At 42.5% G+C, this 57,671-nt stretch carries 43 protein-coding genes (1 of these 43 running past the window's edge); 29 read left to right on the top strand and 14 right to left on the bottom strand.

Annotation, left to right across the window (positions count from 1 at the left end):
* From ACWF5P_RS22155 to ACWF5P_RS22130, 6 genes are all read left to right on the top strand, one after another.
* Positions 1–327: the 3' portion of a helix-turn-helix domain-containing protein gene (locus ACWF5P_RS22155; protein WP_260359297.1), read on the top strand. Its footprint begins 216 nt before the window's first position; the window shows 327 of its 543 coding nt (coding positions 217–543); its start codon lies off the left edge, out of view; it ends in the stop codon at positions 325–327.
* Between the two features lie 62 nt (positions 328–389).
* Complete coding sequence (locus ACWF5P_RS22150) at positions 390–1,499, top strand: ABC transporter ATP-binding protein (RefSeq protein WP_101225687.1); 1,110 nt, start codon at positions 390–392, stop codon at positions 1,497–1,499.
* Positions 1,489–2,292, top strand: a complete 804-nt coding sequence (locus ACWF5P_RS22145) for an ABC transporter permease (protein WP_101225717.1) — start codon at positions 1,489–1,491, stop codon at positions 2,290–2,292. The genes ACWF5P_RS22150 and ACWF5P_RS22145 overlap by 11 nt, the downstream gene beginning before the upstream one ends.
* A 1-nt stretch (position 2,293) precedes the next feature.
* A complete protein-coding gene (locus ACWF5P_RS22140; protein ID WP_034304873.1) occupies positions 2,294–3,097 on the top strand; it encodes an ABC transporter permease in 804 nt (267 codons plus the stop codon).
* Entirely contained in the window at positions 3,094–4,167 is a 1,074-nt protein-coding gene (locus tag ACWF5P_RS22135) for an extracellular solute-binding protein (RefSeq protein ID WP_434168276.1), read from the top strand. Before ACWF5P_RS22140 ends, ACWF5P_RS22135 begins: the two co-directional genes overlap by 4 nt.
* Positions 4,168–4,549: 382 nt before the next feature.
* Positions 4,550–5,440 carry a peptidylprolyl isomerase gene (locus ACWF5P_RS22130; protein ID WP_452445300.1) on the top strand — a complete coding sequence of 297 codons (891 nt, stop codon included), beginning with the start codon at positions 4,550–4,552 and terminating at the stop codon, positions 5,438–5,440.
* 318 nt (positions 5,441–5,758) lie between these two features.
* On the opposite strand, the gene ACWF5P_RS22125 is transcribed toward ACWF5P_RS22130, so the two are convergent.
* Positions 5,759–6,283: a YtxH domain-containing protein gene (locus ACWF5P_RS22125; protein ID WP_452445299.1), complete on the bottom strand. Its 525-nt coding sequence runs from the start codon at positions 6,281–6,283 to the stop codon at positions 5,759–5,761.
* Positions 6,284–6,452: 169 nt separating this feature from the next.
* Here ACWF5P_RS22125 and ACWF5P_RS22120 point away from each other — a divergent pair, with 169 nt between their 5' ends.
* Entirely contained in the window at positions 6,453–6,917 is a 465-nt protein-coding gene (locus ACWF5P_RS22120) for a MarR family winged helix-turn-helix transcriptional regulator (RefSeq protein ID WP_101225690.1), read from the top strand.
* Entirely contained in the window at positions 6,917–10,033 is a 3,117-nt protein-coding gene (locus ACWF5P_RS22115; protein ID WP_452445298.1) for an MMPL family transporter, read from the top strand. The genes ACWF5P_RS22120 and ACWF5P_RS22115 overlap by 1 nt, the downstream gene beginning before the upstream one ends.
* 683 nt (positions 10,034–10,716) lie before the next feature.
* On the opposite strand, the gene ACWF5P_RS22110 is transcribed toward ACWF5P_RS22115, so the two are convergent.
* The 4 genes from ACWF5P_RS22110 to nagA are packed head-to-tail and all read right to left on the bottom strand — an operon-like array spanning position 10,717 to position 14,124.
* Positions 10,717–11,439, bottom strand: coding sequence for an SIS domain-containing protein (locus ACWF5P_RS22110; protein WP_260359303.1), 723 nt, complete (start codon positions 11,437–11,439; stop codon positions 10,717–10,719).
* A 34-nt stretch (positions 11,440–11,473) separates the two neighbouring features.
* The gene (locus ACWF5P_RS22105; RefSeq protein WP_101225693.1) at positions 11,474–12,196 is read right to left on the bottom strand and encodes a GntR family transcriptional regulator; all 723 of its coding nucleotides are present in this window, start codon (positions 12,194–12,196) and stop codon (positions 11,474–11,476) included.
* A 15-nt stretch (positions 12,197–12,211) separates the two neighbouring features.
* Positions 12,212–12,946, bottom strand: a complete 735-nt coding sequence (gene nagB / locus ACWF5P_RS22100; protein ID WP_230178693.1) for a glucosamine-6-phosphate deaminase — start codon at positions 12,944–12,946, stop codon at positions 12,212–12,214.
* Positions 12,946–14,124, bottom strand: a complete 1,179-nt coding sequence (gene nagA, locus ACWF5P_RS22095) for an N-acetylglucosamine-6-phosphate deacetylase (RefSeq protein WP_434168280.1) — start codon at positions 14,122–14,124, stop codon at positions 12,946–12,948. The genes nagB and nagA overlap by 1 nt, the downstream gene beginning before the upstream one ends.
* A gap of 299 nt (positions 14,125–14,423) precedes the next feature.
* Here nagA and nagE point away from each other — a divergent pair, with 299 nt between their 5' ends.
* Positions 14,424–16,334: an N-acetylglucosamine-specific PTS transporter subunit IIBC gene (nagE, locus tag ACWF5P_RS22090; RefSeq protein ID WP_434168281.1), complete on the top strand. Its 1,911-nt coding sequence runs from the start codon at positions 14,424–14,426 to the stop codon at positions 16,332–16,334.
* A gap of 320 nt (positions 16,335–16,654) precedes the next feature.
* Here the strand turns inward: nagE and ACWF5P_RS22085 are convergent, their stop codons facing one another.
* The 4 genes from ACWF5P_RS22085 to ACWF5P_RS22070 are packed head-to-tail and all read right to left on the bottom strand — an operon-like array spanning position 16,655 to position 20,511.
* Positions 16,655–17,476, bottom strand: a complete 822-nt coding sequence (locus tag ACWF5P_RS22085; protein ID WP_434168282.1) for an ATP-binding cassette domain-containing protein — start codon at positions 17,474–17,476, stop codon at positions 16,655–16,657.
* Positions 17,477–17,491: 15 nt separating this feature from the next.
* Entirely contained in the window at positions 17,492–18,514 is a 1,023-nt protein-coding gene (locus ACWF5P_RS22080; protein WP_434168283.1) for an iron chelate uptake ABC transporter family permease subunit, read from the bottom strand.
* Positions 18,507–19,514 carry a FecCD family ABC transporter permease gene (locus tag ACWF5P_RS22075; protein ID WP_101225699.1) on the bottom strand — a complete coding sequence of 336 codons (1,008 nt, stop codon included), beginning with the start codon at positions 19,512–19,514 and terminating at the stop codon, positions 18,507–18,509. The genes ACWF5P_RS22080 and ACWF5P_RS22075 overlap by 8 nt, the downstream gene beginning before the upstream one ends.
* A 22-nt stretch (positions 19,515–19,536) precedes the next feature.
* Positions 19,537–20,511, bottom strand: a complete 975-nt coding sequence (locus tag ACWF5P_RS22070; protein ID WP_434168284.1) for an iron-hydroxamate ABC transporter substrate-binding protein — start codon at positions 20,509–20,511, stop codon at positions 19,537–19,539.
* A 502-nt stretch (positions 20,512–21,013) separates the two neighbouring features.
* Here ACWF5P_RS22070 and ACWF5P_RS22065 point away from each other — a divergent pair.
* From ACWF5P_RS22065 to ACWF5P_RS22020, 10 genes are all read left to right on the top strand, one after another.
* On the top strand, positions 21,014–21,868 hold the full coding sequence (locus ACWF5P_RS22065; RefSeq protein WP_434169588.1) for an alpha/beta hydrolase-fold protein: 855 nt from the start codon (positions 21,014–21,016) through the stop codon (positions 21,866–21,868).
* 212 nt (positions 21,869–22,080) lie between these two features.
* A complete protein-coding gene (locus ACWF5P_RS22060) occupies positions 22,081–22,866 on the top strand; it encodes a 2,3-dihydro-2,3-dihydroxybenzoate dehydrogenase (RefSeq protein WP_452445297.1) in 786 nt (261 codons plus the stop codon).
* Positions 22,867–22,918: 52 nt separating this feature from the next.
* Positions 22,919–24,142, top strand: coding sequence for an isochorismate synthase DhbC (dhbC, locus tag ACWF5P_RS22055; protein WP_452445296.1), 1,224 nt, complete (start codon positions 22,919–22,921; stop codon positions 24,140–24,142).
* Positions 24,143–24,162: 20 nt separating this feature from the next.
* Complete coding sequence (locus tag ACWF5P_RS22050) at positions 24,163–25,788, top strand: (2,3-dihydroxybenzoyl)adenylate synthase (RefSeq protein ID WP_452445295.1); 1,626 nt, start codon at positions 24,163–24,165, stop codon at positions 25,786–25,788.
* Between the two features lie 37 nt (positions 25,789–25,825).
* A complete protein-coding gene (locus ACWF5P_RS22045) occupies positions 25,826–26,740 on the top strand; it encodes an isochorismatase family protein (RefSeq protein WP_452445294.1) in 915 nt (304 codons plus the stop codon).
* A gap of 30 nt (positions 26,741–26,770) precedes the next feature.
* The gene (locus ACWF5P_RS22040) at positions 26,771–33,970 is read left to right on the top strand and encodes an amino acid adenylation domain-containing protein (protein WP_452445293.1); all 7,200 of its coding nucleotides are present in this window, start codon (positions 26,771–26,773) and stop codon (positions 33,968–33,970) included.
* Positions 33,970–34,191, top strand: a complete 222-nt coding sequence (locus tag ACWF5P_RS22035) for an MbtH family protein (protein WP_133352763.1) — start codon at positions 33,970–33,972, stop codon at positions 34,189–34,191. Before ACWF5P_RS22040 ends, ACWF5P_RS22035 begins: the two co-directional genes overlap by 1 nt.
* Positions 34,188–35,636, top strand: coding sequence for a DHA2 family efflux MFS transporter permease subunit (locus ACWF5P_RS22030; protein ID WP_452445292.1), 1,449 nt, complete (start codon positions 34,188–34,190; stop codon positions 35,634–35,636). The genes ACWF5P_RS22035 and ACWF5P_RS22030 overlap by 4 nt, the downstream gene beginning before the upstream one ends.
* 102 nt (positions 35,637–35,738) lie before the next feature.
* Entirely contained in the window at positions 35,739–36,449 is a 711-nt protein-coding gene (locus ACWF5P_RS22025; protein WP_452445291.1) for a 4'-phosphopantetheinyl transferase family protein, read from the top strand.
* Between the two features lie 109 nt (positions 36,450–36,558).
* Positions 36,559–37,902, top strand: coding sequence for an MFS transporter (locus ACWF5P_RS22020; RefSeq protein WP_452445290.1), 1,344 nt, complete (start codon positions 36,559–36,561; stop codon positions 37,900–37,902).
* A 378-nt stretch (positions 37,903–38,280) separates the two neighbouring features.
* Here the strand turns inward: ACWF5P_RS22020 and ACWF5P_RS22015 are convergent, their stop codons facing one another.
* Positions 38,281–40,014: an AAA family ATPase gene (locus ACWF5P_RS22015; protein WP_101225704.1), complete on the bottom strand. Its 1,734-nt coding sequence runs from the start codon at positions 40,012–40,014 to the stop codon at positions 38,281–38,283.
* A gap of 249 nt (positions 40,015–40,263) precedes the next feature.
* On the opposite strand from ACWF5P_RS22015, the gene def reads away from it, so the two are divergent.
* Complete coding sequence (gene def, locus ACWF5P_RS22010) at positions 40,264–40,842, top strand: peptide deformylase (protein ID WP_101225705.1); 579 nt, start codon at positions 40,264–40,266, stop codon at positions 40,840–40,842.
* Positions 40,843–41,127: 285 nt separating this feature from the next.
* Here the strand turns inward: def and ACWF5P_RS22005 are convergent, their stop codons facing one another.
* The gene (locus ACWF5P_RS22005) at positions 41,128–42,642 is read right to left on the bottom strand and encodes an MDR family MFS transporter (RefSeq protein WP_101225706.1); all 1,515 of its coding nucleotides are present in this window, start codon (positions 42,640–42,642) and stop codon (positions 41,128–41,130) included.
* 129 nt (positions 42,643–42,771) lie between these two features.
* Here ACWF5P_RS22005 and ACWF5P_RS22000 point away from each other — a divergent pair, with 129 nt between their 5' ends.
* From ACWF5P_RS22000 to ACWF5P_RS21985, 4 genes are all read left to right on the top strand, one after another.
* Entirely contained in the window at positions 42,772–43,251 is a 480-nt protein-coding gene (locus tag ACWF5P_RS22000; protein WP_230178679.1) for a MarR family transcriptional regulator, read from the top strand.
* A 187-nt stretch (positions 43,252–43,438) separates the two neighbouring features.
* On the top strand, positions 43,439–44,284 hold the full coding sequence (gene efeO, locus ACWF5P_RS21995; protein WP_434168286.1) for an iron uptake system protein EfeO: 846 nt from the start codon (positions 43,439–43,441) through the stop codon (positions 44,282–44,284).
* Entirely contained in the window at positions 44,285–45,577 is a 1,293-nt protein-coding gene (gene efeB / locus ACWF5P_RS21990; RefSeq protein ID WP_452445289.1) for an iron uptake transporter deferrochelatase/peroxidase subunit, read from the top strand.
* 80 nt (positions 45,578–45,657) lie between these two features.
* Entirely contained in the window at positions 45,658–47,397 is a 1,740-nt protein-coding gene (locus ACWF5P_RS21985; protein WP_434168287.1) for an FTR1 family protein, read from the top strand.
* A 57-nt stretch (positions 47,398–47,454) separates the two neighbouring features.
* Here ACWF5P_RS21985 and ACWF5P_RS21980 read toward each other — a convergent pair whose 3' ends face one another.
* Entirely contained in the window at positions 47,455–47,880 is a 426-nt protein-coding gene (locus ACWF5P_RS21980; RefSeq protein ID WP_434168288.1) for a DUF4395 domain-containing protein, read from the bottom strand.
* Positions 47,881–48,603: 723 nt separating this feature from the next.
* Here ACWF5P_RS21980 and ACWF5P_RS21975 point away from each other — a divergent pair.
* The 5 genes from ACWF5P_RS21975 (at position 48,604) to ACWF5P_RS21955 (ending at position 55,943) form a co-directional block, all read left to right on the top strand.
* Positions 48,604–49,035, top strand: a complete 432-nt coding sequence (locus ACWF5P_RS21975; protein ID WP_434169589.1) for a MerR family transcriptional regulator — start codon at positions 48,604–48,606, stop codon at positions 49,033–49,035.
* Between the two features lie 189 nt (positions 49,036–49,224).
* The gene (locus ACWF5P_RS21970) at positions 49,225–50,523 is read left to right on the top strand and encodes a hemolysin family protein (protein WP_137019314.1); all 1,299 of its coding nucleotides are present in this window, start codon (positions 49,225–49,227) and stop codon (positions 50,521–50,523) included.
* A gap of 325 nt (positions 50,524–50,848) precedes the next feature.
* The gene (locus ACWF5P_RS21965; protein WP_452445288.1) at positions 50,849–53,653 is read left to right on the top strand and encodes a response regulator; all 2,805 of its coding nucleotides are present in this window, start codon (positions 50,849–50,851) and stop codon (positions 53,651–53,653) included.
* Positions 53,654–53,681: 28 nt separating this feature from the next.
* Complete coding sequence (locus tag ACWF5P_RS21960; RefSeq protein WP_101225713.1) at positions 53,682–54,515, top strand: CheR family methyltransferase; 834 nt, start codon at positions 53,682–53,684, stop codon at positions 54,513–54,515.
* A 285-nt stretch (positions 54,516–54,800) separates the two neighbouring features.
* Entirely contained in the window at positions 54,801–55,943 is a 1,143-nt protein-coding gene (locus tag ACWF5P_RS21955; RefSeq protein ID WP_434168290.1) for a SpoIIE family protein phosphatase, read from the top strand.
* Positions 55,944–56,035: 92 nt separating this feature from the next.
* Here the strand turns inward: ACWF5P_RS21955 and ACWF5P_RS21950 are convergent, their stop codons facing one another.
* Positions 56,036–56,206 (bottom strand): CsbD family protein, encoded by a 171-nt coding sequence (locus ACWF5P_RS21950; protein WP_098866101.1) that lies wholly within the window; start codon positions 56,204–56,206, stop codon positions 56,036–56,038.
* Positions 56,207–56,288: 82 nt separating this feature from the next.
* Entirely contained in the window at positions 56,289–57,047 is a 759-nt protein-coding gene (locus ACWF5P_RS21945) for an alpha/beta fold hydrolase (RefSeq protein ID WP_434168291.1), read from the bottom strand.
* Positions 57,048–57,671 lie beyond the last annotated feature (624 nt).

Genomic DNA, 57,671 nt, shown 5'->3' with positions numbered 1-57,671 from the left:
TATGAAGAAGAGGCACAAACGTTTTTCATCGATGAAGAACGCGGGTATCAAATCCAGTGGCTCGTGCCTGAATCGAATGAGAAGGAAATGGAACCTATTCGACTGACTCTCCAGGAAAAGGGGGAGTTCAAACAATTTGAACCATCCTTGTCGGAAACATTCGGCTATGTATTAAACGGAAGAGTCATTGTAAAGCTTGGTAAACATACGTATTTCGTCAAGGCAGGGGAGTCGATTTATTTTCATGCTTCAGATGAACATCAAATCATCAATGATTTTGAAGGCCCTTCCGAGTTATTACTCGTGGTGACGGAATCATACTTATAGAATTCAAATCAAATGCAATCGCTGAAAATTGATGAGTAAGGTAATGGAGAGAGGGAAGAGCTATGGCAAATGGGAATATAATACGCTTCGATCAGGTTACGAAGCAATTCGATGATGATACGGTAGTTCTCGATAATGTTAGTTTTGAAATCGAGAGAGGGAAGTTTTATACGCTCTTGGGTCCTTCCGGATGCGGGAAGACTACGATCCTTCGTTTGATTGCCGGATTTACGGAAGCCTCCAAAGGTGATATTTACTTTGAAGGAAAAAGGATCAATGATGTGCCAGCCAATAAAAGGCAAGTGAATACGGTATTTCAAGATTATGCACTTTTTCCGCATTTAAATGTGTTTGAAAATGTAGCATTTGGTCTTCGGATTAAAAAAATGAAAAACTCGGAAGTGGAAATAAAGGTGAAGGAAGCCCTCAGCTTTGTTAATTTGGAGGGTTATGAAAAACGGGAGATCAGGGAAATGTCCGGCGGTCAGCGGCAACGGGTGGCGATTGCCAGGGCGATCGTTAATGAACCGGAAGTCATCCTTCTTGATGAACCGCTATCTGCCCTCGATTTGAAATTGCGTACAGAAATGCAATATGAATTGCGGGAGCTGCAACAGAGGCTTGGAATCACGTTTATCTTCGTCACTCATGACCAAGAGGAAGCATTAGCGATGTCAGATGAGATTTTTGTCCTTAACAAAGGGAAAATCCAGCAAAGCGGGACCCCTACGGATATTTATGATGAACCGCTGAATCGATTCGTTGCCGATTTCATCGGCGAGTCCAATATTGTAAAAGGAAAAATGATTGAAGATTACCTCGTGGAATTCGTCGGCAGACAGTTCGAATGTGTCGACCAAGGATTGAACAGTAATGAGGCTGTCGATATTGTCATCCGCCCGGAAGATTTAGAGATTACTTCCATCAATCGCGGGAAACTGCAAGTTCGTGTGGACTCCCAGCTATTTCGCGGAGTTCATTATGAAATCAGCTGCTATGACCATGATGGAAATGAATGGCTTGTCCAATCAACGAGAAAAGTGGCAGTTGGGGATGAAATAGGTCTGTATTTCGATCCGGAATCCATCCATGTCATGCGATTGGGTGAAACTGAAGAGGAATTCGATAAGCGTCTGGAAGCGTATCATGATGGGGAAAGTCATGAAGAATAAAATATCCCGTAATATTTACTTCATACCATATGTCTTATGGATTGCTTTATTCGTTATCGCACCCATTTTGTTGATCCTTTACTACTCCTTCTTTGATATTGAAGGCAATTTATCTTTGATTAACTATCAAAAGTTCTTTACGCCAGTATATTTAAAAATGACTTTAAGCTCATTCTGGTATGCGTTCCTTATTACGGGGATATCCCTTTTAGTCGCCTATCCGACAGCATATTTGTTAACGAAAACCAAGCATAAGCAGTTATGGCTTTTGCTGATTATCGTGCCTTCCTGGATCAATTTACTTTTGAAGGCTTATGCCTTCATTGGTATCTTTGGCACGTATGGTGTGGCAAATGGTTTTCTGGAGGCGGTAGGAATCGGAAAGCAGCAGATTCTCTTTACCGATTTCAGCTTCATATTCGTTTCGGTTTATATTTTCATCCCGTTCATGATCTTACCGATATTCAATGCGCTTGATAAAATGAATCCAACCCTTCTGGATGCGGCCAATGACTTGGGGGCGTCCAGATGGATGACATTCCGCCGAGTCATTTTTCCATTGACGATAGATGGTGTAAAGACGGGATGCCAGGTAGTCTTCATCCCGGCACTTTCATTGTTCATGCTTACAAGACTGATTGCCGGTAACCGCGTCATTACGCTAGGTACGGCTATCGAGCAGCACTTCCTTGTAACACAGGATTGGGGAATGGGTTCCACAATTGCGGTATTTTTGATTATTATAATGTTCCTGATTATGTTTGTAACGGGTAACCGAAAGCAGGGTGTGTAAATTGGGCAATAAATTATCACCAATATCAAAAGCGTTTCTCGTTTTGATTTTTCTCATACTCTATGCACCGATTTTCTTTTTAGTCTTTTACTCTTTTAACAGCGGTGGAACGATGTATGACTTTAAAGGGTTCACGATGGAGTGGTACAAGGAGCTGTTCCAAGATACAAGGCTGTTGATCATTGTATTGAATACACTTGTGATTGCTTTATTATCTGCACTGATCGCAACGATCATCGGGGTGATAGGGGCAATTGGAATTCGGTCCTTTACGAGCAGCAAAGCTAAGAATACGGTATTGTCATTGAATAATGTATTGATTGTCAGTCCCGATGTGATCATCGGTGCTTCCTTCCTGATTTTATTCACGATGGCCGGGATCAAGCTTGGATTCTACTCGGTACTGTTGTCGCATATCGCCTTCAGTATCCCGATCGTTGTGCTTCTGGTCCTTCCGAAACTTCAGGAAATGAGCCCTACTTTAATTGATGCGGCACGGGATTTAGGGGCAAGCCGGTGGGATGTATTGACGAAGGTCATCCTTCCATACATCCTACCCGGTATTTTTGCTGGTTTTTTTATGGCATTGACTTATTCACTTGATGATTTTGCGGTTACGTTCTTTGTGACCGGTAATGGCTTCTCCACTCTTTCTGTGGAAATCTATTCATTGGCACGCCGTGGAATTTCATTGAATATCAATGCACTGTCGACACTGCTGTTCGTCGTGACACTGCTGTTGGTTGTCGTTTATTACTTTATAACTCAACGTGTAAGGCAAACGGGAATGGGGGGGAAACGATGAAAAGGCTTGTCCAAATGTTTTTGATCATCTCCCTCGTATCGGCTTTGCTTCTATATGCGATTTCAAGATTGAATTCATCGCAGGGATTTACGAGCAGAAATACGCTTACCATCTATAATTGGGGAGATTACATCGATACCGATCTAATCGAACGTTTTGAAGAAGAGACGGGCATAAAGGTCATTTATGAGACATTTGATTCGAATGAGGCCATGATGACAAAGATCGAACAGGGCGGTACGACTTATGATATTGCCATTCCATCTGAGTATATGATCGATAAGATGAGGCAAGAAGACTTGCTCGTTCCCTTGGATCATTCCAAGCTTCCGAATTTGAAAAATATCGATGAGCGATTCATCGATCTGCCATTCGATCCGGAGAATAAATATTCCGTGCCGTATTTCTGGGGAACGGTTGGAATTGTTTACAATTCCAAGATGCTCGGTGGAAAGGAAATAACGGCCTGGGCGGATTTATGGGATAAAGATTTAAAAAATGAAATCCTTTTGACGGATGGAGCTAGAGAAGTGATGGGCATGGGCCTGAACTCTTTGAATTATTCATTGAATGATATAGATGAAGAACACCTTCAAGAGGCAAAATCCAAGCTAGATGCCCTCACCCCGAATATTAAAGCGATCGTCGGAGATGAAAGCCGCATGCTATTGGAAGCCCAGGAAGCGGCGATTGGCCTTGTTTGGTCGGGAGTTGCTTCTGAAATCATGGCTGAAAACGAAGATCTTGAATACGTTGTTCCAAAAGAGGGGTCCAATTTATGGTTTGATAATATGGTCATCCCGAAAACAACCAAAAATGTCGATGCGGCTCACCAGTTCATCAACTTCATGCTGGACCCGAAAGTTGCAGCACAGAACGCGGAATATGTAAGTTACTCGACACCTAATAAAGAAGCACTGAAATATATGCCTGAAGAAGTGGTGAAGGATGAACGTTTCTATCCATCTCCGGAACTGACAAAGAAACTGGAAGTGTACGAAAACCTGGGGAAGAAAAACTTAGCCCATTACAACGAACTCTTCCTTGAATTCAAGATGCATCGTAAATAACACACAAAAAAAGCATGGTGTAGGAATTCCCTACGTACACCATGCTTTTTCGATTCTTTGTTTCACGAGTATTCGCTCCAAACTCACGAGTAAAAGTCCAAAACTCACGAGTATTTGCTCCAAACCCACGAGTGAAAGCCGAATTGCACTCTGTTACCCATTTATCAAAAGGCGAAATAACGGTATAATATCTTTTTTTGTAATGATCAACCAAAGTCTCAATGTAAAATGGTAGCAGAAGGAAATACTCTAAAATATATGTAGGTATATAAGTATGTTAGTATAATGATTGTGTTGGTGCATATTGAAGGTGGAACTAAAATCTTAAGGATTAATTAATAATTCCAAGCTATCATTATAGAAAAATTAAGGGAGAGTATTCATGAAACTATTAAGGAGCACGAAGGCATATATTTGGGCAGGGAGCATTTTAATCATTGGCGGGATCATGGCATTTGCGATGATTTCATCCACGGATAAGACAATGGCGAGTATCGATGGCGAGAAAATCAATAAGGATGAGCTGTATGACGCGCTTGTTGCGGGATACGGAGCAGATACTTTAGACCTGTTGATTACGAATAAATTGGTTGAATTGGAAGCGGAAAAAGCAGGGATTAAAATTAAGGATGATGAAATCCAGAAAGAAATCGATGTTATGGTAGAGTCCTATGGTGATGAAAAGTCGCTAAAAGAGCAATTGGAAGCAAGCGGTTCTTCAATGGAAGCCTTAAAAAAGGACATCGTAGTTTATCTGCAAACGAAAAAACTGGTAGAACCGAGAATTACCGTGACGGATGAAGAAATCAGTACGTATTTTGAAGATAACAAAGATGCATTTGCTCAAGCGGAACAAGTGGAAGCCAGTCATATTTTAGTCGAAGACGAAAAAACGGCTAAAAAGGTTGCGAAAGAAATCGCAGATGGCGGTGATTTCGCTAAATTGGCAGCTGAATATTCCACTGATACCGAAACGGCGGATAACGGTGGAAGCCTGGGGTATTTTGGGAAAGGCGATATGGTGGAAGAGTTTGAAAATGTTGCCTTTGATCTTGATATAAATAAAGTCAGTGATCCAGTTAAATCCGAATATGGATACCATATCATAAAAGTAACCGGTAAGAAGGAAGCAAAAAAAGCTAATTTAGAAGACAGTAAAGATGTAATTAAAGAAACGCTTCTTTCTGAAAGATTACAAGAGGAATATCCCGTTTGGTTAGCTGAAGTGAAAAAAGACCATGAGATAACGAATAAATTGGAGGACTCTAACTAAGGTATCAAGTGAAGGATATATGAAAAAACAAAAGGGTAATGGTGTACCTTTCATCGAATGATGTCCCCAATCCAATTGGCCCAAAGCAACACCTTCAACTCCATAGGTATGGTTCTGTCTGAATTTTATACAGAGTTGATTGGAGCGGAAGGTACGAGACTCCTGCGGGAAAGGTGCGTCTAGGGGAGACCCCGCAGGCGCAAGCCGAGGAGGCTCCACGACCGCCCGCGGAAAGCGAGTGCCCTACGTTCCAATCAACATCCAAATTGTACAAGCCATAATAAAAGCTGAGGCATAATGCCTCAGCTTTTTTATATATTAGAAGTTGGATGAGATGGACTTTTGATTGGATAATCCTGATTTTTTAACGATTTCATCACTCTCTTTTTCACCTTTATCAATATCGGATTTCAATGATTGTGACGGCGTTTCTTTCAGCTGTTTACCGGCTACGACCACCTTTGAACTGATGTCTTTTAATTCACTTGTTGCTTCCTTCGCTGTACCAAGGGCATCAGTGGAGATATCCTTTACTTCTGATACTTTACCCACCACGTCTTCATTGACGGTTTCATATAGTGTTTCGACGTCATTGATTGCCTCTTTAATCGTCTCGGTTGCCCCTTTGACTCCTGATACCATCTGTTCCTTCATTTCGCCGGGATTTTCCTTGACCTGTTCAATCATATTCATGGAGTTGTCTTTTAAAAGGACGGCTGAACGCTTTACTTTATTTCTTGTGTTGGAGTCAAGTAAGGTCAACGCACCACCAACAAGCCCCCCGATTAGAATCCCTTTTAAAAGTTTGCTATTCGTTTGAGTTTCGATAGTTGATTGAGTCATTTATATTTCCTCCTTTAGAATAGTAGATTGTATGCTTACTTTGGGTTTTCCCTTATTTACCATAAGTTAAACTGGAAATAATAAACTGTCATGGGATTGACATAATAAATAAAACAATAGTAATCTACATATAGTTAAATGACTGAACTACTTTTTGGGAGGTGCAACGATGACTAATGTAAAAGTTACTGGATTGATTGATCGATATATGAAGGTTTCCTTCTATGTCAATAAGATGGGGGAGCTTTTAATAAAAGACCAGATTTGTGATGTGCTGACGAACGAACAATACTATACTTTACGGTTCATTCAACAACAGCGGTTGTGTACATCGACGGAAATCAGTGATGCCTTTTATGTTAATAAGAGTGCCGTCACATCCAACATCAATAGGCTGGAAGGCAAAGGATTGATAGAACGGGAACAGGACCTGGTTGACCGAAGGGTCTTTCACTTGAAGCTTTCAAAAGAGGGGGAAGCATTGTTACAGGAAACGGAAAATAAGATTCATAAGTTGGTAGAGAGCATCATGACGAAATTCGATTATGAAGAGATCGTTAGATTCCTTGATACATATGAGAAGCTTGCACAAATTTTCATACAAATGAAGAATGAGGAATGGGAGGAAATATAATGAGGGGGATCATAAAGGGAAGATGGCTGGTCATTATCGCTTGGGTTGCAATTACGGCAGGTCTATTGTTTGCGGCACCGAATATGGCGGACCTTGTCCGGAATAAGGGGCAGCTGGATGTACCGGCAGAGTACTCCTCTGGGATGGCCAATGAGCTAATGAAAGAGATCCAGGATAAGGATGAGTCACAAGTGGCCCTCGTATTTCATGGTGATAAGAAGCTGTCTTCCTCGGAATTGAAAGAGATTGAGATAGCGATCCAAAACCTTGAAAAGAATAAAGCAGAGCTTGGCATCAAAGAGGTCATGACCCATTTTAAAGAGCCCTCGCTAAAAGGTCAGTTGGTCTCGGAGAATGAAACGACGGTTTTGACATCCATCACGATGGTCAAGGGGGACCGAGAAGCTAAGGAAGTGATCGATGCCCTTTATAAAGAGCTGGAGCAAGTGGATGTCGAGCATTATTACACAAGCAGCTGGATGATCGATGAAGATCTTAATGCCAATTCCCAAGAAGGGCTGAAGAAAACTGAAGGCATCACGGTTGTCTTCATTCTGGCTGTATTGCTGATAGTCTTCCGTTCAGTGGTGGCACCAATCATTCCGTTGGTAACGGTAGGTTTCACTTATTTATGCTCACAATCCATCGTCTCATTCCTGGTGGATAAATGGGACTTTCCGATTTCGTCTTACACCCAAATATTCCTGGTAGGTATTTTATTTGGAATCGGGACTGATTATTGCATCCTGCTGCTTAGTCGTTTCAAGGAAGAGCTATCTTCACAGGAGTCATTGCCTGAAGCGATCGTTGCGACTTACCGAACTGCGGGTAAGACGGTCTTCTTCAGTGGGCTGACCGTAATGATTGGTTTTGCGGCAATCGGTTTTTCTACTTTTAAGCTCTATCAATCTGCGGCGGCCGTTGCCATAGGGGTTTTCATTTTAATGATCGCCCTCTATACGATCGTTCCATTTTTCATGGCGGTTCTTGGCAAAAAGCTATTCTGGCCGGCAAAAGGGAAACTTGAGCACAGTGAAAGTAAACTATGGGGAATTCTCGGTAACTTCTCCATGAACCGCCCATTGTTGGCGCTGATGATCGTTGCAATCGTCTGTGTTCCCTTTTTGTTTATGTATGATGGGAAGATTTCATATAACTCCCTTGAAGAAGCGGGTGATGATGTTCCTTCCATCATGGCATTTAATATCATTTCCGATGAATTCGGACCGGGACAATCCATGCCAACACAGATTGTCATAAAGAATGACGAACGCATGGATTCGGAAGAGTACGTCGCACTTGCTGAAAAAATCAGCCAGGAAGTCGTCAAGGTGGATGAAGTCGATGTAGTTCGATCCATGACCCGCCCGGCAGGTGAACCGATTAAGGATTTATTTGTAGCGAACCAGGCCGAAACTTTGGAGAAGGGAATCGGAGAAGGAAATGAAGGCATTAAACAAATAAGTGATGGATTAAAAACGGCAGGCAGTGAGCTTTCAGATTCAGGACCGCGGTTGAAGCAAGCGACGGACGGAATAGGGGGTCTAATATCCGGGACCAATGAATTAAAGAGCGGTGTAGGCCAGGTGGAGAAGGCGTTAACAAGCATTGAAGCAGGCATTCGCGATGGCTCTTCAGGGACTGGGGATATAAAAAATGGACTGAATGAGGTCAAGGCAAACTTGGAGAAGCTCGCCACCGGAAGCGGACAGCTCCTCGAAGGCTATAAACAATCAGCTAATGGGCTAAGTGGGCTCACAGGTGGATACAAAGAGATTCAAACTAATCTTACGGGCGTATCACAAAGCCTTGCTGGCTTAAATCCTTCCTTTGAGCAAATGGAAGCCACTCATCCAGAATTACAGACGGATCAGTCCTATCAAACGATTAAGCAAACAGTGCAAGGGGCACAGGGTGGCTTGGAGCCCATGGCAGCAGGCCTTGCCGAGCTAAATAGGAATCTTGGTTCAGTGTCCGGCGGTTTGAATACGGCGAACGAAAATATGGCACAAATCGTAAACGGTCAAACATCTCTCGGGGAGGGCCTGAACCAATTGATTTCAGGTGTTGACACTTTACAAAAAGGTCTAAGCACGATGGCCAATGGTCAGGGGGAAGTCATAAATAATCTGTCAGGATTTAAAGGCGGCCTTACCAGCTTAAGTAATGGGCAGCAAGAACTCCTAAATGGTTTTTCAAGCCTCGGCGGACAACTTACTGATTTGACAGATGGCTTAAATGAAAGTGCCGATGGCCTGAATGAAGTCCATGATGGACTATCGTCCGCACAGGGTTATTTATCAGGGCTGGCAAAAACGGATAAAACGGTAACAGGCATGTACATTCCCAAAGAAGTAGTCGAAAGCGAAGAATTCGGGGAAGCATTGAACGCGTATTTATCTGAAGACGGTAAAACCATGACCATGGATGTGGTGTTCAAGGCGAATCCATATTCCAATGAAGCAATCGAGCAAATTGATTCGATCGAGGCAACCGTTGAAAGAGTAACGAAAGATACAAAGCTAGAAAATGCGCAAGTGGCGATAGGGGGAATCACAAGTACACATCATGACTTGGGCATGATGTCTGAGGAGGATTTCTCTCGGACGGTCGTTTTGATGCTGTCGGGTATCGCCATCATTCTCTTTTTCATGCTGCGATCCCTGGTCATGCCGATCTATTTGATTGTATCGCTCGTTTTGACTTATTATACAGCGGCAGCCATTACCGAGTTGCTTTTTGTTAATATTCTCGGTTACGCCGGCATCGGCTGGGCAGTTCCTTTCTTTGCTTTCGTCATCTTGATTGCTCTTGGCATTGACTATAGCATTTTCTTGATGGATCGCTTTAACGAATGGAAGGATAAACCGGTCAAGGAAGCGATGTTACTGTCCATGAGAAAAATGGGAACGGTGATCATCTCGGCAGCCGTAATTCTTGGCGGAACCTTTGCTGCCATGATGCCAGCAGGAGTTTTATCGCTCTTGGAGATAGCCACTTTAATATTGGTGGGGCTTGCTTTATATGCGTTTGTCATATTGCCATTGTTTATTCCAGTGATGGTTGCGACGTTCGGAAACGCGAATTGGTGGCCGTTTTTGAAAAATAAGGAATAAACTTAAATTAAAGAAGGCATCCGAATGGATGCCTTCAGTTTTTCGACTGAATGGGGGTTCTTGAATGGATGGAACCTCCCTAGATAGAATAAATTTGCGACACTCCTGGCCGAATAACTCCGCTAGATTGCTTGCTTTGATGGGGGCTTGGCAGACAGTTGGTGAAAAGGAGCGAATTTAATGAGTGTTCCGCAAATAAATGCTTCGGAATGCGAAGGTCGAATAAAATCGTGAACGGTCGAATAAAGAGCGTGGTAGGTCGAATAAAATCGTGAACGGTCGAATAAAGTGTGTGGTAGGTCGAATAAAATCGTGAACGGTCGAATAAAGAGCGCGGTAGGTCGAATAAAATCGTGAACGGTCGAATAAAGAGCGGGCTAGGTCGAATAAAATTGTGAACGGTCGAATAAAGTGCGTGGTAGGTCGAATAAAATCGTGAACGGTCGAATAAAGAGCGTGGTAGGTCGAATAAAATCGTGAACGGCCAAAAAAAGTGTGTTGAAGGACGAAAAGCTGCGTGGACGGCCGAAAAAAGCTCCGGATGACGAATAACTGCGGCTCCGGAAACATATTCAACTAAAAAAACTGCAGACAATCTCGCTTTTCTTTGAGTTTGTCTACAGTAAGAAGGCATCCGCATGGATGCCTTCTTTAATTATGTATTCTTTTTTGTCTAAATCGATTTATAATTGGGGGATTCTTGTTTTATATTTCGCGATGATCTTTTGATTGTGTTCATCTGCCCCTTCGATATTACTGCTTAGGAATACGGGAGGGGTCTCCCCTGACTCAATAATCGTTTGGATGACTTGCGTGAAAATCATATTGAGGAGAACGGCCCCGACCACGGTCGATCCAGAACCAAATGGTATATTATTTGATTTCAGTAATGTGTCACCTTTGGCAATATGATTGTCTATGACCAAATCAACGACATCGTGGAGATAATGCTTCTGTTTATGCCGTGAAGGACAACTTTTTGCATACTCCGGTGATGTTAGTCCAATGACGAAGGCCCCTTTTTCTTTTGCGATAGTGGCGACATCTATGGGAACGGGATTTACGCCGGATGATGAAATGACGATACAGACATCACCAGGACGGATATCTTCATCATGCATGAATTTCTCTGATAGGTCATTTTGCCGTTCAAGTTGGGATGATCTTGAAGCACCCTTAAAAAGCATCAAATCTTCAACGAAAATAGGACGAATTGCCGCTAACCCACCTGCCCGGTAGAATACCTCTTCGGTCAAAATATGAGAGTGCCCGCTTCCGAATAAATGGATGATTCCATCTGACATCACTGCTTTTGCGATATGTTCCACAGATTCCTTAATTGATTGCTTTTCCTGTTCTTCCACAATTGTGAGTAAAGCCTGCACTTCTTCAAAGTATGAGTTCATATATGTGACACCCTCCGATTGAAAATATTCAATTTTATCTGCTTATTTTGATACTGAACTTATACCTGTCCGCACGATAAGCCGATTTAACATATTCAAGGGGAGTTCCATCTATCAGGAACGTATGCCTTTGAATGAATAATATGGGTGAGTGCTTTGGAATCGCTAAATGGGTGACTTCTAATTCAGAAGCAATCGATGATTCCAACGTTTGTGTAGCATAGTCTATTTTAAGTTTAACGTAGTTCTCCACATATTGGTAAAGAGAAAGGTTAATGATTTCTTCCGTTAATCCTTTAATTAAATTGGCAGACATGTACACGGTCTCGAGCGCCATTGGAACATCATCAGCCAACCGAATGCGTTTTATTTCATAAACGGGAGCATAAAGGGAAATGTGCAATTCACTGGCAATCTTCTTATCAGCCGGAATGATTTCAAAGCTCAGCAGCTTACTGCTTGGGTTCAAACCCCTGGCTTTCATGTCCTCGGTAAAACTGGTCAACCCATTGAGCTGCTGCTCCAACTTCTTATCGGCGACAAAGGTTCCCCTTCCTTTTTGACGGTATAAGTATCCGTCATTCACCAAATTATTTATGGCTTGCCGGACGGTCATCCGGCTAATTCCGAATTGCTCGGCATACTCACGTTCAGATGGAAGGGCATCGTGCGCTTGGAACTCACCGTTTTCTATTTGTCTTTTTATTTGTTCTTCGATTTGAAAATAAATCGGAAGAGGTGAGTTTTTATCAATCATCGACTTTCGCTCCTTTTAGGGTATTAATACTCCGGATAACGCTTTTTGGTCTGCGATAATTGTAACATTATTATGTTTTTTTAGGATAGATGCAGGGAATTCCTCTGAAATGTCACCGTGTATCAATTTCTTCAGTGTTTCGGCTTTTTCTTCACCAGATATCAGCAGCAGAATTTCTTTGCTTTTCATGATTGTTGAAATGCCCATCGTAACTGCATGTGTAGGAACTTCGTCTATGGAATCGAAATAACGTGCATTCGCTTGGCGCGTTGAATCCTCGAGTGTCACGACATGAGTTCCTGATGTGAAGGAAGTTCCAGGTTCATTAAAACCAATATGGCCATTTTGCCCAATGCCAAGTATCTGAAGATCGATCCCTCCGACGGAATCTATCATTTCATCATACCTTTTACATTCTCCGTTCGTGTCATCTGCTGTGCCATTTGGCAGGTGAGTGCGCTCTTTATTTATATTGATGTGAGTGAATAGGGAGTCATTCATATAATAATGGTAACTGTTTGGATCATTTGGTTTTAAGCCGATATACTCGTCAAGATTAAAAGACGTTACATGTTCATAAGATGTATGATTGCGCACGTGATCTTCAATCAAATTATCGTACATTCCTTTAGGGGTACCGCCTGTTGCAAGGCCCAATTTGATATTAGGATTTCCTTTGACCTTTCCGATCACTATTTCTGCGGCTGTCCGGCTCATTTCCATGTAGTCCTGCACTTGTATGATATTCATTATACATTCTCCTTTTTAAAAGCTATATTTCCTCTGCAGAACGTCATTTCAACGTCCAAGCGGTCATTCAATATTACAAGATCGGCGTCTTTGCCGACCTGGATGCTTCCTTTTCTGTCAAAAATCCGAAGTTGTTTGGCAGGGTTTTCCGCCGTCATTTTTATAATGTCAGTCATGGAACAATCGGTATATTCCATTGTGTTCTTGATGGCATCGTTCATTTTCAATATACTGCCGGCTAGTGTACCATCTGAAAGCGTTGCTTTCGTTTCGTTAACATACACAGGCTGACCGCCTAAATCATAGGTTCCCTTTTCAAGCCATTTGGCACGAAGCGAATCCGTTATCAAGATCATTCGTTCGCTGGTAATTTGGTTATATGCCAGCTTGATCATTTCCGGCCTGCAATGAATGCCGTCAGCAATAAGTTCAACAAATAGCTCGTCTCGAAGATAAGCAGCTCCCAAAACACCGGGTTCACGGTGATGGAGTCCCCGCATCCCATTATAAAGATGTGTAACGTGGGTAGTCCCTGCTTGGATTGCTTCATCGATTTGGTCATATGTTGCATCTGAATGTCCAATGGAAGCGACGACGCCAGTTGCCTTTAAGTGAGCGGCAAGATCTAATCCGTTTGGTTGTTCAGGAGCAAGCGTTACAAGCTTGATTTGATTTTCGGCCATTTCCTGCCACCTTTTAAATAGAGTGACATCAGGGTCAACGATATGCTCTTCAGGCTGTGCTCCTTTACGGACCGGTGATATGAAAGGACCTTCTAAATGGATTCCAATTATTTCAGCGTGTTCTTGAGATTGATTTTCGATATATTTACCAGCATTAAGAAGTGCTGATTCAATGGCTTCGGCAGTTTGAGTCATTGTAGTGGCCAGAAAGCTGGTGGTTCCTTCTTTGGGAAGAGTCTCTGCCATTGTGGATAATGCTTCATTTGTGGCATCCATTGCATCGGAATTGGAGGCTCCGTGAATGTGGATGTCGATCGCACCGGGAATTACCTGATAATCCGGTGAAAGAGTAATTACCTCGGCATCATCGTCCTGTTTGTATTGGCTGACTGGACCAACTTCGGCAATTTTTCCATCCACGACTTTAATATACCCATTTTTGTATGTTTCCTTTTCGCTATGAACTATTAGATTATTAATAATGAATGTTTTCATACATAATCTCCTTTATGAAAGTAAAACTTAATGAATGAGTCAATATATTTTGCCCTCATTTTATCGTTTTTATTAAAAGTTGTCTAGACCAGTTGGGGTATATCAGGATTAAAAAAGCATTTTTTGCTTTTTTTTCGAAGAAAATAGTATATTTTTAAGTGAATTGGTATAGACATCTATATATTTTCTGTGCTAGTATAAGCCAAAGAAAAGTTATTATATTGATAAAATGAAAACGCTTTATACGTCTTTTCGTTCTGCTGAATCAAAAGAAGTTAGGAACAAGGGAGATGAGTTCGATGTTAAATTTTTTACAAAAGATAGGTAAGGCTTTAATGTTACCGATTGCTGTTTTGCCAGCAGCGGCTTTATTGCTTCGTTTAGGGCAACCGGATTTACTCAATATTCCATTTATGGCTGCCTCGGGACAAGCCATTTTTGATAATCTTGCCATATTGTTCGCTTTAGGTATAGCGATTGGATTATCCAAAGATGGAAGCGGTGCTGCGGCATTGGCAGGTCTTGTTGGTTACTTTGTTTTAACGAATGGTACACAAGCGATTAATAAAGATATCAACATGGCTGTTTTAGGCGGTATTATATCCGGTATAGTTGCCGCTCTTCTATATAATAGATACTCCGACATAAGACTCCCTGAATGGCTTGGATTCTTTTCAGGGAAACGATTCGTCCCGATCATCACTTCGCTTGCGATGATTATACTTGCGGCAATATTCGGTTTTGTTTGGCCGCCGATTCAAGATGTAATCAATAGTGTTGGTGACTGGATTACAGGTGCAGGGGCATTGGGAGCCGGCGTATTCGGCGTTTTGAATCGCTTATTGCTTCCAGTAGGCCTACATCATGTCTTGAATAGTATGGTTTGGTTCGTCTTTGGTGAGTACAATGGAGCTACAGGTGATATAAATCGTTTCTTCGCAGGGGACCCGACTGCTGGGCCCTTCATGACCGGCTTTTTCCCGATCATGATGTTCGGTCTTCCAGCTGCGGCATTAGCGATGATTGCAGCTGCAAAGAAAGAGAAACGTAAATTGGTGACGGGGATGCTTGTTGGGTTAGCTTTCACTTCTTTCCTTACAGGAATCACTGAACCGATTGAATTTCTGTTCATGTTCATCGCACCGGTGTTATATGTAATACATGCCCTTTTAACCGGGGTCTCCCTGGCACTTGCTGTTATATTGGATATCCATCATGGTTTTGGATTCTCCGCAGGAGCCATTGATTATTTCTTGAACTTTGGTATTGCGCAAAAACCGCTATGGTTAATACCGATTGGCTTAGTATACGCGGCAGTTTACTTCGTGATTTTCTATTTTGTCATCAAGGTCATGGATTTAAAAACACCTGGCCGTGAAGACGATGAGGAAGAAGTGGAAGAAGAAACTATTGTGAAAACAGGGGATAAATATACCGATATGGGATCGCTTTTCATTCAAGATCTTGGCGGTAAAGAGAATATAAAGCTAATTGATAACTGTGCAACACGCTTGCGTTTACAAGTGGCCGATTCAGGAAATGTGAATGAAGCAGCCTTAAAACGGCATGGTGCGCGCGGTGTCATGAAGTTGAATAAATCGAGTGTGCAGGTCATTGTTGGAACGAATGTTGAATTCGTTGCAAATGCAATGAAACAACTTGTCAAGAATGGCGTCGACCCAAGCCAAGTGAAAGCAGTTCCATCTGCACAATTGGCAGAGGATATTGTAGAGGAAAACCAAGCTTTGGGTGCAAATGACTTTGTCCTTCCAATTGAAGGAACCGTTTTACCGATAGAACAAGTTCCCGATCAAGTGTTTGCTATGAAAATGATGGGGGATGGCTTTGCTATCGAGCCAGTCAACGGAAAACTAGTATCCCCAATCGATGGGGAAGTGCTAAGTATCTTCCCGACAAATCATGCACTGGGATTGAAAATGGATAATGGTCTGGAAATTTTGATCCATGTTGGTTTAGATACGGTTAAATTAAATGGAGAAGGGTTTACATCTCTTGTACAAGAGGGTCAAAGAATAACAAAAGGAACACCTCTTTTGGAAATTGATTTAGATTTCATAAAACGGAATGCCCCATCAACGGTCACTCCTATTATATTCACTAACTTACCTGAAGGAACGGCAGTGAAATTGCAAAAGTCAGGGATCCAGAAACAAAATACACCAGATATCATCAAGTTGGAAAAACTATAAATTTATCGAAAAAGGGATGTCGACATTGTCGACATCCCTTTAGACTGTGGACAAACTCAAAGAAAAGCGAGTTTGCCTGCAGTTTTTTTTATGGCTTGTACATTTTGGATGTTGATTTCCGCTCAAGAAACTCGCTTTCCGCGGGCGATCGTGGAGCCTCCTTGGCTTGCGCCTGCTGAGTCTCACACATTCGCTCCAATCAACTATGTTTTTAAAATTCAGATGGAAACCAAACTTGAGGAATTGGTTTGGGTCAGTTGATTAGGGATTATCATTTGATGAAATATACGTTTTCCGAACCACTTTTAGAAGCACAACTTTCAATTGGATGAAACGGCTTCTTTATATACTTCTTGCTGTGATAAATTGTCATAACCAAAGCAAACGGGTGCCCCATTGGCAGGATCTATCATGACCCTTGCATGAATACGAAAGACTTCTTCTAAAACGGGAGGTGTAATGATTTCGGTGGGGGTACCGATTTTAACGATTTCACCTTCCTTCATCGTTATGATTTCATGTGAAAACCGGGACGCATGGTTAATATCATGCAGCACCATGACAGTCGTTATTTTTTGTTCTTTATTAAGCTTTTCAACTATCTGCAAAACCTCCAGTTGATGAGCCATATCAAGGTAGGTGGTCGGTTCATCCAATAATAAAATCTCCGTTTTCTGTGCTAAAGCCATCGCTAGCCAAACTTTTTGTCTTTGACCACCGGAAAGATTTGTGATCTCCCGGTTTCTAAATGAAAGGGTTTTGGTGATATCCATGGCCCATTCAATCGTTTCTTTATCTTCTTTCGTTAATTTATTTACATTATTGCGGTGCGGATACCTTCCATATGAAATAAGCTCCTCTACCTTCAATTGGGCTGGAGCAACCGGGTTTTGGGGAAGTAGAGCCAAGTGCTTGGCAATCTGCTTCGTATGGATCTTATGTAAATCCTGACCTTGTAAAAAAACGCTTCCGCTCTTTTGCTTTAGAATGCGGCCTATCGTTTTCAGTAATGTGGATTTACCACAGCCATTAGGACCAATGATGGTAGTGACCAGGCCTTCTTTTATTTCCAAGTTCAAGTCTTTGAACACCGTGAATTTCTCGTAATTCGTTTCTAGATTTTCCATGCGGAGAATACTCACTGATCATCTCTCCTTCTACGCTTTAGCTTTAATTAGTAAATAAAGAAAATATGGGACACCAATAATTGAGATGACGATCCCAACTGGCAATTCAGCCGGTGCAAAAACGGTTTTTGCGATAAAGTCGGATGCGATCACCAGCAATGCACCAATTGCTCCCGATACTGGAATTACCTGATTGTGATGGATACCTACAAGGTGCTTTGCTATGTGGGGAGCCATTAAACCTACGAATCCGATATTTCCCGATACTGAAACGGAGGCGCCCACCAATCCGATGCTGCAGAGTAAAAGGATGATCGTTTCCTTTTCTACTGAAACCCCCAAACTTTTAACGCTCGATTCTTCCAACTGATACAAATCCAGTAAATACGCCTTTTTCTTAATAATCGGAATCAGGACTATCATCCATGGTAACATCGATGCGATGTATTTCCAGTTCGCATCATATATCGTTCCTGAAAGCCAAACCGTTGCCATTTCAAAATCGGTTGACTTCATTTTTAATGATAAATATAAGGAAAGGGCACCAAATGCCGAGCCTATGGCGATTCCGGTCAGTAAAAGGCGGCCCATGTCCAGGGTGCCATTCTTCCAAGAGAAAAGGAAAATCAATAGGGCTGCCAAAAGCCCGCCCACCAAACCGAATAGCGGAAAACTCATAATGGATAACCAGTCCGAGCCGCTGTTTTGACCTTGATAGAAAAACATGAAAATGACAATGGCCGTACCAGCACCGGCATTAATACCGAGAATACCGGAATCGGCTAAGCCATTTTTCGTAACCCCTTGAATGACAGTCCCTGCAATTCCTAAGCTCACTCCCACCAAACCGGCGATCACAATGCGGGGAAGCCTGAAATCAAAGATGACCAAATCAAAATCGGAAACTGGATTCACCCTGAATAATGTCTGAAGGACAGCTTTGACGGTTATGTCGAATGTACCGGAGATCAAACTAAAATAACTTGTAATAACGATTAAACATAAAATGATGGTCATCGTGATGGTGAAGCGCCACCGAGTATTCTTATCCATTCTTTTCTCCGCCTCTCGTTCTAATTAAGTACAGGAAGAAAGGAATGCCGATCAGGGAAGTAACGACTCCTATGGGGGTTTCGAATGGATAATTAACAAACCGGCTCAAGACATCGCAAAGAGCTAGAAAAACCGCACCGATTACCCCAGCACATGGAACGATCCACTTATAATCTATCCCAATTAAAAACCGGGTGATGTGGGGGATGATAAGTCCAACAAAACCGATTTTCCCTACAAGCGCCACTGCGATTCCCGTTAAGCAAATGACGGAAAGGAGGGCCACAGCTTTTACTATTTTTGTGCGCTGACCTAAATTGATGGAAATTTCTTCGCCTAAAGATAATATCGTAATGGATTTTGAGATGAATAGGGCGAGGATGATTCCCACCATTCCACACGGTATCGCCAATTTTAGTACATTGGGATCGATCTGGTGCAATCTCGAGTTATACCAAAAACTTACATTCTGGGAAATTTGGAAATAGGATGCTATGGCAGCAGAAATACTGCTTAAAAATGTCCCGATCACAGTTCCGATTATGGCTAATCGAACGGGTGATAATCCATTTGGAAGCAGCGACCCAAAACCAAAGACAATTCCGGCTCCCAATGCAGAACCTAACATGGAAAAGAGGATCATTTGGAATGAAGACATACCTGGAGCAAATACCATACAAAGTGTAATTACGAAAGCAGAGCCATCCGTCACTCCCATGATTGAAGGGGATGCAAGATAATTTCTTGTCATCCCCTGCATGAGTGCTCCTGATATGGCTAAAAATGCCCCGACGAGTAGGGCACCTAAAACTCTAGGCAAGCGAGAAGCCATAATGATCGTATGGTCAACGTTACTAGAGTCATAGTGGAAAATGGCATTCCATACCGTTATGGAATCTATATTTTTGGCACCATATAAAATCGATAATACGATGGAGAAGCAAATCAATAGAGGTGCCATACAAAGAATTATTATTGGTAATGAATTTGTTTTTGCCATATCAATCAACGCACCTTACTGTTTATTTAGCTAATTCTTCCGTTGCAGCCTTCAGGAAAGCTGTTTTACTCCAAGCCGTTCCACCTTGGGCAAGGGGGTCAACCGAGTTTACAAACACTTTATTGTTTTTTACTGCCGTGATGCTCTTCCAAATGGAGTTATTTTCCAAATCTTTTAACGCTTCCGGTTTTTGTGCATTTTCACTTTCCGAGAATTGCAAGAAGACATAATCTGGGTCCAGTTCTGCAAATTTTTCTAATGAAATCATTTCTTGTGCTTTAATAGGCTTAATTTCTTCAGGGACAGTCAAGCCTAGATCTTTATAAATTACTGGGTTGAAATATACATCCTCAGGATATAGGAATAGGCTGCCGTTCCGGATTCTCACCACTAAAGCCTTTTTATCCTTCAGTTTTTCACCAATTTCCAGTTTTGCTTTTGCGGCGTCATCATTATAGGTTGTGATGATTTTTTCAGCTTGATCTTTTTTTCCGGCAAGGCTGGCCATTAACCGCAGGTTGTCTTCCCAATTTGTCGAAATATGTGAATAAGGGAATGTTGGCGCCACTTTTTCCAATTGTTCCGTCACATTAGCTGGGGATTTAGAAGACCACATGATCACATCAGGTTTCATCCCAAGAAGAGTTTCATAGTTCGGCTGCATTTTTTCACCGATCGACTTAGCACCTTCGAGGTCTTTAGCCAAATATTCAGGTATTTCTCCACCTACAGTAACAACACCAGAAGGTTTAATCCCTAATATGGCTGCATCCTCCATTGATTCTAAACTAGCAGTGGCGATACTGGTGACTTTGGCTGGGATTGTATACTCCTTATCCAGATATGTGACGGTTTGGGACTTTGCTTCTTTTTTCGCCGTATCTGTCACCTTGCTCTTCTGTGAAGCATCCTCGGAAGTCTTTTCGGCATTACCGCAAGCTCCAAGTCCTAAACTGAATACTGTTGCCATTCCAAGTACGAATAATTGCTTTTTCATTAGTCGATTCCCCTTTTTGAATATATTAAATATAATTTATCGCTGCTTCATAGGATCGAAAACAAATCCTTATTGGTTGAATATCTATTTCACTTCCTTTGCCGGTTGAAATTAACAATAGCTTAACAAAATGACGCGTGGTAGTGATAACGATTATCATTATCAATTTAACATGCTATTAAATATATAATTAATTTTCAATTATTTCAAGAATAATTTTCCATAGTAATGTTTTTGGTATGTCAAAAAGGCTTTGAAAATCGGTGGGGAAAGGGGGTGGGAAAGCCCCTTTTTGTAAAATGATAGGGAAAAATTATCGGTGTATGGTTGATATATTCATTGAGAAAGATTATCATTATCGGTGTCATGGTAATCTTTCTCAATTACATTCTTTTAAATTAGGCTGATATTAAAAGAGCTTAAATTATTTGAGAAGTAAAACATTGAATAAGATTACGAGTATTAGAGGTTGGGGGAATTCATTTAGATGATGCATAAAAAAATGGACAAAAGCGTAATGGACAAAACTACTGCCAGTACAGAGGTTACGATCAAAGGAACTCAACACTTTCTCATGCATCCGAGTACCGGGGAACGTGAATACCAAATCTTTGTATCAAAGCCAATGGAAGAGCCGCCACCCTCGGGATATCCGGTCATTTATTTGCTGGATGCCAATTCCGTATTTGGAACGATGGTTGAGGCGGTACGATTGCAATCGCGCCGGCCGGAAAAGTCAGGCGTGGTTCCCGCCATCATTGTGGGTATTGGATATGCCACCAATGCACCATTTTCTTCTGAACGTTATTATGACTTCACTCTGCCCGTTGCGGTTAGCGAGTTACCAGTAAGACCAGACGGAAGTCCATGGCCTTCACATGGAGGGGCGGAAAACTTTCTGAAATTCATAGAAGACGATTTAAAACCGGAAATCGGTAAAAGGTATAAGGTCGATTACAATAGCCAAACGCTTTTCGGGCATTCCCTTGGCGGTCTTTTCGCTTTATATGTTCTTTTTGAAAATCCGTATGCTTTCCAAACATACATAGCTGGGAGCCCATCTCTCCATTGGAACAAAAAGTGGTTCCGTGAGGAGGAGGATAGGTTTCTTTCCCGATTGAATCAAGGAAATGGTGATATTTCCTTATTGCTTGGCGTGGGTGAACTGGAGGGCACCCATAAAAGCGGCATGAACGAAAATGCTTTGGAATTATCAAAACGATTATCCTTAAAAGATAGCGGAATGAATGTTCAATTCAAGGAGTTTGAAGAAGAGGGGCATCTTTCAGTTTTGCCGCCTTTGATTAACAGGGCCATACGTTTTGCTTTGAAGAGAAATGTGCCTGGTAAGAAATAGGTCTTTCTCAGTAAATAAGTGGGGGGCACTTGACCATTAAGTTATAAATATATATCATTACCTGTAGATTCCAATTGATAATGATTATCATTATTAATTGGTATTTTACTTTTTAAGCATTTGCTAAAGCCATGTACCGCCCCTGTTTGCCAAGGGGATTGTATTTGGCTTGCTATACATTGAATTATTTGATTTGGAAAGGGAGTGTCAAGGTGGACTTTTTGGAATGTAAAGGGAAGGTTGCCCTTGTAACGGGTGGTGCTCAAGGTATTGGAGGTGCCGTGGTTCAGGCTTTAGCCAAGCTTGGCCTTATAGTGGCGGCCATTGATTATAATGCCGAAAAGCTTAATGAATACGTAAGTGAATTGAAGTCTCAAGGCTTGGAGGTATATGCCTTTCCAGCGGATGTGAGCGACAGTCATGCAATCGATGGCATTGTTGAAGGAATTGAGAATGATATTGGTCCAATAGAGACACTGGTCAATGTTGCCGGAGTGTTGCGCACTGGAACGATCGAGTCATTCAGTGACCAAGATTGGGCTAAGACTTTCGCAGTCAACTCCACTGGTGTGTTTAATCTATCTCGTTCAGTGAGCAAATACATGGTGACGAGAAAAAGAGGGTCGATTGTCACGGTCGGATCGAATGCCGCAAGTGTCCCTCGAATCTCATTGGCTGCCTATGCGGCATCGAAGGCAGCTGCCGTCATGTTTACGAAGTGTTTAGGCTTGGAGCTGGCCCAATATAATATCCGCTGCAATATCGTTTCCCCCGGATCTACGGACACGGAGATGCAATGGTCCCTGTGGAACGACGAGAATGGTGCCGAAGCTGTCATAAATGGTATGCCTGAAGCATTCAAGGTAGGAATCCCACTGAAAAAAATAGCCATGCCTACTGATATAGTGGACGCTATCCTATTTTTCATATCCAATAAATCGAATCACATTACAATGAGTAATTTATGTGTGGATGGTGGAGCCACTTTAGGTGCTTGACATGGCCATGCGCGGGAATCTGAATATTAAGTGAATTTGGAGGGGTTTTAATATGATGAAGTTTGAAGGCGTTTCTGCCGTATTGGAAAAACAGCTGTTGGACGAGTATGAGGTTGGTGACTTTTTCCTTGCATCGCCATACAGAACACTATTGGGAAAAGGTTCCTTCATAACGGTTCCAAGAGATGAAGAGAATGCAAATCAAATGAAAAGTCTCGCCGCAAGGGTGGCTGCTGCATTAAAAAAGGCAAAAGAGCAAGGGCATGCCAATCCAGTGGTAACCGGTGCTGTTCCATTCGATCATCAAAAGGACGCTCAACTTATTGTACCTGAAAACATAAGTTCCTCAGCCCCTTTGCAAGATAATCAAACAAACGTTTCAATGGAAACCCAAAAGCCAACTTATCAAATGGAATCGGTACCCGAACCTTCTCTGTATATGGAGGGCGTGGAACGCGGCCTTAAGTATATAAAAAGCGGCCATCTTGACAAAATCGTCCTATCAAGAACGTTGCATCTTACTTCATCAGAAACAGTGAATATCAATCCGTTACTTCATAATCTAGCTCAGCATAACAAGAATGGTTATACCTTTGCAGTGGATTTACCCCAAAGCGCAAAGGGGAAAGATGATGCCACCTGCTCGAAAACGCTGATTGGGGCTAGCCCAGAATTGCTTGTTTCAAGATCGGGATTACAGGTTTTGGCAAATCCTCTGGCAGGGTCCAGGCCAAGGAGTGATGACCCTGTCGAGGATAAGAGGCGAGCGGACGAGTTACTTTCCTCCTCTAAGGATCTCCATGAACATGCAGTTGTTGTCCATGCCGTAGCTGATGCACTTAGACCATTTTTCAAAACGATGGATGTGCCGGAAAAACCAACAGTGATACATACCGAAACCATGTGGCATCTGTCAACGGAAGTAAAAGGTGAACTCAATGATCCCGCAACTTCGTCATTGGAGCTAGCGATTGCGCTTCACCCGACACCTGCTGTATGTGGATCACCGACTGACCTTGCACGAGAAGCCATCCAGGAAATCGAACCATTTGATCGTGGATTCTTTACAGGAATGGTTGGTTGGTGCGATGCAGAAGGAGATGGGGAATGGGTCGTTACCATCCGGTGCGCGGAAGTAGAGAGACAAGTTCTTCGCTTATTCGCTGGGGCTGGGGTGGTTGCAGAATCCAAACCAGAAGAAGAGCTTGCGGAAACATCAGCTAAATTTCAAACTATGCTGCGTGCAATGGGAATAGATGCAAAGTCACTAAATTAAAGTGTTTGGAGGGATAAAGGATGCTAAAAGGGTGTTCTTCATGGCCTAAGGAATTTGCGGATTTATATCGAGAGGAGGGGTGCTGGAAAGGGGAGACCTTCGGGGAAATGTTGCGTGACCGTGCCAAGGAACTTGGTGAGCGCATCGCCATTACAAGCGGGGAAAGAAACATGAGCTATGCGGAATTGGACAATAGTGCAGATCGGCTGGCAGCTGGATTTCAGGAACTGGGAATAAAGAAAAGTGATCGAGTGGTGGTCCAACTGCCCAATGTAATCGAATTCTTTGAGGTTTGTTTTGCACTATTCAGATTAGGAGCATTGCCTGTATTTGCTCTACCCACGCACCGAAGCAGTGAAATTAACTATTTTTGCGAGTTTGCTGAGGCAGTTGCCTACATCATCCCGGATAAGCACGCCGGATTTGATTATCGTGATCTTGCAAGGGGTGCAAAAAGCAAGAGTGATACCTTGTTAAACGTGATTGTCATGGGTGAAGAAGAAGAATTCGTTAATTTGGCGGATTTATATATCAACCCAAATAAGAATGAAACAAAAGTGGATTCATGTGACATTGCCTTTCTTCAATTATCAGGGGGAAGTACGGGATTATCAAAATTGATCCCAAGAACACATGATGATTATATATACAGTTTGAGGGTTAGCGCTGAAATTTGCCAGCTGGACAAGGAGAGTGTTTATCTCGCCGTGCTGCCAATTGCCCATAACTATCCAATGAGCTCGCCAGGTACCTTTGGCACGTTTTATGCGGGTGGCCGGGTGGTCCTTTCACCAGGCCCCAGTCCTGATGAGGCATTCCCGCTTATTGAAAAACAAGGCGTGACGATCACCGCTCTTGTACCGCCTCTGGCCTTGAGATGGCTTGATGCAGTATCTACCCGTGACCATGATTTATCCAGCCTCCAAGTGATTCAGGTTGGAGGAGCTAAGTTCAGTGCAGAAGCTGCGCGTCGGGTAACTCCTGCCTTCGGCTGCCAGTTACAGCAAGTTTTTGGCATGGCTGAAGGTCTAGTTAACTATACAAGACTAAACGACCCTGACGAAATAATCATCAACACACAAGGCAGGCCGATGTCGGAATTTGATGAAATCCGAATTGTCGATGAGGAAGACCGGGATGTCCAACAGGGGCAAGTGGGACATTTATTAACGAGAGGGCCCTATACCATTTGCGGTTATTATAAAGCCGAAGAGCATAATGCGAAGGCATTCACCATAGATGGATTCTATCGAACTGGTGATTTGGTCAGCATGACCGAGTCAGGCTATATAGTTGTGGAAGGCCGCGATAAGGATCAAATCAATCGTGGCGGTGAAAAAATTGCCGCTGAGGAAGTTGAAAATCACCTCTTGGCTCATGATGGAGTACATGATGCAGCCATCGTTTCCATGGCGGACGATTATCTAGGGGAGAGATCATGTGCATTCGTTATTCCGCGCAATCAGGCACCGAAGGCAAGGGAACTTAAACAATTCTTGAAGGAGCGGGGGCTCGCTGTCTTTAAAATTCCTGACCGGGTTGAGTTCATTGATTCCTTCCCAAAAACGCCGTTAGGTAAAGTGAGTAAAAAAGCATTACGACAAATTATATCGGATAAGCTTAACAGTCGATTTACGATGAAGTGAATAAAAAAAATCTAAAAATCATAGAAGGAGTGATTTGATGGCTATTCCTGCTATCACACCATATACAATGCCTGTTGAATCGGAGTTACCAAAAAATAAAGTTGCGTGGAAAGCGGATCCAAAGCGTTCCGTGCTTCTCATTCATGATATGCAACAATATTTCCTTAATTACTATACAGCAAGCGAATCACCGATTACTGAACTGGTAGCACATATTCAGTCCATAAAAAGTCGATGTGTGGAACTGGGGATTCCTGTCGTTTATACAGCACAACCTGGTAATCAAAACCCGGAAGATCGTGCACTGCTTACAGACTTTTGGGGTCCAGGACTTGATGATGATATCAATCAAACGAAAGTGGTGGATGAGGTCGCTCCAAGTGAAGATGACATTGTACTGACTAAATGGCGTTATAGCGCATTTAAAAGGACAAACCTTTTAGAAATGATGAAAGAACAAGGACGTGATCAACTGATCATTTGCGGGGTATATGCCCATATTGGGTGTTTGTTGACGGCAAGTGAAGCCTTCATGCAGGATATAGAACCATTTTTGGTATTTGATGCGGTGGCGGACTTTTCATTGGAAGAGCATAAAATGGCGATTAAATATGCAGCTGAACGATGTGCTGTTACAACATCAACATCCCGTTTGCTTGAACAATTGAACGGCGAAGAGCAATCATTCGCTAATCCTGTTGAAGAAAGTGATGAGCACGGTTTGACATTGAAAGGCTTAAGGCATCAGATCGCTGATCTTCTGGGTGAATCTCCATCAGATATTGATGATGAGGAGGATTTAGTGGATCTAGGAATGGATTCGATTAGAATGATGAGCCTTGTTGAGATCCTAAGGGGAAAAGGGGCAGAGATTAATTTCATGCAGATGGCTGAAAAACCGACAATCGCTGCCTGGTGGGAACTACTGTCTTCACAAAAAGCGTTAGCGTGACTGAATCCCAAAAGAAGGAGGTAAAACGAAGTGCTTAATATTCAGGACCAAGATGTGCGCTGGCAATTGTCCGGCGCGCAATCCGGTATCTGGTTTGCCCAGCAGCTGGAGCCGGATAATCCTATTTATAACACAGGGGAATACATAGAAATCAATGGACGGATTAATATAGAACATTTTGAAAAGGCGCTGAAACAGGCGGTCATGGAGGCGGAGTTTTTACACGTCCGCTTTGGTGAGGATCATAGTGGACCGTTTCAGGTCAGCGGAAAATCGAGCGAAGTTCCTTTTGAATTCATCGATGTCAGTGGAGAGGAAAACCCACGGGAAAAGGCTATGCAATGGATGAAAAAAGACCTGGCTCAACCGATTGACCTGAAAAATGATCCACTCTTCAATCAAGCCTTGTTCAAAGTGGATTCAGATCACTTTTTCTGGTATCAGCGCATTCACCATATTGTAATGGATGCTTTTGGATTTTCACTTATCTCGCAACGAGTAGCCAAACTATATACGGCTCTTCAGAAGGGTCAGAATTTGGCGGAAGGTGCCTTCGCTCCTTTACATTTACTTCTTGAGGAAGATAAGGCGTACAGAAAATCCGAGAAGTTCGAACTTGATCGCAAGTTTTGGCAAGATCGTTTTGCTGATCAGCCAGAGGTCATGAGCCTGGCTGATCGAGCTCCTCGGACTTCTAAAGGATTCATTAGTCAAACGGGTTATCTATCATCTGCAGCTACAATATCTTTAAAAGCGAATGCACATAAATATTCAGGAAGCTGGCATGAAGTGGTGATTGCAGTAACGGCCGTTTACGTAAATCGATTGACAGGCTCAAAAGATGTCATCCTGAGTTTACCGATGATGGGCCGGTTGGGATCTTCCTCATTGAACATCCCCAGTATGGTCATGAATCTGCTGCCACTCCGGTTGTCTGTACAGCCTGATATGAGTTTTCAAGAGTTAGTGAAGCAAGTGTCGAAGGAAGTCCGTACCATCCGCCGCCATCAAAATTACAGACATGAAGAATTGCGTCGAGACCTTAAACTGCTCGGTGATAACCAGCGATTATTCGGGCCTCAAATTAATGTTATGCCGTTTGATTATGGTCTGGACTTTTCAGGAAGTAAAGCGATCACACATAAGCTGGCAACAGGTCCTGTCGATGATTTGTCGATTAACATTTATGACAAGTCCGATGGAAACGGGCTAAGGATTGATTTAGATGCAAACCCAGAGGTATATACTATTGAAGATTTGAGTACTCACCATAAGCGTTTCCTGAGTTTACTTGAAATGGTTGCTGCTGCAGAGAATGTCCAATCAATTGGGGAAATTGAACTGCTTTTACCTGAGGAACAGCAGCAAGTCCTGCTTGAATGGAATCGAACGGAAACAGAGCTTCCAACTGGACTTTTACCTGGATTGTTCGAGGACCAAGTGTTAAAAACCCCTGATTGGACAGCCGTAATCGATGAAAACACCGTTCTTACATATAAGGAATTAAACAGGCGGGTCAATCAACTGTCACATCTCCTTTTGGAGAAGGGGATAGGACCTGAGAAATTCGTTGCTATAGCCCTGAACCGTTCGGTGGATATGGTCATTTCCATGTTGGCTGTGTTAAAGACAGGAGCGGCCTATTTACCTATAGACCCGGATTATCCAACGGATCGAATCGATTTCATGCTTGATGATGCACGGCCATCTTCCATCATTACAAGTGAAGAATTATCTTCAAAACTATTCGGGGCCCATGGAACGGAGCACATCGTGTTGGATGAGGAAGAGACCATTATTGCGCTGGGGAATCAGCCGGATATAAATGTGGAGGATGAACAAAGGAATGGAACGATGTCCCCGCTTAACCCGGCTTATATGATTTACACTTCGGGTTCTACAGGGAAGCCAAAAGGTGTCGTGATTCAAGCGGCAAGCCTTATCAATTTCCTTTATTCAATGCAAAACGAATTTTCATTGGATCATCGCGATCGGCTCCTTGCGGTTACAACCATTGCCTTTGATATATCAGGTTTGGAAATCTTCCTGCCGCTTTTGAACGGAGCAAGCTGTGTCATAGCTGCCAAGGAAACGATTCAAGACCCTAGAACTTTGTCCGAGATGATCGTTCAACATGAGATAAGCATCATGCAGGCCACACCAACGCTTTGGCATTCACTTGTGGCGAATTATCCTGATGTGATAAAGAATTTCAGGGTGCTAGTAGGAGGAGAGGCACTTTCGATCAGCCTGACAAACGCTTTACATGAATTAGGATGTGAAGTGACGAATCTGTACGGGCCGACGGAAACGACAATATGGTCAACATCGATTACCCTTGATCCGAACGAGAGCGGTATGCCTTCGATTGGCAAGCCCCTTTGGAATACACAGGTATATGTGCTGGATGCAGCTTTGAAGCCCGTTCCTAAAGGGACTGTAGGGGAGTTATATATTGCAGGTTTAGGGCTTGCACGTGGATATTTAGGCCGCCCGAATTTAACGGCTGAGCGTTTTGTCGCCAATCCGTATGGTCCAAAGGGTAGCCGCATGTATCGAACCGGCGATCTTGTTCGTTGGAGAGAAGATGGCTCATTGGATTATATCAGCCGGGCCGATCATCAAATCAAAATTCGGGGTTATCGTATCGAATTGGGTGAAATCGAAGCGAAACTTACCCAGCATCCTGACGTTGACCAGGCTGTAGTCATTGTTCGTGAAGATCAGCCTGGAGATAAACGTGTCGTGGCCTATATCGTCCCTTCTTTGAAAACGGCACCGGAATCTGTTGAACTTCGGGAATTTGCAGGCAGCAGTCTACCGGAATACATGGTGCCTTCCGCGATCATAACGATGGACGAGTTGCCATTGACACCAAATGGAAAGCTTAACCGGAAAGAATTGCCCGTGCCCGACCTCACTGCACTTGTATCAAATCGGGCCCCTGGAACACCGCAGGAGGAAATATTGAGCGATCTTTTTGCTGAGGTTCTTGGTCTTTCGCGGGTCGGTATCGATGATAGCTTCTTTAATTTAGGCGGTCACTCCCTTCTTGCTTCAACACTGATGGCTCGAATCAGAGATACATTCGGAGTCGAAATAGGCATTGGTAAACTCTTTGAAACACCAACAGTTTCGGGCCTTGTTAAACAGCTTTCCAATGGAAAAAGTGCAAGGTTACCTGTAAAGAAAGCCGAGAGGCCGGAAACGGTGCCCCTTTCCTTTGCACAGAGGCGATTATGGTTCCTTCACCGTCTTGAAGGGCCTAGTCCAACGTACAATATTCCGCTGGTTGTTGAATTGTCCGGTGAAATAGATACTAGGTCACTCGAGGCTGCGATCAATGATGTAGTCGAACGTCATGAAACGTTGCGCACGCTTTTCCCTGTCACCTCGGGCACTGCTCATCAATATGTGCTGGATGCCTCCGAAGCACAAGTGGAATTGTTGGTATCGCACATCAAAGAGTCCGAACTTGAAGCGGAAATCGCTACAGCTGCACGATATAGTTTCAATCTTGCAAAAGAACCGGCCATATGTGCGCAGCTTTTCACAATGGCCCCCAACAAGCATGTATTGGTTTTATTATTACATCATATTGCAGGAGATGGGTGGTCCCTGACACCGCTAACCCGCGATCTAACGGCAGCTTATGTGGCGCGATGTAAAGGTGAAGAACCTAACCTGCCTCCGTTGCCTGTACAGTATGCCGATTATGCTCTTTGGCAGGAAAGCCTTTTAGGTAGTGAGGGTGATGAATCCAGTTTAGCCATTGAACAAATGGAATACTGGAAAGAGACTTTGGCTAATCTGCCGGATCAATTGGAATTGCCCACTGATTATCCGCGGCCGCTTGAAGCTAGTTATAAAGGTGAAACCGTAGACTTTTTAATCAATCCTGAAATGCATCGACGTTTACTGGATTTGGCCCGTGATAATGGCGTCAGCTTATTCATGGTCTTGCAATCTGGACTGTCGGCACTCCTCACTCGCCTTGGGGCAGGTAACGATATCCCTATCGGAAGTCCGATAGCAGGCCGAAGTGACGATGCCTTAAGCGATCTTGTAGGAATGTTCATCAACACATTGGTGTTACGGACGGATACTTCCGGTGACCCCACTTTCCGTGAACTTCTTGACAGGGTGCGAAGGGTTAATTTAAATGCCTATGAGCATCAAGACTTGCCTTTTGAGCGTTTGGTAGAAGTGATGAATCCAGTCCGCTCTCGATCTAGGCATCCATTATTCCAGGTCATGCTGGCGCTGCAGAATACGCCTGATCCGAAATTGGAGCTTCCAGGGATACACTCCAACCTGAAGTTATATGGCGTAGGCGCATCAAAGTTCGATATGACGATCGAATTACGTGAAGACCATGCTGAAAATGGCAGTCCGGATGGGATAAACGGCTTCCTTGAATATAGTACAGATCTATTTAAGCGTGAGACCGCCGAGATGCTAATAAATCGATTAATAAGATTGTTGGACGGCGCCATTTCGGAACCGGACCGGCAAATTGGACATTTGGAAATAATGTCACCTGAAGAGCGCCAGGAAATCCTTGTGGATTGGAATGGAAGTTCTGAAGAAATACCGCATAAGAGCTTACCTGCATTACTGGAAGAACGGGTAAGCCAGTATCCTCACAATATTGCATTGGTATATGAGGGCACTTCATTGACTTATGATGAGTTAAACAAAAAAGCGAATCAGCTAGCCCATCTATTGATTGCTAAAGGTGTAGGACCAGAGCAATTCGTTGCATTGGCCATGCCTAGATCATTGGAAATGGTTATAGGATTGCTGGCTGTACTCAAGGCAGGAGCGGCATATTTGCCTTTGGATCCTGAATATCCAAATGATCGGTTAACGTTCATGCTGTCTGATGCTCAGCCTGCTTGTGTTCTAACGAGTTCGGGTGTAGCTTCCAAGCTTCCTGAGATGCATGATATCAGGCAAATCATAATGGATGAAGCCATTACGATAGAAGAATTGGCAGATCACTCAATCCTCAATCCAACGGATCGTGATCGCATTCACCCGTTATCACCTTTAAATTCGGCATATATCATATATACTTCCGGATCCACCGGTTTACCAAAAGGAGTAGTGGTCCCGCACCAGAATGTAATCAGACTTTTTGGATCGACGGAACATTGGTACCATTTCAATTCCGAAGATGTGTGGACGATGTTCCACTCTTATGCCTTTGACTTTTCGGTTTGGGAGATTTGGGGAGCTTTACTTCACGGAGGCAAGCTTGTGGTCGTCCCTCATTCCATCAGCCGGTCACCGGAAGAATTTTTACAACTGCTTGTTAAAGAAGGAGTAACGGTACTGAACCAGACACCATCAGCATTTTATCAATTGATGCAGGCTGATCGGAAAATGCCGGCACTAGGGCAGGACATTAAATTACGCTTCGTGATTTATGGCGGGGAGGCACTTGAACTGAGCCGTTTGGAGGATTGGTACAGTCGCCATCCGGAAAATGCGCCATATCTCATCAACATGTATGGAATAACGGAAACCACCGTTCATGTCAGCTATCTTGAGCTTAATCGGAATATAACATCCATAAAAGCAAATAGCCTGATTGGCTGTGCCATTCCCGATCTGGGCGTGTATGTGTTGGATGCAAGCTTACAGCCAGTTCCGCCAGGGGTAGTTGGAGAACTTTATGTTTCCGGACCTGGTCTGGCCCGTGGTTATTTAGGCCGACCAGGTTTGACGGCTGACCGTTTTGTTGCCAACCCATTCAGTTCAACAGGCAGCAGAATGTACCGCACCGGTGACTTGGCCCGTTGGCTTGTAGACGGATCTTTGGATTATATAGGCCGGGCCGATCATCAGATTAAAATCCGCGGATTCCGTATTGAATTGGGTGAAATCGAGGCATTGGTTGCTCAGCATGCCCATATTGAACAAGTTGCGGTAGTGGTTCGTGAAGACAATCCGGGTGATAAGCGTCTGGTCGCATATGTAGTGTCTGCGTCAAATGTCACCTTCGATCCGGCACATGTACGTCAATTTGTTGCAAGCAGCCTACCGGATTACATGGTGCCATCAGCCTTTGTTGAAATGGGTGAATTGCCTTTGACACCGAATGGTAAGCTGGATCGCAAGGCATTGCCGGCGCCGGAATTCGGTTCCAATCAATCAGGGCGAGGACCGAGAACTCCGCAGGAAGAGATTCTGTGCGACCTTTTTATGGAGGTTCTCGATTTGCCCCATGTCGGAATAGATGATGGATTTTTTGATCTTGGTGGCCACTCGCTGCTTGCCGTCCATTTGATGAGCAAAATACGTGAAGCACTTGGCGTTGAATTGAGTATTGGTAACCTATTCGAGGCTCCGACTGTTGCAGGGCTCGCTGAACGGCTTGAAATGGGCACGAGCAAAAGTGCTTTGGACGTCCTGTTGCCGCTTAGGAAAAACGGGCCGGAACTTCCGCTGTTTTGTGTACATCCGGCTGGAGGACTAAGCTGGTGCTATGCTGGGTTAATGAATGCACTGGGGCCTGACTATCCAATCTATGGGTTACAAGCACGAGGAATATCACAGCGGGAGCTACTCCCGCAAACGCTGACTGAAATGGCGGCGGACTATATCGATCAGTTACGGACAATCCAGCCAGAAGGACCTTATCATCTATTGGGATGGTCACTCGGAGGCAATGTCGTTCATGCAATGGCCACTCAATTGCAAAATGAGGGAGAGGACGTACGCCTGGTGGCAATCCTCGATGCATATCCAAGTCACTTCTTGCCAATGAAAGAGGCTCCGGATGATGAGGAGGCTTTGATCGCATTGCTGGCATTGGGAGGTTATGATCCTGATAGTTTAGGAGACCAGCCATTGGATAATGCCAGTGCCATAGAAATTCTCCGTCGAGATGGCAGTGCATTGGCTAGTCTAGAAGAAGAAACGATCCTTAACCTTAAAGAGACATATGTAAATTCAGTCCGAATCATGGGTGAGTATCAACCTGAAACCTTTAAGGGGAATGTGCTGTTCTTCAGGTCGACGATCATCCCGGATTGGTTTGATCCCATTTATCCAGATTCATGGAACCCATATATCCATGGATTGATTGAACAGCATAATATTGAATGCCGCCATAAGGATATGTGCCAGCCGGAACCGCTTGCTGAAATTGGCCAGGTGATCGCTGCCAAACTATCCACCATGAAGAAGCTAGCAAGAAATAATGAAGGAGGACATATCTGATGACCAACCCTTTCGAAAATGAAAATGGCATCTACCATGTATTGATAAATGAAGAAGGTCAACATTCCCTTTGGCCCGCCTTTTTGGTTATTCCAGAAGGCTGGTCCGTCATATATCGGGAGGAAAGCCGGCAGGATTGCTTGGAATATATCAACAAAAACTGGACGGATTTGCTGCCCAATAGTTTAAAACTAGTTGCCAGCAGTGATGGAACAAAGTGAAATCCAGGATACAGCTAGACCCTAAAATAGTAGTGTGCATCGTTTATGTCATAGCGATGTTCATGGTTTCGATGGACGGGACGATTGTCAATGTGATCCTCCCGACAATCAGTAATGAATTTAAGCTTGATCCTTCTTCAACCAGTGGCATTAATATTGGATATTTAGTTAGCCTGGCTGTCTTCCTTCCGGTAGCGGGTTGGCTTGGGGATCGTTTTGGGACCAAGAAGATCTTCTTGATTGCATTGGGTGTCTTTACGGCTGCCTCCTTTCTATGCGGATTTGCCAATAATCTGCAAACCTTGAACTTGTTCAGGGTTTTGCAGGGGGCTGGAGGCGGGATCCTGACACCGGTGGGAATGGCGATTTTATTTAGAACGTTCTCTGCGGAAGAACGGCCAAAGGTTTCCCGTTCCCTTGTGCTTCCCATTGCATTCGCACCAGCCATTGGTCCGATCGTTGGCGGGTTCTTCACGGAGCAGCTGTCGTGGCGCTGGGCATTTTATATAAATGTTCCTTTCGGGATTATGGTCCTGTTAATCGGTGTACTGTTTTTAAAAGAACATAAAGAGCCCACGGCTGGCAGGTTGGATCTTCCGGGATTCCTGCTGTCAGCTGCAGGCTTTTCCATGCTGATGTATGCAATGAACATAGGTCCATCAAAAGGATGGGACTCCCCGGTTATCGTGTATACAGGAATTATCGGTGCAGTTCTTGTTCTCTCATTTATTCTATTGGAACTGCGAGTGGACAAGCCGATGCTTGATTTGCGTTTATTATCCGATCGATTGTTTCGGACATTGGGCATCATCTCATTATTTTCAATGGCCGGCTTATTGGGGATGCTCTTTGTGTTCCCGTTAATGTATCAAAGTGCGCTTCATGCCTCAGCCTTGGAAAGCGGTCTGACGACATTCCCGGAAGCCATAGGTTTGATGGTGGCATCCCGGATGATGCCTTTAACTACAAAGAAACTGGGCATACATCAGGTGATCCGGATGGGGCTGCTTAGCACAATCATCATTTATACCTTGATTAGCCTTCTGGGACCGACGGCCAACCCGTGGTTCCTTCGGGCCCTATTATTTAGCGTCGGTGTATGCTTGGGACATACAGTTGTGGCCATACAGTACTCAACTTTCACTAATATCAACTCGGCTTCGATGGGGATGGCCGCCACATTGTTCAATGTTCAAAACCGGATTGGCTCTGCGATGGGTGTCGCCATCCTAGCCAGCATCCTGGGGGCAGTGGGCGCTGACACGATGGGAACGAATGGGCATGTTAACTTATCATCCTATCAATTCGCTCTCTTCGGTTCTGCCGTTTTGCTCGTCATAGCCCTATTATTTGCGATGCGCTTGAGGAAGGATGATTTTAAGGCCATCATACCGAAACAGGACAGGGCTAATTCCCTTGATGTAAAACCGGTCAAAAGCGGGTAAGTTCACTCATTCAGTTAATGTATCGGGTAGAGGGAGGTCACTGTGATTTTAACCAGTGGCCTCCCCTTCATTTTGCTGCAGTAAGGGGAAGGGGCAGGAGAAATGGTTGAATTATATATATGTAAATTGCCTCTAAAGAAAGAGGAGTCCGACTTAAATAAGCTGCTTGTCCATGTTTCAGCCGAAAGGCAAAATCGGGTGAAAAGGTTCGTCAAGTTGGATGATGCGTACCGTTCCCTTATAGGGGATTTGTTGGTACGGTTTGTTCTTAAAGAACGATACGGTCCAGTTAAGGAAGGACTGGATTGGATGACAAATTCATATGGGAAGCCTTTTTTATCCAATTTTCCATCGTTCCATTATAATATTTCCCATTCCGGTGAGTATGTGGTTTGTGCCGTGCATGATGCAGAAGTGGGAGTGGATATAGAGAAAGTTGGGCCGTTTGATTTACAGCTGGCCAAGGGTTTCTTTACGGAAGAAGAGTATAAGCAAGTATTGGAAGCAGAGGACGGACTTTCTTCCTTTTATGATATATGGACTTTGAAGGAAAGCTATATCAAAGCAAAAGGTAAGGGCTTATCCATACCTTTGCACAGCTTTAATGTGAGACGGCATGGCATGGAAGACATTCAGTTAACTGATCTACATGGCAATATACCAATAACGGACTTCACCTGTAGGCAGTATCAGGTAGACAGCGAGTATCGGCTTGCCGTTTGTGCATATCAGGTGAGTGCCAATAGTTTTAAGGATCACCACAGATCAGTCACTTTTCATCAAATTTGTGAGGGTCTGATAGATCACTCTTGAATGAGAGAACACGGATTAAAGGTGTTTCAAATGAAAATACGGTAGTATTCCATTGGCTTTCGGCGGCTTGGTATGGCAGTGGAAACTATCGAATACGGAGGTATGGAATTTGCGGAATATTAATATAGCACACGTTATCGAGGGTAGTAAATTTAACTCATTCCATCTTTCCGTTTTACTATGGTGCATTTTTCTTATTCTTTTTGATGGCTTTGATCTTGTAGTTTATGGAGCGGCCATACCGAGTTTAGTTGAAGAATGGGATGCAGCGCCAAGCGTTTTGGGCCTGATTGGAAGTTTAACTTTGGTAGGTGGCCTGATAGGTTCACTATTTTGCGGGATTTTAGCAGATAAAGTGGGCAGGAAGAAAATGATCATTTCTTGTGTCGCACTTTTTGGCACATTTACGTTATTGACAGGTTTTGCTCAAGGGCCGGTTGATTTTGCAATTTACCGGTTTACGGCTGGGGTGGGCCTTGGGGGGATTCCTCCATTGTTGGTCGTTCTTACTTCGGAATATTCACCTAAGTCCATTAAAAATATAATGGTGGGCGTCATGTTTAGCGGTTATTCGATCGGAGGCATTTTGGTGTCGCTATTAGGAATGAAAGTGATTCCGGATCTAGGTTGGCAGTGGATGTTTTTCATAGGTGCCATTCCGCTAGTATCGATACCCTTTTTAATTAAATACTTACCCGAATCCCTCTATTACTATGTTGAAAATGGAGAATGTAAAAAAGCTAAAGCGATAGTGAAGCGCTTGGACCCTTCCTATGTCCCTCATGAACATGATAGATTCAAAAATGATTTAAAATCAGTGACGGGCGTCCCTGTAGTCAAGCTATTTGAAAACCGGCGAGGAAGAACTACCATCATGTTCTGGATTGCTTGTTTCATGGGATTATTAATGGTCTATGGATTGGGAACCTGGTTGCCTCAATTGATGATTGAAGCAGGTTATCCACTAAAGTCCAGTTTGCTATTCCTTTTTTCTTTGAATATCGGGGCGATAATTGGGTCGATATGCGGAGGATGGTTAGCGGATCGGATTGGGTCGAAAAGAGTTCTCATCAGTTTATTTACGTTTGGCGCCATTTGTTTAATTTTACTTGGTTTTAAACCGGGAACAATCGGTTTATATTTCTTGGTTGCAGTAGCAGGGGCGGCATCCATAGGATCGCAAAATTTAAACAATGCATATATTTCAACTTTCTATCCAACTTATATTAAATCGACCGCACTTGGCTGGGCACTTGGAATCGGCAGGTTCGGTGCCATTCTGGGACCTTCGATTGGCGGAGTATTAATAGAGTTAAAGTTGCCCATTTATATGAATTTCATCAGTTTTGCACTTCCAGCCTTAATTGCAGCAGTGGCAATAATTTTCATTCAGGATAAATACAACAGTTCGAGGACCTTGGAGTTCCAACAACGGTACGAAAAGATAGATTGATAGAAGGCTAATGTTCGTTAGCGTGATATGGAGGATATATAATGGCCAATTTCGTTTGCCAGATATGTGGTCGTGGATTTAAAAGTTATAACGAAAATGCTAAATACTGTTCCCAGATCTGTAAAGGGACAGCCTACATAAAATATGAATTAAAGAAATGTAGTCAATGCGGGAAGAAGTACAAACCAAGAAAGGCAAATAGCAAATATTGTTCTTTGGATTGCAGCAGCAAGGGCAGGAAAAACCGTAAAGGATCTGGTTAATTTCCCAGCATTCATTTCTGCTTTGCGGATTGCTTCCGTATATGGTCAAAAAAAAGAGCCTGTTTTTGAAAACAGGCTCTAAATATTAGGTCTTAAGACTCAGCGGAAAAGAGTATTATGCATTCGAGCATATGCTAGTTATTTCTGCTGCATCAACGATACGCTGAACTTCAGATCCCTCAAGTGTTTCTTTTTTCAATAACTCTTCAACAAGCTCTTCATACTGTAGGCGATTCGAGTCAATCAACATTTCCGTTTCAGAAATCGCTTTCGTGAATAATTCCTGCATCTTTTGCTCCTTCTCGCCTTTATTAAAGGTGAGGGTAAATCCATCTTGAAGCATTCCGGTATCGACCATTTGTTCAAGTAGATGTTTCGCCTGCTGCACATCCCCGCCTACACCGATGCTATGTTCTCCTAAATACATTCTTTCCGCCACGCCGCCTGCTAAAATCATTTTGACTTGATCAAGCAATTCACTGGCTGTTGCCAGATGGAGTTCTTTAGGTATTGGCGCTACATACCCAAGGGCTTCCCCACGCGGAATGATGGTTGCCTTTCGAACGGAACCGGGCTTTGTCAAAGCTGCGATCAGGGCATGTCCACTTTCATGGATGGCCACGCGACGCTTCGTATCCACATCATTCAAGGTACGTGATGTCGCTCCAAGTATCGTGCGATCAATGGCGTAATCAAGATCCTGTTTACGAATCATATCCTGTTCATTCCTCAGGGCATGACGTGATGCAGTATCGAACAGGGAGCTTAAGTCAGCACCGGAGAAACCGGATGTACTTTCAGCCAACTCATCCAGGGAAGCAAGGACATCTGTCGCCAGACGCTTACCCTTCGTATGGATATTGATGATTTCCTTTCTTCCTTGTGTATCCGGAAGTGGAACTTGGAAAGAGAAATCGATCCTGCCTGGACGTAGAAATGCCTCATCGAGCATATCTTTCCGGTTGGTCGCTGCAATGAATAAAATCCCTTCATTTGGATGGCCCCCATCCAATTGCACTAGCAGTTCAGTTAACGTTTTTTCGCCTTCTTCACCGCCATGAGCTTTCCTTTTACCAGCCAATGCGTCGACTTCATCGATGAAAATGACAGCTGGCGATTGCTTACGTGCATTTTGGAAAAGGCTGCGGACACGGGCTGCACCGACTCCAACAAACATTTCGTTGAAGGCTGAACCGCTCGTTGAGAAGAAGTTTGCACCAAGCTCTTTTGCGATTGCCTGTGCAAGCAAGGTTTTCCCCGTTCCAGGGGGGCCGTATAATAAAATGCCTTGAGGCGGCTTAATTCCAATTTTAGCTGAACGCTCAGGTTCCTTTAGTGTAGTGAGTGTCTGCAGGATTTCCTGTTTGATTTCGGATTGCAAACCGCCTACATCATCCAAAGTTATCTCTGGCAGGGGCTTTGGGGTGGAAAGGCTTTGTTTTTTACTGCCGATCCGCAATCCGCCCTTTGATTTTTTCTGTATAATGACAGCGGTTGTGACGAGAGCCGCCATTAATCCGCCTAAAATCCATAATGCTGATTTATTAGTTGATGAAAAAGAATATTGAACGTTATAAGTTTCGACAAGTTTATTGATCATTTGACTGTTGGGAGGAATACTGGAAACGTATTCTCCATCTGGTGTGGAGATGTGAAGAGTACCATTTCTTTTTTCTTCAATGGTGACAAGGGCTCCATCTTGGGCTTTAATCGTCTTTTCCACCGAGGAAAAAGGAATGACCATATCCTTTGACTGAGTAACAACATACCAACTGATTCCAGAAATTATCACAATGAGAGCCGTCAGGAACGGCAGCAATTTCGAAACTAATTTAGAGTTCGAGTTCAATTTTTCATCTCCTTTAAGTATATATATTCAGTATAAAATTTTTAAACATGTTATCTATAGGTCTTTATACCTTAAATTAAAGGTAAATAATGTTAAAGTCAAGAAATAATATTTATTACGAAAGTTTAAAGAGTCCGGAATTTAGAAATATTTAATCTAACCGGCATATTAGACTTTTTAAATGCGAAATGCTAAAGTGAAATGGTCTAAGTCATGAAAAAATAAAATGGTAGAAGAGTGTGAAGTTCTATGAGTAAATTTATAAAAGACTATATGATTACGATGAAGGATATCGTTAGAGAAGGTGATCCCATTCTGCGTCAGGTAACGGATGAAGTTAGCCTGCCGATTTCGGATGAAGATCGTGAAACGTTGGAATGCATGATGCAATACCTGAAAAACAGCCAGGACCCAAAACTCCAAAAGAAGTACAACTTACGTGAAGGAGTTGGGTTGTCTGCAAATCAGATAGGCTTGAATAAACGCATGTTTGTCATGTATTTTCCCGATGAAAAAGGGAAGCTGTTTGAATATGCCCTTGTGAATCCGAAAATCATCAGCCATTCTGCCACAATGATCTATTTACCGCAAAGTGAAGGATGCCTTTCCGTCGACCGTGACATTAAGGGGTATGTACCTCGTTATGAACGGGTTAAAATCAAAGCTTTGGATGGTAATGGTGAGGAAATAGAGATGCGGCTGAAGGGCTTTGCTGCAATCGTGTTTCAACATGAGTTAGATCATTTAAACGGGATGATGTTTTATGACCGGATCAACACCGAAAACCCTTTCAAGCTTCCGGAAAACGTGGAAGTGAAAAGTCTGTAAGGAAAAAAGGCAAAGCGACATGCTTTGCCTTTTTACTGTTTTATGGCTGCACAAGCATATCCTCTTCCATATGCTTGTGCAGATCACTGAGTATGGCAAGGTTCTGTTAGCTTAGCTAAGAGTTCGGATAATGTACCCTAATATAAGAAATGCCTCTGGTTTAACTGTCTCCAAAACATACGTCCTTCAAACTTCTCACCTCGGTATGGTCTTTCGGCTATCTTCACTTCCTATTATAGAAGGGAGATGAAAAACAAAAAGCGCTGCAAACGCAGCGCTTTTTGTTTATTGTAAGTATTCCTTTTTTGAAGGTGTTTCCACTCTTGTTTTACCCATGAAGAATACCGTGATTGCTGCAAGACCGATCGGAATGAGAGCCAAGGTGAATATCAATGATATCGAATCGGACATCGCATGAACGATTTTATCCAGGATAAAGTCCGGAATCTCGGCACGTGCATCCGATTGGAAGAGCTGACGTGGGTCATCCATCAAGCCGGCTGTATCCGGTCCTCCTTGCATTCCTTTAAATGCATCCGTCATTTTACTTTGGAATACATTGGTCTGAATCGCTCCATAAATCGTTACACCGAGTGTCATCCCAAATGAACGGAGGAATGAGTTTGTTGAGTTGGCCGACCCCCTGAATCTAGGTTCCAAGTTGTGAATGGACGCAATAGGCAAAAGGGAGAAGGAAAAGCCCATTCCAAATCCAGTCAGAATCATATACAAAGTTAATAAAGTCCTGCTGGTATCAGGGGTGATGGTTCCTAATAGAAGCATTCCTGCAAAATAACAGATGACAGAAACCGTCATTAAGTTGCGAAAACTTGTCTTTGTATTGAATATCCCGCCAACTGCACTGCCGAATACAGAACCAAGCATCATGGGAGTTAGGATCAATCCGGCATTTGTTGCAGAACCACCGTAAACTGCCTGCACGAAAATCGGGATATAGACGGTTAATATAATGAATGTACCGCCATAAAGAATGGCTAAGATCTGAGAAGTGGCAAATAATCGCCTTTTAAACAGCCATAATGAAATGATTGGATCTTTTGCCCTTTTTTCGAAAAAGAAAAATGCAACGAAGAAAACCAAAAAACTGGCAAACAGGCCTATGATGGGAGAGGAACTCCAGCCATACTCCCCGCCCAGTTCGAGAGCGAACATTAAGCTGATAACGGCAATGACGAGTGTTGCTGCGCCACCCCAATCAATTTTTTGCTCTTGGTTGTTGGGTGACTCCTTGTAGTAATTCCAGATGAAAAATAAAGAAATGATCCCAATCGGAACATTGACGTAGAAAATCCAGTGCCAGCTGGAATATTCAGTAATATAAGCGCCTAAAAGTGGTCCCAATACGCTTGATGCCCCAAACACTGCACCGAAAAGTCCAGTTAATTTTCCCCGTTTTTCAGGTGGGAAAATATCAAAAATGATCGTAAAGGCTATAGGCATCAAAGCGCCTCCGCCTATCCCTTGGATTGCACGGAAGATACTTAACTGCACTATGCTCTGGGCCATGCCGCATAATGCGGAGCCGATTAAAAAGACTATAAGTCCAAAAATAAAAAACCTCTTTCTTCCATACATATCGGAAAGCTTACCGAATATCGGCATACTTGCCATCGTGGCGACCATATAGGCAGATGTCACCCATACAAACTTATCGAATCCGCCTAAATCAGAAACGATCGTTCCCATTGCAGTCGCAACAATCGTATTATCCATTGCTGACATCAAGATACCCAATAGTAAACCGGCAACAATGAATTTTTGTTTTTTTTGAGCGTTCATTTATTTTCCTCCTTCGTATCAACCAGCTCATGAATTTCCTTTACATGGTTGAAGGGTAAACGTTAAGATGAAACAAAACATTTATCTTGAAAATCAAGATAAATTTAAGTGTAAAAGGGGTGGCATTTTATGTCAAGCGATAATAAGGTGAATGGAGCTCTGCTAAAGAGCTTAACACACAGATTGCAGCGGTATGGAATGAGATCCGTATTATTTCAACAAAATATGGCCCACAAAATAGGTGTATCCCATACGGACTTAAAGAGTGCTGAAATATTGAATGAAACGGGACCGATTACGGCCGGTGAATTATCCAAAATTACAGGATTGAGCACGGGATCGGTCACGGCACTGATCAATCGCCTTGAGAAATCCGGTTATGTTAAAAGAGAACGAGATCAATTGGACGGAAGACGGGTGATGATTGCACCGATACCCGAAAGGCAGGAACAGATTAAATCGCACTATCAATCGCTTTCTATGGCCACCAAGGAGTTATGTTCATCTTATAATGAACAAGAGCTAATATTGATCAATCAATTTGTTGAGGATATCACAAAAATCATGGACAAAGAAAATGACAAATTAATGAGTGAGCGGGAAAGGTAGCCGGTATGCAGGCTGCCTTTTTTATTTTTAGCCAGCTGGCAGTTTCTTATCAATAATAAAAGGAGTAGAGTGAAATTTATTTAAAAGAGAATGAACAATGTCACGTTTCCAGTAAAATATATATTGATAATGATTTTCATTATCTGCTAATATGAATCTACAAATCATTTCAAAGGGAGAATACACTATGAAAAAAGCAAAGGCGTCATTAGCGGTCTTACTATCAACCAGCCTATTATTTGGCTGTGCGCAGGAAAAGGAAGAAGCCAAGCCGGCAGATGATAATGCCAAAGAAGCAAGTGCGAGTAAGCTTGATGATGTATCTAGCGAGTACCGGGAATATGCCATCGGTGAAATAGAAGAGTTCGTAAACGCAACGGAAGAATTCACTGAGGCCGTATCTGCCGGTGATATTGAAAAAGCGAAGGAATTATACGCACCAGCCCGTATGCATTATGAGAGAGCGGAACCAATCGCTGAAGTATTTGGGGATCTTGATCCCAAAATCGATGCGCGTGAAGGGGATGTCAAAGATGAAGACTGGGGCGGTTACCATAGGATTGAAATGGGGCTATGGCAAGAAAATACAACGAAGGGCTACGAAAAGTATGCAGAACAATTAATGAGTGACGTCAATTTGCTTCGAGCCAAAGTTGAAACGGTTGAGGTAACACCTGATTTGTTGATCACGGGTGCGGTGGATTTATTGAATGAAGTTTCCACGAGCAAAGTGACAGGAGAAGAAGACCGATACTCTCATACCGACCTGTATGATTTCGTTGCAAATGTTGAAGGTGCAGAAAAGATCTATGAACTGCTTACTCCAGCGCTGAAAGAAAAGGACGCGAAGCTTGCTGAGGAAATCCAACAACGTTTTGACGATGTATACGGCTTGCTTGAAAAGCATAAAGAAGGGGATGGCTACATCTCATATACGGATTTAAAGGAATCTGAAGTCAAGGAGTTAAGTCAAGCAATTGATGCATTGGCTGAACCACTTTCGCAAATAGGGATTGTAACGGAGGAATCTTAATTGAAAGAACATACGCCTAAAGATGAAACCGGACTTTTTACAAAAAAAGTGAGTCGTCGAAATATGTTGAAAACGGCAGGAGTTGGTGGAATCGGAGTCGTGATAGGGGCTTCTGGATTTGGCGGGCTGCTGACACTTTCTGAACAAAGGGCAAAGGGACAAACTAAGGATATCGTTCCTTTTTATGGAGCACATCAAGCCGGTATCACCACTGAGGCGCAAGATAACCTTTACTTCACATCATTGGAAGTAACCACAGATAAAAGGTCAGACCTAATCCAGTTATTTAAGGATTGGACAGAGGCTGCGGCTCAGATGACTGAGGGGAATTTGATTGGTGAAGCATCACATAATACGAATATGCCCCCAAAGGATACGGGGGAAGCGAAAGAATTATCACCCTCCAATTTAACGATCACTTTTGGAGTGGGTCCGACCCTGTTTTCGAAGGATGGCAAAGATCGATTTGGTTTGAAATCGAAAAGGCCTGCAGAATTAAAGGATCTGCCTCAATTCCCTTTAGATGCTTTAGAAGAAGAATGGAGCGGTGGGGATATTTGTATTCAAGCATGTGCAGATGATCTCCAAGTGGCTTTTCATGCCGTCCGGAACTTAGTGAGGATCGGAAGAGGGAAAACGATCATTCATTGGGCACAAACAGGTTTTCAACGGACTAAGCAAGCCGATTCACAAAAAACGACACCTCGTAACCTTTTCGGGTTTAAGGATGGGACTGTCAATCCGGATACGAATAATGACAATGAAATGAATGAGCATGTTTGGGTGAAGGGTGAGGACGGTCCTGACTGGCTTGTTGGGGGCAGTTATATGGTGGTGCGCCGAATCCAGATGTACATTGAAGTTTGGGACCGGACAATATTGAAAGAACAGGAAAATACGTTTGGCCGTCATCGTGACAGTGGAGCTCCATTAGGAATGAAGAATGAGTTCGATACCGTGGACCTTGAAGCTAAAGATCCAAATGGAAATCGGGTCATTCCGGAAGATTCGCATATGAGTCTCTCCAGGGGGGACGGAAAAGCAAAGATATTGAGGCGTCCATATTCATATGCAGATGGAATGGATCCTAAAACAGGGAGCTTCAATGCAGGCTTGCTATTCATTTGTTTTCAGCGAAATCCAAGTAAACAATTCATTCCCATACAAGAGCGACTGGCGAAAAATGATAAGCTCAACGAATATATCGTTCACAAGGGCAGTGCCATGTTCGCTTGTTTACCAGGTGTGAAAAAGGGTGGCTATATTGGGGATTCCCTTTTTGGAAAAATATAATCTCAAATGAGGACGTGAAAATCGCCAGCATGGAAATTATCCAGTTGGCGATTTTAGTTCATGAATAAGGAGGGACCAGTATGACCGTTTCTAAATGGAAGAGTGGTATATTGGTTTTAATCGTCAGCCTTTTATTTCTTTCGACGGCTGTAAGGGTTGTTTCGGCGGGTGAAAATCATGATCAGCTTTTTGTTTATATTGGCGATAGTTTAATGAAGGTAAAATCCGGAGACCTTGAGGAAGTATCGAAAAATATCGATCTTTTCGAGAAAGATTGGCAAACGATAAAAACGGACAGCAAGAGTGCGAGGGAAGTCGACGAGAGGCTTTCTGCGGTAAAAAGTGCTGTGAGAGACCAAGCCTCCACAGATGAAATCAAGAAGCGATTATCGGCATTATCCAGTACTCTTGTTATTTATGATACCAACGAAAACCCTGTTGACAAGACGGACTATGAAGAACGCTTAGAAGCAATACTTCCTTTAATAGATAAGTTGGAAGCTTCGATAATTGAAGGTGACTTTGATCAAGCTAAAGTTCAATATACCAGCCTTCTGAGTCAATGGACCGACGCAGAGGTCATTGTCAGGGAGAAAAGTGTTGCTGCATATGGTGAATTTGAAACGAAAATGGCCTTTGTGCGGATAGCGATTACTCAAGACCCAGCTGATTCGGAAAAAGCCCAAAAAAATCTAGCTGAATTGAAGGGCCTAATCGAGGATTTCCTTGCTGGTAAAGTTGAAGAGGGAAGCCAGGAGAATACCTATTCCCTTGGGGATATAACGCAACTTTTACAAGGAAGTGCAACGGATATTGAAAAGGGTGACATCGATTCTGCCGTTGATCAGCTAAATGAGATCTTGACAATTTGGCCTAATGTCGAAGGGGAGGTCTCCACAAGGGACAGCAAGCTTTACAGCGATATGGAAACGAAAGTCCCGACCGCAATCAGCCTATTAGAATCGAAAAAGGTAAAAGCGGAGGAAGCGAAGGGAATCGTTTCCGATTTAAACACAAGGTTACTCCCTTTAATTAATGATACGGGTTATACGACATGGGATGCCGCTTTGATCCTTTTGCGGGAAGGGTTGGAAGCACTCTTAATTGTAGCTACATTGCTGTCTTTCCTAAAGAAAATCGGGCAAGCGGACAAACAAAAATGGATTTGGACAGGGGTTGGTGCGGGTTTAGTTGCCAGTTCCATATTGGCGGTCATAATCAATATCGTTTTCTCTCAGATCACGGCTGCGTCAAGCCGGGAATATATTGAGGGAATCACTGGGATAATAGCCGTATCGATGATGTTGACAATTGGTCTTTGGCTTCATGGTAAATCGAATGTTCATGCATGGAACCGGTATATCGACAAGCAAATGAACCAAGCGATTGCTACGGGAAGCATCATCTCTTTCGCTTTGATCAGTTTTCTATCCATATTCCGTGAAGGGGCCGAGACGATTATCTTTTATGCCGGTATGGCTCCTTATATGGAATTAAAGCAGCTGCTGAGCGGGATTTTCCTTGCCTTCCTCATTTTAGTGGTAATTGGTTTCATCATGCTGCGCTATAGTGTGAAATTACCGATGACCCTATTCTTTAAAGCGGCAACGGTACTCATATATGCCTTGGCTTTCAAGATTCTTGGAGTCTCCATTCATTCACTTCAGGTTTCACAGGTGATACAGACAAATACGATCAGTTCCTTTCCGTTTGTAGAAACGATAGGTCTTTATCCAACAATGGAAACGCTGGTACCGCAAGCTGTATTAATTTTGCTGATTGTTTTGGCGACCATTTGGGTCAAAAAGAGTAATTCCTAACGTACAACCGAATAATATAATGGGACTGATGCATGTCAGTCCCATTTGTGTATGGTATTAGCGAATAGATCGGCGATAGGAATATTGCTTCCATTGATAAAGGATAAAGCAGCCGATGCAGAATCCAAGGATGGCTATGAGAGAAGCCAATCCGACCATCAAGGTGAATATATAACCGGTAACATCCCAACCCAGCAAAAAAGATATGAATCCAAGTCCTAAGCAAACGACAGCTATTGCTTGGTTGAACTGTTGCTGTGAATGATCTTCAGGAATATAATCGGAGGGTTTCTTTTTAAGAAAGAGCTTGGCGAGACGCATTACTGGATTGAAATTAAAGAGAAGACCTAAAAGTCCTGCAGTTAAAGGAATCACTAATATCCACATTTGTCCCGTTAATAAGGCGGTGGCTACGCTTAACAAAATGACCCATTGATTCGTTCGTACTAAAGGACGGGGAATGGAACGAATTTCACACGTCATACTAATACCAACCTTCCTGATATGTTTTGTTTATATTTTATCTTTATTTTAATCATATGTGAAGTCTAACAAATTAAAGATAAAACCTTATTTATAATAATTTTAATTTAGTATTGATTATCATTAATAAAGTAGTATAATATGTATAACAAGCAAATAAAGTGAGGAGGACAGTATAAATGGTAGCAAAAGTTTGTGAAACATGCGGAACACCAATAAAAAAGCTAAAGCATTCTGCCCTTTGCCAATGCGGTCCTAAGATATTGAGCAATCAATTCTCAGTTAAAACAAAAAAATAAATCTGTGGAATAGATCATAAATTAAACCATTAATCGGTTTGAGTTTGTAGACAAAAGGGGTTCCATATTAATTTTTCATACAAAGTTGATTGGAGCGGGTGTTCGAGGCTCCAGCGGGAAAAGCGTGCTCACGGAGACCCCGCAGGCAAACCGAAGAGGCTCCCGGACCGCCCGCGGAAAGCGAGTCCCTACGTTCCAATCAACGTTCATATTTTATACACTCTCAAAAATGCAGGCAAACTTAATTAATATCAAGTTTGTCTACAGTCTGAACCGATTATTCAATTAATCGGTTTTTGTTTTTCCAATGAAGGGTAAAGAGGTAATAAATATTTTCCATTTCAATTAAAATAATGTACGATTAGGGAATAGAATAAAACGTCATGGAGGAAAAAGACATACTTTCAGTTTGTCAAACCATCACGTGACGGTTAGGAGGGGTTATGTTGGGAACGAGACTTTAAAAATTGGCGAGTTGGCGGAAATGGCGAATGTTACGAAACGAACTGTAGATTATTATACAAACCTAGGCTTGCTTAAAGCAGAACGTTCCGCCTCTAATTACCGTTATTATTCAGTTGGTGAACTTGAAAGACTTCGCTGTATCGAGGGATACAAAAGAGAAAACCTTTCATTGGAAGATATTAAAGAATTACTTAAGAAGGATAAGGAAGACGCATCAGCAATTGAGGAAAAAGGTCTTCAACTCAAGAATAAAATGGATGGCCTGAACGAGGAACTTCAGGAATTCATTAGCTTGATTGAAAAGGACGGAAAAAGTGAGCTTCTTCTAAAAAAACAGATATCCCGCGAAAGCATGGCCTTAATCCAATCATTGCTAGTGTTGCTGGTATGATTAAAATTTATCCCTATAGTTTTTTGCACAAAGGTGCATATTAACGAAATAGGCTAAAGGGTTTTGATTAGGCAAAAATCGCTTTTTGAAACGAAAATAACCATTTATACAGGAGGTGCTTGGGATTTAGCCGTACATGTCTAATCCGAAGGTCAGAAGGATGGGCACAATATGGCGAACCCGCACATATTGGAGATATTTATAAAATTATTAGCAGTAGCTGTATTAATAGCATTAACCGCATTTTTCGTTGCATCGGAATTTGCAATCGTGAAAGTCAGAAGTTCCCGAATCAATCAATTGATTGAGGAAGGGCATAGAAATGCCCTTGCAGCCAAGAAAGTGACATCACATATCGATGAATACTTATCTGCCTGTCAATTGGGGATTACGGTAACCGCCTTAGGTTTAGGGGTATTGGGTGAACCGACGGTCGAGGCCATCTTAAAACCATTGTTCACTAAATGGGGATTAGAGGAGTCCGTAAGTCACATCATCTCGTTCCTGATCGCCTTCGGTTCTGTAACATTCCTTCATGTTGTTGTCGGCGAACTTGCACCGAAAACGGTTGCGATTCAAAAGGCAGAAGAAGTAACCTTGCTATTTGCAAAGCCGTTAATCCTCTTTTACCGCATTTTGTACCCATTCATTTGGTTACTGAATGGTTCTGCACGTCTCCTGACGGGCATGTTCGGATTAAAGCCTGCGTCTGAGTCCGAAATGGCCCATTCCGAAGAAGAGCTGCGCATCATTTTATCGGAAAGCTATAAAAGCGGTGAGATCAACCAATCAGAATATAAATATGTCAATCAGATATTTGAATTTGATGAGCGCATTGCCAATGAAATCATGGTTCCTCGTACGGAAATGACCGTTATCGAAAAGGGCATGCCATTATTGGAAGTTGTTGAACTGATTCAGGAAGAGCAATACACAAGGTATCCGGTCATAGACGGTGATAAAGATAATGTCGTGGGAATGGTCAATATCAAGCGACTTTATACAGCGACGATTACAGAAGATAATGTAACAGCTTTGACGGTGGATTCCTTTGTAACACCCATTATCCGTGTTCTTGAAACGATCGCCATTCATGATTTGCTGCTGAAAATGCAGAAGGAACGGATCCATATGGCTGTTTTGACTGATGAATATGGCGGAACTGCCGGTCTTGTTACGGTTGAAGACATACTTGAAGAAATCGTCGGGGAAATCCGTGATGAATTTGACCAGGATGAACGTCCGCTCATTCAAAAGATTGATGAAGGGCATTATGTATTCGACGCAAAAACATTGGTTGAAGATGTCAATGATACCCTTGCGATCGATTTGCCGGAGGAAGATATCGATACATTGGGAGGTTGGTTCCTGACAGGCAGATTCGAGATTGCTGTCGGGGATAAAATCGAATACGCCGGATATGAGTTTACTGTAAAGGAAATGGACGGCCACCATGTTTTATATGTTGAAGTGAAGAAGATTAAATAAAACAGGATTACAACAAGAGCCGAAAGTGGAAACTTTCGGCTTTTATTATGTACGAAGATGTCTATTCGGTGTTTAGAACAATGGTCAAGGCAGACTGTTACTTAATTGGAAAATGAATTCATTAAAAATAACACTGTAGGTAACTATTTTAGCTTGGAAAATGTTAAAATTGACTTTGAGCAATGAATCTATCTATATATCATTTTAAGATACAAAGAATATAAGGAAATTCTTCAAAAGTAATACTAATGATAGCATTAAGATTTATTTTGCAATGCCGTTTATTTATGGCTGGTATAAATAAGTATTGAAGGTGGGCGGGAAAATGGGTTTTAAGAAGAAGCAAATGTTGGGATTTGGTTTGATCTTGCTTTTCTTGGCTATTTTACTTTCTTTCATGATGGTTACTCTTAACAATTTAAAGAGCAGCATGACTGAGATAGTTGAAAATCGCTATGAAAAAGTTTCAGCTTCGATGGAAATCCGTCAGCTTTTTTCCAGGTCGGACCGTGAGATCCTGTTTGCAGCTAATGATGCAAACAAAGAAGAAAGAGCAGACAGCCTCGAAATCATCAATGAGAATCATAGTTTGATTGAATCAAAAATTGCCGGGTTATCAGGTTCGTTAAATAAGGCGAAAGCAAAGCAATTATTGAAAGAGTTCGAGACTCAATATGCTTCTTACTCCATAACGGAGGCTGAAATCATCCAAAAGATAAAATCGGGAAACTCTTCGGATGATCTTTCAAGCCTGATGGAGGACCAAAGGGAAAAACGAACGAAAGTCATCAGTACGATGGATGAATTTAAGGATTACCAGGAAGGTGTCATGAACGATACCTTAAACAATTCGAAACAAACCTATGAAGATATGATTGGTTTTGTGATTTTTGCGGTTATTCTCAGCATTTTGGTTATTTCAGTAACGGTTGTTTGGATGATCCGCAGTACATCGAAAGATCTGCAATCGATTACGAAGGTCATCAAAAATATCGATTATAAAAATTTATCGGTCATACCGAGAGTTCCGGTTCGGACTACTGATGAAATTGGTGATATAGCGAGATCGTTCAACGAAATGGCGGGATCGCTTGAAATCTATAATCAAAAAGAGAAAGATTTCACCGAAAAGATCAGTGAACAGAACTGGATCCAGACCCGTGTTGCAGATATAGCTACGATGTATCAGCGCATTGTTGATGTGGAGGTGCTGGCTGACCGGTTCATTACAAGACTTGCACCGATGATGGGAGCTTCAATTGGAGCTTTTTACGTCAAACGGGGCGAGGACGTGGATATGCGTTTTGTGAAGCTTGCAAGCTTTGCGGGAGATGGCGAAGATTCAGGCAGGCGTGAATTCCGTCTTGGCGAAGGTTTGATAGGACAATGCGCCCTTGAAAAGGAATCGAAAGTCATTGAAGATATTCCTGAAGATTTTCAATTGGTTACGACAGGATTAGGGGAAGTAAACCCGAAAAGCATTGTCATTGCGCCGGTCGTTTTTGAGGGTGAAGTGGTGGCGATGGTCGAACTGGCGAGTTTGGAGAGCTTTACGAAGCTGCAAAAAACTTTCCTGAACCAGGTTCTTGATACTCTGGGCATCACGATTAATAATGTTGAAGGCCGGATGGAAATAGAGCGTTTATTAAAAGAATCACAAGCACAGACCGAAGAGTTACAGGCTCAATCGGAAGAATTGCAATCACAGTCAGAGGAAATGCAAGCCCAATCGGAGGAACTGCAAACACAGGCTGAGGAATTGCGAATGATCAATGAACAATTAGAAGAAAGAAATCGTGAAACTGAAGAAAAATCGAAAGAGCTTCAAGTCGCAAAATTGAATCTTGAAAAACAAGCGGAGGAATTAAAGTTAAGTTCCAAATATAAATCCGAGTTCATGGCAAATATGTCCCATGAATTGCGGACACCGCTCAATAGTATCCTGATTTTATCAGAAATGCTTTCAGATCCGAATGATAGTAAATTAAACGAAGAGCAACAGGAATTCGCTCGGGTCATTAACTCATCAGGTCAAGATTTATTAACGTTGATCAATGACATTTTGGATTTATCGAAAGTCGAAGTCGGAAAGCTTGAAGTAGTCTTTGACGAAATGAATTTGAGTGAGCTTCCAGAGCAATTGCACCGTAATTTCGATCATGTAGCGAAGAAAAAGAACATTGACTTTATAATAGAAAAAAGTAAAAACGTTCCGGACATTTTCTTTACGGATGAACAGCGCTTCCAGCAAATTTTGAAAAACCTATTATCCAATGCATTTAAATTCACGGAAAAAGGTTCTGTGACTGTCCAAATCAAAAAGGCTGATGAAGAAAATGTAGCACAATGGATACAGACAAAAGGAGCTAGCAATTGGGTTGAAATTAAGGTGACGGATACGGGCATCGGAATTTCTAAAGAGAAGCAAAAACTTATCTTTGAAGCGTTCCAGCAAGGTGACGGAGCTACAATGAGAAAATATGGCGGTACAGGACTAGGGCTATCGATTTGCCGGGAGTTCGCCAAACTTCTGGGAGGCTGGGTCATTGTAGATAGTGAGGAAGGGCAAGGCAGTACCTTTACTTTCTTTATTCCAAGCATGCCAGAAGGCTTCAAAAATGTCGGCGAAGCAATGGCTGCTTCTCCAGAAGTGGCAGCAGCCAACAACGATGATTCTGCCGCCGCACCTTTTGACGGTCAGGGAGAACCGGATGTAGTTATAGTGGATGAAGAAGATCGAGATAAGGCCAAACCATTCTGCAATAAAACAGTACTGGTCGTCGATGATGATCACCGTAATATATTTGCCCTGAAGAATGCGCTGAAGCATGAGGGGATGGAAATCCTTACAGCTGAAAACGGCTATGAATGTTTGGAACTCCTTGAAAAAGGAAACAATATAGATGTCATTTTGATGGATATCATGATGCCAGGCATGGACGGTTACGAAACGATGACCAGAATTCGCGAGCAAAGTAAGTTCGAGGATCTTCCAATCATCGCGCTAACTGCGAAAGCGATGAAAGGCGACAGGGAAAAGTGCCTGAAGGCCGGCGCTTCCGACTATGTCAGCAAGCCGTTAAAATTGGATCAGTTGCTATCAGTCCTAAGGGTATGGCTGACTAATTGATTGATAGTACGGGTAAGGAAGGTTTTGCATGAAGGATACATTAACGATTGAAGAAAGAGAAGACTTGGAAATCGAATTATTGTTAGAGGCCGTCTATTCCGTTTCGGGCTTTGACTTTCGCAAATATATGCGTTCTTCAATAAAAAGAAGAGTTGAAAATAGAATGAGACTGGACCATGTTCGCAGGATCAGCGGAATGATTGAAATGGTTTTATATGAAAAAGGGTATGTCGAGAAGCTATTGAGAGATTTTTCAATAAATGTCACTGAAATGTTTCGCGATCCGGATTTCTTTAAAGCCTTTCGTTTAAATATTGTACCGCTCCTGAAAAAACTTCCGGAAATCAGAATTTGGCATGCGGGATGTTCAACCGGTGAAGAAGCCTTTTCCATGGCGATCATCCTCAAGGAGGAAGGACTTTATGATAAGGCGAGGATTTATGCCACTGATATGAATGATGAAGTCCTCCGTCATGCGGAAAAAGGAATATTGCCTTTAAATAGAATGCAGTCTTATACGAAAAACTATTTGCAAGCTGGAGGCAACCAGGAATTTTCGGAGTATTATACAACCGATTATCAAAATGCTTATCTTGATTCGAATCTCCTTAAAAACATTGTGTTTTTCCAGCATAATTTAGTTACTGATGGTTCGTTCAATGAGTTTCATATCATCATGTGCCGGAATGTGATGATTTACTTTACCGGTGAATTGCAGACCTATGTTAATCAGTTGTTTTATGACAGCCTTTGTAAAGACGGCTTCCTTGCGGTCGGCAGCAAGGAAACACTTCATACATCATCCTTTTCGGAAGATTATGAGGACTTTGACTCAAAGGAACGAATTTATCGGAAATTGTAAAAAGAAAAAGAAGGAGTCCGCATATAAGCGGACTCCTTCTTTTTAATTTAGTGCATTATTTTTCGATTTTTTTCATTTCTATGTTTAAGGTGACGGAAGAAGGGGTATAAATAATGAGTTGGTCTCCAAATAGAATAACTGCCGTTGTTTATTATTATTAAAAGAGACTGAACTTCGTTATAATATAATAGGGAAATCCCTATTAAGGGAGCTTTATGAAAGTACTGATCCATATAAAAAAGATAAATGTTGCCGCTCGATATAAGCCAAAAGGGGAATGAAAGAATGACGATTTTAATCGTAGATGATAACCAGGTTAACCTTTTCGTTATAGAGAAAATTCTAAAACGAGCTGGCTATACGGATTTTCTATCATTAACTTCAGCTGTTGAGATGTTTGAATATTTACAGGTGGATAGTCCGCAACCTAAAGAGACTTCAGTTGATATCATTCTGCTCGATATCATGATGCCGGAGATCGATGGGATAGAGGCGTGCAGGAGACTTCAAAGCATTCCTCACCTTAGAGATATACCCGTAATTTTTGTGACCGCCCTTGAAGATTCAAACAAGGTTGCCGAGGCACTTGATGTTGGCGGAATTGATTACATTATGAAGCCTATCAATAAAATAGATTTACTTGCGAGGATTCGCGTGGGGTTAAGACTTAAATATGAAAAAGATTGGCATAAAATGCAGGATGAAAAAATCCGCAATGAATTGGATCTTTCCATGCAGGTTCAAAGCGGTTTATTAAGTGAACCCATTATAAATGATCACTTAACCATAAGGGCATCATACTTACCTGCGAATAAATTGGCAGGGGATATGTACTATTGGCATCGCATCGATGAAAGTCGGTATGGGATCATCCTGCTGGATATGATGGGGCATGGCATATCCGCCTCACTTGTGTGCATGTTCATTTCCTCCGTATTGAGGGATGCCATCAGGATACATACTGATCCGGTGGCAGTAATAAACGAAATGAATCGCTGGATGAGTACCCTTAATAAAGAAGATAATCCAGTGCATTATTATTTTACCGCGATTTATATGGTCATTGATACAGAGCAAAAGACTGTGGAATATGTGAATGCCGGACATCCTCCGGGCTTTGCTTTAATGGACGATGGAAAAGTGGCCTCGCTTTCAAAAGGGACATGCCCTGTTGGGTTCTTCTCCGAAATGAAAATAGAGAAGTCAGTCATTCATTATGAAGAGAAGATTCAGCTCATGCTATTTACGGATGGAGTCATGGAAGCGATAGATCGAGAAGGGACGGAAGGACTCGACCAAATAAAAGAAGCGGTCTCGACGAGATGGTTCGATTGTAAAGAATCTCCCCCTATCGATTTTTTGATGTCCCCGGAAATGCAGCAAGATCAACCGGATGATATGTGTGTTGTTGTTATTCAAGCAAATTGAACAAGGAAGAGGCGGCAGATTATCTGCCGCCTCTTCTCTATAAAAGGGGGGGATATGTTAAGAGAGTGAATCATATATTCGGCTATTTGCAATTAACGGTCATTTTTTAATTTACCAATGCCATCTTGGAGATTGCCTTTTAATTTATCGACTTTACCTTCTGCTTGTAAGTGAGGATCATTTTTCGCGTTTCCGACTTGGTCTTTCGTTTCACCTTTAACTTTATTTACAGCACCTTTTACTTTGTCTGATAAACCGCTCATCATGTTACCTCCTTTTTCTTTATATACTGTATATACCCATGAAGTGTACGGATAAACCTGTTTTATATGGAGAAAAAGGAGTTTAAGAAGCGATTATAGCCCTTTTGCTTAACCTTTGAATGAACTGATTTGACCGTTCAATGATATGATCCTTGTCATGATCCAACGAGGCCACATGATATGAATTTTCAAGGGGCGCCATCTCTTTATCCCCGGACATGACCGTATCGTAAATCTGGTAGGAACATGAGTCTGGTACAACGTGATCTTCTGGAGAATGGAAGATAAGAATCGGGCACGAAACGTCTATTAGTTTTTGACTGGTATGTTCCATTATATCAAGCAATTGATTAATCGCTTTTAACGGAACCTGGTCATTTGTGATTTCTTTAGTTGTATCGTCTTTTATGTCAGGTTTGCCCTCAGGAACGAAGCGTGGAACCGATTGGTTACGGTATATTTCATATTCAGGGACTTCGAGAGCGGCATTGATGGTGAGAATTCCATCACAAGCCACTTTTGTAGCTAAATCGAGAACAAGGGCGCCTCCCATTGATTGTCCGATGGCGAATACATGGGTGCAGGTTCGTTTTAATTTTGCATAAGCCATTTCAACATCTTGTATCCATTCCTGATAAGTACTCGTTTCCATTTCATATTCATCCGTCCCGTGGCCCGCCAGTCGAGGAGCGAAGACAGTAAAGCCTTTGGCGGCAAATTTTTCACCTAAATATCTTACGCTTTGTGGCGTTCCGTTAAAGCCATGGCAAATAAGAATGCCGATAGAATTGCCGGGTAAGAAAAAAGGTTCCGCACCTGGTATTACCATTGCTGCTGTCATAATCCCATCTCCTTTAATTTGCTATGCTTAAATTAAAATTAACTATTCCGATTATTTTACTTGGTTATATAATATCATAATGAAAATTATGAAGTCAACTTGGTTATATGCCAAATTTCATTATAAACAGGCATTAAAAAAAGATACAAAGATACTTAGTTAGGTCTATCCCGTGTTTGTTGCCATTCTTACCATTATATAAGCACTGTCCTTGCATTGTTGATAAACAGAAGAAGCTAAAATAACCGGTTGCAGGGTATAAATAAAAGAAAAGGAAAAAAGAGTTGACTTTAAACTGAAATGGGATTAATATAAATAAGCACCAACTAAGACAAACGAAAAACCTCATCGCCTTTTGGCTGATTGCTGAAAGAAATAATAACTATTGACTTCTTACTATGAGAATGATAAGATGAAATGGTCGCTGAAAAACACAGCGATTTAAAATTAGTTAAAAACTTCGCAGAAGTTGACAACTAATCAATAAGATGTTATGATGAATAAACAGCCGTTCGAAAGAACGATTGTGAAATTGCTCTTTGAAAACTGAACAAAACAAAGCGCCAACGTTAAATTTTAAGTGAGCACACACTATCAAAAAAGCAAATGAGCAAGTCAAACATT

It is taken from the genome of Peribacillus sp. NPDC055009, from assembly GCF_053608705.1.
This window is presented reverse-complemented; position numbering and strand designations above follow the sequence as displayed.

Coding starts and splice junctions, on each gene's coding strand:
- ACWF5P_RS22150 (WP_101225687.1), top strand. CDS start 390: ATGGCAAATGGGAATATAATACGCTTCGATCAGGTTACGAAGCAATTC.
- ACWF5P_RS22145 (WP_101225717.1), top strand. CDS start 1,489: ATGAAGAATAAAATATCCCGTAATATTTACTTCATACCATATGTCTTA.
- ACWF5P_RS22135 (WP_434168276.1), top strand. CDS start 3,094: ATGAAAAGGCTTGTCCAAATGTTTTTGATCATCTCCCTCGTATCGGCT.
- ACWF5P_RS22130 (WP_452445300.1), top strand. CDS start 4,550: ATGAAACTATTAAGGAGCACGAAGGCATATATTTGGGCAGGGAGCATT.
- ACWF5P_RS22125 (WP_452445299.1), bottom strand. CDS start 6,283: ATGACTCAATCAACTATCGAAACTCAAACGAATAGCAAACTTTTAAAA.
- ACWF5P_RS22120 (WP_101225690.1), top strand. CDS start 6,453: ATGACTAATGTAAAAGTTACTGGATTGATTGATCGATATATGAAGGTT.
- ACWF5P_RS22115 (WP_452445298.1), top strand. CDS start 6,917: ATGAGGGGGATCATAAAGGGAAGATGGCTGGTCATTATCGCTTGGGTT.
- ACWF5P_RS22110 (WP_260359303.1), bottom strand. CDS start 11,439: ATGAACTCATACTTTGAAGAAGTGCAGGCTTTACTCACAATTGTGGAA.
- ACWF5P_RS22105 (WP_101225693.1), bottom strand. CDS start 12,196: ATGATTGATAAAAACTCACCTCTTCCGATTTATTTTCAAATCGAAGAA.
- nagB (WP_230178693.1), bottom strand. CDS start 12,946: ATGAATATCATACAAGTGCAGGACTACATGGAAATGAGCCGGACAGCC.
- nagA (WP_434168280.1), bottom strand. CDS start 14,124: ATGAAAACATTCATTATTAATAATCTAATAGTTCATAGCGAAAAGGAA.
- nagE (WP_434168281.1), top strand. CDS start 14,424: ATGTTAAATTTTTTACAAAAGATAGGTAAGGCTTTAATGTTACCGATT.
- ACWF5P_RS22080 (WP_434168283.1), bottom strand. CDS start 18,514: ATGGATAAGAATACTCGGTGGCGCTTCACCATCACGATGACCATCATT.
- ACWF5P_RS22075 (WP_101225699.1), bottom strand. CDS start 19,514: ATGGCAAAAACAAATTCATTACCAATAATAATTCTTTGTATGGCACCT.
- ACWF5P_RS22070 (WP_434168284.1), bottom strand. CDS start 20,511: ATGAAAAAGCAATTATTCGTACTTGGAATGGCAACAGTATTCAGTTTA.
- ACWF5P_RS22065 (WP_434169588.1), top strand. CDS start 21,014: ATGGACAAAAGCGTAATGGACAAAACTACTGCCAGTACAGAGGTTACG.
- dhbC (WP_452445296.1), top strand. CDS start 22,919: ATGATGAAGTTTGAAGGCGTTTCTGCCGTATTGGAAAAACAGCTGTTG.
- ACWF5P_RS22050 (WP_452445295.1), top strand. CDS start 24,163: ATGCTAAAAGGGTGTTCTTCATGGCCTAAGGAATTTGCGGATTTATAT.
- ACWF5P_RS22045 (WP_452445294.1), top strand. CDS start 25,826: ATGGCTATTCCTGCTATCACACCATATACAATGCCTGTTGAATCGGAG.
- ACWF5P_RS22035 (WP_133352763.1), top strand. CDS start 33,970: ATGACCAACCCTTTCGAAAATGAAAATGGCATCTACCATGTATTGATA.
- ACWF5P_RS22025 (WP_452445291.1), top strand. CDS start 35,739: ATGGTTGAATTATATATATGTAAATTGCCTCTAAAGAAAGAGGAGTCC.
- def (WP_101225705.1), top strand. CDS start 40,264: ATGAGTAAATTTATAAAAGACTATATGATTACGATGAAGGATATCGTT.
- ACWF5P_RS22005 (WP_101225706.1), bottom strand. CDS start 42,642: ATGAACGCTCAAAAAAAACAAAAATTCATTGTTGCCGGTTTACTATTG.
- ACWF5P_RS22000 (WP_230178679.1), top strand. CDS start 42,772: ATGTCAAGCGATAATAAGGTGAATGGAGCTCTGCTAAAGAGCTTAACA.
- efeO (WP_434168286.1), top strand. CDS start 43,439: ATGAAAAAAGCAAAGGCGTCATTAGCGGTCTTACTATCAACCAGCCTA.
- ACWF5P_RS21985 (WP_434168287.1), top strand. CDS start 45,658: ATGACCGTTTCTAAATGGAAGAGTGGTATATTGGTTTTAATCGTCAGC.
- ACWF5P_RS21980 (WP_434168288.1), bottom strand. CDS start 47,880: ATGACGTGTGAAATTCGTTCCATTCCCCGTCCTTTAGTACGAACGAAT.
- ACWF5P_RS21965 (WP_452445288.1), top strand. CDS start 50,849: ATGGGTTTTAAGAAGAAGCAAATGTTGGGATTTGGTTTGATCTTGCTT.
- ACWF5P_RS21960 (WP_101225713.1), top strand. CDS start 53,682: ATGAAGGATACATTAACGATTGAAGAAAGAGAAGACTTGGAAATCGAA.
- ACWF5P_RS21955 (WP_434168290.1), top strand. CDS start 54,801: ATGACGATTTTAATCGTAGATGATAACCAGGTTAACCTTTTCGTTATA.
- ACWF5P_RS21950 (WP_098866101.1), bottom strand. CDS start 56,206: ATGAGCGGTTTATCAGACAAAGTAAAAGGTGCTGTAAATAAAGTTAAA.
- ACWF5P_RS21945 (WP_434168291.1), bottom strand. CDS start 57,047: ATGACAGCAGCAATGGTAATACCAGGTGCGGAACCTTTTTTCTTACCC.